General features: G+C 63.4%; 53 protein-coding genes, 1 tRNA gene and 1 riboswitch (2 of these 55 only partly in view). Of the genes, 24 read left to right on the forward strand and 30 right to left on the reverse strand.

What is annotated here, in order from left to right:
* On the reverse strand, positions 1–237 hold the 5' portion of the coding sequence (locus C7I85_RS15460) for a PaaI family thioesterase (RefSeq protein ID WP_106725096.1). The gene continues 231 nt to the left of window position 1, outside the view; only the first 237 of its 468 coding nucleotides appear in the window; the start codon lies at positions 235–237; the stop codon falls past the left edge of the window.
* 149 nt (positions 238–386) lie between these two features.
* On the opposite strand from C7I85_RS15460, the gene C7I85_RS15465 reads away from it, so the two are divergent.
* The 5 genes from C7I85_RS15465 (at position 387) to C7I85_RS15485 (ending at position 4,001) form a co-directional block, all read left to right on the forward strand.
* Positions 387–1,205: an enoyl-CoA hydratase gene (locus C7I85_RS15465; protein WP_106724892.1), complete on the forward strand. Its 819-nt coding sequence runs from the start codon at positions 387–389 to the stop codon at positions 1,203–1,205.
* Between the two features lie 4 nt (positions 1,206–1,209).
* Positions 1,210–1,650: a VOC family protein gene (locus tag C7I85_RS15470; protein WP_106724893.1), complete on the forward strand. Its 441-nt coding sequence runs from the start codon at positions 1,210–1,212 to the stop codon at positions 1,648–1,650.
* Positions 1,647–2,168, forward strand: a complete 522-nt coding sequence (locus C7I85_RS15475) for a CoA-binding protein (protein WP_106724894.1) — start codon at positions 1,647–1,649, stop codon at positions 2,166–2,168. The genes C7I85_RS15470 and C7I85_RS15475 overlap by 4 nt, the downstream gene beginning before the upstream one ends.
* Before the next feature lie 141 nt (positions 2,169–2,309).
* Positions 2,310–3,593: an O-acetylhomoserine aminocarboxypropyltransferase gene (locus tag C7I85_RS15480; RefSeq protein WP_106724895.1), complete on the forward strand. Its 1,284-nt coding sequence runs from the start codon at positions 2,310–2,312 to the stop codon at positions 3,591–3,593.
* A 48-nt stretch (positions 3,594–3,641) separates the two neighbouring features.
* Positions 3,642–4,001 (forward strand): cupin domain-containing protein, encoded by a 360-nt coding sequence (locus tag C7I85_RS15485; RefSeq protein WP_106724896.1) that lies wholly within the window; start codon positions 3,642–3,644, stop codon positions 3,999–4,001.
* A 4-nt stretch (positions 4,002–4,005) separates the two neighbouring features.
* Here the strand turns inward: C7I85_RS15485 and C7I85_RS15490 are convergent, their stop codons facing one another.
* The 3 genes from C7I85_RS15490 to C7I85_RS15500 all read right to left on the reverse strand — a co-directional run bounded on the left by C7I85_RS15490 (position 4,006) and on the right by C7I85_RS15500 (position 6,724).
* A complete protein-coding gene (locus C7I85_RS15490) occupies positions 4,006–4,662 on the reverse strand; it encodes a CatB-related O-acetyltransferase (RefSeq protein WP_106724897.1) in 657 nt (218 codons plus the stop codon).
* 81 nt (positions 4,663–4,743) lie between these two features.
* Entirely contained in the window at positions 4,744–5,376 is a 633-nt protein-coding gene (catB, locus tag C7I85_RS15495) for a type B chloramphenicol O-acetyltransferase (RefSeq protein ID WP_106724898.1), read from the reverse strand.
* Between the two features lie 91 nt (positions 5,377–5,467).
* Positions 5,468–6,724: a cytochrome P450 gene (locus C7I85_RS15500; RefSeq protein WP_106724899.1), complete on the reverse strand. Its 1,257-nt coding sequence runs from the start codon at positions 6,722–6,724 to the stop codon at positions 5,468–5,470.
* Positions 6,725–6,841: 117 nt separating this feature from the next.
* Here C7I85_RS15500 and C7I85_RS15505 point away from each other — a divergent pair, with 117 nt between their 5' ends.
* Entirely contained in the window at positions 6,842–7,945 is a 1,104-nt protein-coding gene (locus C7I85_RS15505; protein WP_106724900.1) for an NAD(P)/FAD-dependent oxidoreductase, read from the forward strand.
* A 132-nt stretch (positions 7,946–8,077) separates the two neighbouring features.
* Here C7I85_RS15505 and C7I85_RS15510 read toward each other — a convergent pair whose 3' ends face one another.
* Complete coding sequence (locus tag C7I85_RS15510) at positions 8,078–8,299, reverse strand: hypothetical protein (RefSeq protein ID WP_106724901.1); 222 nt, start codon at positions 8,297–8,299, stop codon at positions 8,078–8,080.
* 189 nt (positions 8,300–8,488) lie between these two features.
* Between C7I85_RS15510 and C7I85_RS15515 the strand changes: the two genes are divergently transcribed.
* Positions 8,489–9,061 carry a peroxidase-related enzyme gene (locus C7I85_RS15515; protein WP_106724902.1) on the forward strand — a complete coding sequence of 191 codons (573 nt, stop codon included), beginning with the start codon at positions 8,489–8,491 and terminating at the stop codon, positions 9,059–9,061.
* Between the two features lie 43 nt (positions 9,062–9,104).
* Here the strand turns inward: C7I85_RS15515 and C7I85_RS15520 are convergent, their stop codons facing one another.
* The gene (locus tag C7I85_RS15520; RefSeq protein WP_106724903.1) at positions 9,105–10,052 is read right to left on the reverse strand and encodes a LysR family transcriptional regulator; all 948 of its coding nucleotides are present in this window, start codon (positions 10,050–10,052) and stop codon (positions 9,105–9,107) included.
* A 139-nt stretch (positions 10,053–10,191) separates the two neighbouring features.
* Between C7I85_RS15520 and chvE the strand changes: the two genes are divergently transcribed.
* From chvE to araD, 5 genes are read left to right on the forward strand one after another with little or no spacing between them, the layout of a single operon-like run.
* Complete coding sequence (gene chvE, locus C7I85_RS15525) at positions 10,192–11,256, forward strand: multiple monosaccharide ABC transporter substrate-binding protein (protein WP_106724904.1); 1,065 nt, start codon at positions 10,192–10,194, stop codon at positions 11,254–11,256.
* Between the two features lie 55 nt (positions 11,257–11,311).
* Positions 11,312–12,850 carry a multiple monosaccharide ABC transporter ATP-binding protein gene (gene mmsA, locus C7I85_RS15530; RefSeq protein WP_106724905.1) on the forward strand — a complete coding sequence of 513 codons (1,539 nt, stop codon included), beginning with the start codon at positions 11,312–11,314 and terminating at the stop codon, positions 12,848–12,850.
* Positions 12,851–12,906: 56 nt separating this feature from the next.
* Positions 12,907–14,034, forward strand: a complete 1,128-nt coding sequence (gene mmsB, locus C7I85_RS15535; RefSeq protein WP_106725097.1) for a multiple monosaccharide ABC transporter permease — start codon at positions 12,907–12,909, stop codon at positions 14,032–14,034.
* A gap of 3 nt (positions 14,035–14,037) precedes the next feature.
* Complete coding sequence (gene araD1 / locus C7I85_RS15540) at positions 14,038–15,009, forward strand: AraD1 family protein (RefSeq protein ID WP_106724906.1); 972 nt, start codon at positions 14,038–14,040, stop codon at positions 15,007–15,009.
* Between the two features lie 34 nt (positions 15,010–15,043).
* Positions 15,044–16,789 (forward strand): L-arabinonate dehydratase, encoded by a 1,746-nt coding sequence (gene araD, locus C7I85_RS15545; RefSeq protein WP_106724907.1) that lies wholly within the window; start codon positions 15,044–15,046, stop codon positions 16,787–16,789.
* 158 nt (positions 16,790–16,947) lie between these two features.
* Here the strand turns inward: araD and C7I85_RS15550 are convergent, their stop codons facing one another.
* The 6 genes from C7I85_RS15550 to C7I85_RS15575 all read right to left on the reverse strand — a co-directional run bounded on the left by C7I85_RS15550 (position 16,948) and on the right by C7I85_RS15575 (position 24,303).
* Positions 16,948–17,871 carry a Gfo/Idh/MocA family protein gene (locus tag C7I85_RS15550; protein WP_106724908.1) on the reverse strand — a complete coding sequence of 308 codons (924 nt, stop codon included), beginning with the start codon at positions 17,869–17,871 and terminating at the stop codon, positions 16,948–16,950.
* Between the two features lie 160 nt (positions 17,872–18,031).
* On the reverse strand, positions 18,032–19,453 hold the full coding sequence (gene glnA, locus C7I85_RS15555) for a type I glutamate--ammonia ligase (RefSeq protein WP_106724909.1): 1,422 nt from the start codon (positions 19,451–19,453) through the stop codon (positions 18,032–18,034).
* Complete coding sequence (locus tag C7I85_RS15560) at positions 19,428–19,943, reverse strand: aminoacyl-tRNA deacylase (protein ID WP_342587307.1); 516 nt, start codon at positions 19,941–19,943, stop codon at positions 19,428–19,430. The genes glnA and C7I85_RS15560 overlap by 26 nt, the downstream gene beginning before the upstream one ends.
* Positions 19,944–20,413: 470 nt before the next feature.
* Positions 20,414–20,488 (reverse strand) — tRNA-Glu (locus C7I85_RS15565).
* Between the two features lie 416 nt (positions 20,489–20,904).
* Positions 20,905–22,245, reverse strand: a complete 1,341-nt coding sequence (locus tag C7I85_RS15570) for a YcbK family protein (protein ID WP_245444964.1) — start codon at positions 22,243–22,245, stop codon at positions 20,905–20,907.
* A 222-nt stretch (positions 22,246–22,467) separates the two neighbouring features.
* A complete protein-coding gene (locus C7I85_RS15575; RefSeq protein ID WP_106724910.1) occupies positions 22,468–24,303 on the reverse strand; it encodes a PHA/PHB synthase family protein in 1,836 nt (611 codons plus the stop codon).
* 107 nt (positions 24,304–24,410) lie between these two features.
* Between C7I85_RS15575 and C7I85_RS15580 the strand changes: the two genes are divergently transcribed.
* From C7I85_RS15580 to recJ, 5 genes are all read left to right on the forward strand, one after another.
* On the forward strand, positions 24,411–24,794 hold the full coding sequence (locus tag C7I85_RS15580) for a hypothetical protein (protein WP_106724911.1): 384 nt from the start codon (positions 24,411–24,413) through the stop codon (positions 24,792–24,794).
* A 71-nt stretch (positions 24,795–24,865) separates the two neighbouring features.
* The gene (locus tag C7I85_RS15585; protein ID WP_106724912.1) at positions 24,866–26,083 is read left to right on the forward strand and encodes an LL-diaminopimelate aminotransferase; all 1,218 of its coding nucleotides are present in this window, start codon (positions 24,866–24,868) and stop codon (positions 26,081–26,083) included.
* Between the two features lie 51 nt (positions 26,084–26,134).
* Positions 26,135–27,448, forward strand: coding sequence for a homoserine dehydrogenase (locus C7I85_RS15590; protein WP_106724913.1), 1,314 nt, complete (start codon positions 26,135–26,137; stop codon positions 27,446–27,448).
* Between the two features lie 269 nt (positions 27,449–27,717).
* The gene (glpX, locus tag C7I85_RS15595) at positions 27,718–28,698 is read left to right on the forward strand and encodes a class II fructose-bisphosphatase (protein WP_106724914.1); all 981 of its coding nucleotides are present in this window, start codon (positions 27,718–27,720) and stop codon (positions 28,696–28,698) included.
* A 97-nt stretch (positions 28,699–28,795) separates the two neighbouring features.
* Positions 28,796–30,583, forward strand: a complete 1,788-nt coding sequence (gene recJ / locus C7I85_RS15600; RefSeq protein WP_106724915.1) for a single-stranded-DNA-specific exonuclease RecJ — start codon at positions 28,796–28,798, stop codon at positions 30,581–30,583.
* Here the strand turns inward: recJ and C7I85_RS15605 are convergent.
* The 3 genes from C7I85_RS15605 to folE all read right to left on the reverse strand — a co-directional run bounded on the left by C7I85_RS15605 (position 30,580) and on the right by folE (position 32,763).
* Entirely contained in the window at positions 30,580–31,551 is a 972-nt protein-coding gene (locus C7I85_RS15605) for a patatin-like phospholipase family protein (protein ID WP_106724916.1), read from the reverse strand. The genes recJ and C7I85_RS15605 overlap by 4 nt on opposite strands.
* 70 nt (positions 31,552–31,621) lie before the next feature.
* Positions 31,622–32,083, reverse strand: coding sequence for a phosphoribosyl-AMP cyclohydrolase (gene hisI, locus C7I85_RS15610; RefSeq protein WP_106724917.1), 462 nt, complete (start codon positions 32,081–32,083; stop codon positions 31,622–31,624).
* A 44-nt stretch (positions 32,084–32,127) separates the two neighbouring features.
* On the reverse strand, positions 32,128–32,763 hold the full coding sequence (gene folE, locus C7I85_RS15615; protein ID WP_106724918.1) for a GTP cyclohydrolase I FolE: 636 nt from the start codon (positions 32,761–32,763) through the stop codon (positions 32,128–32,130).
* Between the two features lie 229 nt (positions 32,764–32,992).
* Between folE and C7I85_RS15620 the strand changes: the two genes are divergently transcribed.
* Positions 32,993–33,439: an iron-sulfur cluster assembly scaffold protein gene (locus C7I85_RS15620; protein WP_106724919.1), complete on the forward strand. Its 447-nt coding sequence runs from the start codon at positions 32,993–32,995 to the stop codon at positions 33,437–33,439.
* A gap of 59 nt (positions 33,440–33,498) precedes the next feature.
* Here the strand turns inward: C7I85_RS15620 and C7I85_RS15625 are convergent, their stop codons facing one another.
* The gene (locus tag C7I85_RS15625; RefSeq protein WP_106724920.1) at positions 33,499–34,530 is read right to left on the reverse strand and encodes an LLM class flavin-dependent oxidoreductase; all 1,032 of its coding nucleotides are present in this window, start codon (positions 34,528–34,530) and stop codon (positions 33,499–33,501) included.
* Between the two features lie 320 nt (positions 34,531–34,850).
* Here C7I85_RS15625 and yidD point away from each other — a divergent pair, with 320 nt between their 5' ends.
* The 3 genes from yidD to C7I85_RS15640 all read left to right on the forward strand — a co-directional run bounded on the left by yidD (position 34,851) and on the right by C7I85_RS15640 (position 38,344).
* Positions 34,851–35,261: a membrane protein insertion efficiency factor YidD gene (gene yidD, locus C7I85_RS15630; RefSeq protein ID WP_106724921.1), complete on the forward strand. Its 411-nt coding sequence runs from the start codon at positions 34,851–34,853 to the stop codon at positions 35,259–35,261.
* 118 nt (positions 35,262–35,379) lie between these two features.
* Entirely contained in the window at positions 35,380–37,362 is a 1,983-nt protein-coding gene (thrS, locus tag C7I85_RS15635; protein WP_106724922.1) for a threonine--tRNA ligase, read from the forward strand.
* Positions 37,363–37,456: 94 nt separating this feature from the next.
* Entirely contained in the window at positions 37,457–38,344 is an 888-nt protein-coding gene (locus tag C7I85_RS15640) for a 1-acyl-sn-glycerol-3-phosphate acyltransferase (protein ID WP_106725099.1), read from the forward strand.
* Positions 38,345–38,350: 6 nt separating this feature from the next.
* Here C7I85_RS15640 and C7I85_RS15645 read toward each other — a convergent pair whose 3' ends face one another.
* The gene (locus C7I85_RS15645; protein ID WP_106724923.1) at positions 38,351–39,313 is read right to left on the reverse strand and encodes a hypothetical protein; all 963 of its coding nucleotides are present in this window, start codon (positions 39,311–39,313) and stop codon (positions 38,351–38,353) included.
* Positions 39,314–39,446: 133 nt separating this feature from the next.
* Here C7I85_RS15645 and C7I85_RS15650 point away from each other — a divergent pair, with 133 nt between their 5' ends.
* Complete coding sequence (locus C7I85_RS15650) at positions 39,447–40,031, forward strand: nitroreductase family protein (RefSeq protein WP_106724924.1); 585 nt, start codon at positions 39,447–39,449, stop codon at positions 40,029–40,031.
* A gap of 2 nt (positions 40,032–40,033) precedes the next feature.
* Positions 40,034–40,642: a flavin reductase family protein gene (locus C7I85_RS15655; RefSeq protein ID WP_106724925.1), complete on the forward strand. Its 609-nt coding sequence runs from the start codon at positions 40,034–40,036 to the stop codon at positions 40,640–40,642.
* On the opposite strand, the gene C7I85_RS15660 is transcribed toward C7I85_RS15655, so the two are convergent.
* Complete coding sequence (locus C7I85_RS15660; RefSeq protein WP_106724926.1) at positions 40,639–41,520, reverse strand: HpcH/HpaI aldolase/citrate lyase family protein; 882 nt, start codon at positions 41,518–41,520, stop codon at positions 40,639–40,641. The two genes, C7I85_RS15655 and C7I85_RS15660, sit on opposite strands and share 4 nt — an antisense overlap.
* Positions 41,520–41,975: a MaoC family dehydratase gene (locus C7I85_RS15665; protein WP_106724927.1), complete on the reverse strand. Its 456-nt coding sequence runs from the start codon at positions 41,973–41,975 to the stop codon at positions 41,520–41,522. Before C7I85_RS15665 ends, C7I85_RS15660 begins: the two co-directional genes overlap by 1 nt.
* A 148-nt stretch (positions 41,976–42,123) precedes the next feature.
* Here C7I85_RS15665 and C7I85_RS15670 point away from each other — a divergent pair, with 148 nt between their 5' ends.
* A complete protein-coding gene (locus C7I85_RS15670) occupies positions 42,124–43,245 on the forward strand; it encodes a DUF2336 domain-containing protein (protein WP_106724928.1) in 1,122 nt (373 codons plus the stop codon).
* Here C7I85_RS15670 and C7I85_RS15675 read toward each other — a convergent pair.
* The 11 genes from C7I85_RS15675 to C7I85_RS15725 all read right to left on the reverse strand — a co-directional run.
* Positions 43,242–45,269 (reverse strand): FUSC family protein, encoded by a 2,028-nt coding sequence (locus tag C7I85_RS15675; RefSeq protein WP_245444965.1) that lies wholly within the window; start codon positions 45,267–45,269, stop codon positions 43,242–43,244. The genes C7I85_RS15670 and C7I85_RS15675 overlap by 4 nt on opposite strands.
* A 175-nt stretch (positions 45,270–45,444) precedes the next feature.
* Positions 45,445–47,493 (reverse strand): DNA topoisomerase IV subunit B, encoded by a 2,049-nt coding sequence (gene parE / locus C7I85_RS15680; protein WP_106724930.1) that lies wholly within the window; start codon positions 47,491–47,493, stop codon positions 45,445–45,447.
* Between the two features lie 172 nt (positions 47,494–47,665).
* The gene (locus C7I85_RS15685) at positions 47,666–48,313 is read right to left on the reverse strand and encodes a YoaK family protein (protein ID WP_106724931.1); all 648 of its coding nucleotides are present in this window, start codon (positions 48,311–48,313) and stop codon (positions 47,666–47,668) included.
* 51 nt (positions 48,314–48,364) lie between these two features.
* A complete protein-coding gene (gcvP, locus tag C7I85_RS15690) occupies positions 48,365–51,175 on the reverse strand; it encodes an aminomethyl-transferring glycine dehydrogenase (protein ID WP_106724932.1) in 2,811 nt (936 codons plus the stop codon).
* A gap of 16 nt (positions 51,176–51,191) precedes the next feature.
* Complete coding sequence (gene gcvH / locus C7I85_RS15695; protein WP_106724933.1) at positions 51,192–51,560, reverse strand: glycine cleavage system protein GcvH; 369 nt, start codon at positions 51,558–51,560, stop codon at positions 51,192–51,194.
* Positions 51,561–51,567: 7 nt separating this feature from the next.
* The gene (gene gcvT / locus C7I85_RS15700) at positions 51,568–52,668 is read right to left on the reverse strand and encodes a glycine cleavage system aminomethyltransferase GcvT (RefSeq protein ID WP_106724934.1); all 1,101 of its coding nucleotides are present in this window, start codon (positions 52,666–52,668) and stop codon (positions 51,568–51,570) included.
* Between the two features lie 149 nt (positions 52,669–52,817).
* Positions 52,818–52,905, reverse strand: a riboswitch (glycine riboswitch).
* 134 nt (positions 52,906–53,039) lie between these two features.
* Positions 53,040–53,423 (reverse strand): helix-turn-helix domain-containing protein, encoded by a 384-nt coding sequence (locus C7I85_RS15705; RefSeq protein WP_106724935.1) that lies wholly within the window; start codon positions 53,421–53,423, stop codon positions 53,040–53,042.
* A 182-nt stretch (positions 53,424–53,605) separates the two neighbouring features.
* Positions 53,606–54,397, reverse strand: coding sequence for a molybdopterin-dependent oxidoreductase (locus tag C7I85_RS15710; protein ID WP_106724936.1), 792 nt, complete (start codon positions 54,395–54,397; stop codon positions 53,606–53,608).
* A gap of 2 nt (positions 54,398–54,399) precedes the next feature.
* Positions 54,400–55,266: a cytochrome b/b6 domain-containing protein gene (locus C7I85_RS15715; protein WP_106724937.1), complete on the reverse strand. Its 867-nt coding sequence runs from the start codon at positions 55,264–55,266 to the stop codon at positions 54,400–54,402.
* 120 nt (positions 55,267–55,386) lie between these two features.
* Entirely contained in the window at positions 55,387–56,223 is an 837-nt protein-coding gene (gene fghA, locus C7I85_RS15720) for an S-formylglutathione hydrolase (RefSeq protein ID WP_106724938.1), read from the reverse strand.
* A protein-coding gene (locus C7I85_RS15725) for a type II toxin-antitoxin system VapC family toxin (RefSeq protein ID WP_106724939.1) crosses the window boundary here: on the reverse strand, positions 56,220–56,247 show its 3' end. 374 nt of this gene lie beyond the right edge of the window; the window shows 28 of its 402 coding nt (coding positions 375–402); the start codon falls outside the window, past its right edge — the gene reads right to left on this strand; its stop codon occupies positions 56,220–56,222. The genes fghA and C7I85_RS15725 overlap by 4 nt, the downstream gene beginning before the upstream one ends.

Consider the following 56,247-nt stretch of genomic DNA (forward strand, 5'->3'; position numbering starts at 1 on the left):
GAGCACGCAGACATAGCCGCCAACGTCGGCCAGCGTGAACAGTGATGGGCCCGAGACCGTACCGCCTGGGCGCAGGTGCCGCTCGTCGGCGTTCAGCCGCACCGTGCAGCCGCCCGGAAACACCTCGATCGCCTCATAGGAGGCATATTCGGCATTGAGTTGCGGATAGGCCGACTTCAGCAACTCGTTGACCTCGGCGGCGGTCATCTGAGGGGTGAGCTTGGTCTGGGTGGGCATCTCTTGTAGATCCGTTCGAAAACGTGCCGGCTGGTTGGCGCACGAAAACTTGCGCACCGGCGGCGCCATAAAACCCGCTTGCCCCCTGTTCTTCAACCCGAGCCGTGGTAATTCTTTGGTCGAGATGAAGCAGTTTCGGAGAAGAACCGTTGGCTGAAGTCCTTGCCATCAAGCCCGTGCCCGAGGGCCCCGTCGTGTCCGTCTTCAAGGACGGTGTTCTGCGCCTTGCGCTTGCGAACCCGCCAGCAAATGCCTTGTCATTGGCTGTGATGGCCGCGCTTCAGGCTGAATTCGACCGCGCGCGCGACGACACGGCCGTCCGCGTGATCATATTGGGGGCCAGCGGCAAGGTGTTCTGCGCCGGCCACGACTTGAAGGAAATGACGGCACATCGGGCCGATGCCGACAGGGGCAGGGCGTTTTTCGAGCAGACTATGGCCGCCTGCTCGCAGCTCATGCAGACCATTGTGCGTCATCCCAAGCCCGTCATCGCCGAGGTCGACGGCCTTGCCACGGCCGCCGGCTGCCAGCTTGTTGCGAGCTGCGACCTTGCCATCGCTTCGAACGAGGCGACCTTCTGCACGCCGGGCGTCAATATCGGCCTGTTCTGCTCCACGCCGATGGTGGCGCTGTCGCGCAATGTCTCGCGCAAGCAGGCAATGGAAATGCTGCTCACCGGCGAGACCATCGACGCCACGACGGCCAGGGAATTCGGATTGGTCAATCGCGTCGTGCCGCCTGAATACCTGACTCAAATCGTGAGTAAATATGCGCAAACCATTGCTTCCAAATCGCCTTTGACGCTTAAGATCGGAAAGGAAGCCTTTTATGCGCAGGCCGAGATGGGCCTTGCGGAAGCCTATGAATACGCCGCGCGGGTGATGGTCGAAAACATGCTGGCACGCGACGCCGAGGAGGGCATCGGCGCCTTCATCGAAAAGCGCAAGCCGGAGTGGAAGGGGGAGTAGAAGCGTGGAGCCACGGATATCGATCGTGACGCTGGGCGTCGAGGATCTCGACCGCGCCGTGCGATTCTATGAAGCTATGGGGCTCAAGCGAAACGAGAAGATCACCGAAGGCGTCGCCTTCTTCCAGATGGGCGGGATGATCCTGGCCTTGTGGCCGAGGAACGAGTTGGCTGCCGATGTGGGCAACGACAATCGGCCACCGTACAAGTCCGGCGACTGTGCGCCGACCGTTGCACTTGCCTACAACACGCGCACGGAGTTGGAGGTTGGCGCAATTATCGACATGGCCGGGAAGGCAGGCGGGCGCGTTGTAAAGCCGGCGCAGCACGCCTTCTGGGGAGGTCTGCAAGGCTATTTCGCCGATACCGAGGGTAATCTTTGGGAAGTAGCCCACAACCCGGATTTTCCGCTCGATGCGGAAGGCAGGATTGCGCTTCCAGAATGAACCACGACGCCTACGAAAATTCCTACATCGCCGACATTCTGAACTCGGTGAAGACCATTGCCGTCGTCGGCGCCTCGGCCAACGAGGTGCGGCCGAGCTACTTCGTGATGAAATACCTGCTGGCGAAAGGGTACACCGTCATCCCGGTCAATCCGGGGCAGGCGGGCAAGGAAATCCTTGGCCAGATGACCTATGCCAGGCTTTCGGAGGTTCCGGTGCCGATCGACATGGTCGACATTTTTCGCGCCTCCGAGGCGGTGCCGGCAATCGTCGACGAGGTGCTGGGGCTTGAGCCTTTGCCCAAGGTCATCTGGATGCAGCTGACCGTTCATCATGACGAGGCCGCTGCGCGTGCGGGAGCGGCCGGCATCAAGGTTGTCATGAACCGCTGCCCGAAGATCGAATATGCCCGGCTGGCCGGCGAAATCGGCTGGAACGGCGTCAATTCGGGGGTCCTATCGTCCAAGAAGCCGGTTATGCGGTCCGGATTCCAGAGCTTGGGCGTCCGTCGGCAGTAATTCTATTTCCCTGGCTGCCACATATAAGCGTTGGATCGCCTAACGGCGGGGGCGATGGAAGCATTTTGTTCTTTGCATTCCGGTCACGGCTCCGCCAAGAATAGCAAGAATTTTCACGCAGGGCCTCTCGGAGAGAAAACAATGTCCCAACGCACCCCCGGTTTCAACACGCTCGCCGTCCATGCCGGCGCAAAGCCGGACCCGACGACCGGCGCGCGTGCCACGCCGATCTACCAGACGACGGCCTATGTGTTCGACGACGTCGACCACGCTGCCTCGCTGTTCGGTCTCAAGGCGTTCGGCAATATCTACACGCGCATCATGAACCCGACCCAGGCGGTGCTGGAGGAGCGCGTGGCGGCTCTGGAAGGCGGCACGGCGGCGGTGGCGACGGCTTCGGGTCACGCAGCGCAGCTTCTCGTCTTCCACACCATCATGCGCCCGGGCGAGAATTTCGTTGCCGCCAGAAAACTCTATGGTGGCTCGATCAACCAGTTCGGCCATGCCTTCAAGAATTTCGGCTGGGAAGTGCGTTGGGCCGACATCGATGACGTTTCGTCCTTCGAAAGCCAGATCGACGACAAGACCCGCGCCATCTTCATCGAGAGCCTTGCCAACCCCGGCGGCGTGTTCGTAGACATCGAGGCGATCGGCAATATCGCCCGCAAGCACGGCCTGCCGCTGATCGTCGACAACACCATGGCCAGCCCCTATCTGGTTCGCCCGATCGAGCACGGTGCGGACATCGTCGTCCACTCGCTGACCAAGTTCATCGGCGGCCATGGAAATTCCATGGGCGGCGTCATCGTCGACGGCGGCACCTTCGACTGGTCGAAGTCGGGCAACTACCCGATGCTGTCCGAGCCGCGCCCGGAATATGGCGGCGTGGTCCTGCACGAGACCTTTGGCAACTTCGCCTTCGCCATCGCCACCCGGGTGCTCGGCCTGCGCGACTTCGGGCCGGCGATCTCGCCGTTCAACGCCTTCCTGATCCAGACTGGCCTGGAAACCCTGCCGCTGCGCATGCAGCGCCACTGCGACAACGCGCTGAAGGTGGCCGAGTGGCTGTCCAAGAACGACAAGGTCGCCTGGGTGTCCTATCCGGGTCTGCCGGGCGACAAGAACCACGCACTGCAGCAGAGATACTCGCCGCGCGGCGCCGGTGCGGTGTTCACCTTCGGCCTCAAGGGCGGCTACGAGGCGGGCGTCAAGCTGGTCGAGGCGCTGGAGCTGTTCTCGCACCTCGCCAATATCGGCGACACCAAGTCGCTGGTCATCCATCCGGCCTCGACCACACACCGCCAGCTCTCGGACGAGCAGAAGGTTGCAGCAGGCGCCGGCCCGGACGTGGTGCGCCTGTCGGTGGGCATCGAGGATGTAGCCGACATCATCGCCGATCTGGAGCAGGCTCTGGCCAAGGCCTAACGAACATTTGCGCCCGGCCTTGCCGGCCGGGCGCAAACATTGCCTGAAATGGGGGAAAGCGTGACCGAAAAGTTCCTGGGCTTCGACATTGCCAGCATCGAACCGGAAGAGGGCGCGCCCGCCGAAGGGCGCCTCATCTCAGGCAACCCGCAGTTCCGCACCTGGAACTTTGAGGAGGCCGAAGGCGGCCTCTATGCCGGCGTCTGGGAATCGACGCCCGGCAAGTGGCGCATCGAATATGACGAGTGGGAGTTCTGCCACATCCTCGCGGGCGTCTCGGTCATCACAGAGGATGGCGGCGAGGCCCGCACGGTGAAGGCCGGCGACCGTTTTGTCATCCGCCCCGGCTTCAAGGGAAGCTGGGAAGTGATCGAGACCACGCGCAAGGACTATGTGATCCGGCTTTGACCGATCAAATGCTCACCTCGTCATACCGGGTGGACGCAAGCTCCAGCGCCTCTATGTCGTTCGCGCAAAGCAGTGGCTTCAGCGCGTCGAATTTGGCGGGCGACCAATCGTAGACCTTGAGCGCAAGCAGTTTGTCGACCGTCGCGGCCGTGAACCGGAGTTTTACGGGCACCGCCGGATTTCCTGCAACGACCGAGTAGGGCGCTACATCTTTTGTCACGATGGCGCCTGACGCAATGATCGCGCCCTCGCCAACGGTGACGCCGGGCAGGATCATCGCTCGCATGCCGATCCAGGCGCCGTCGCCAATGACCGTGTCGCCCTTTCCAGCATAGGCATCGACTATGAATTCTGGGAAGGGGTACAGGCTGAACCAGTCGGTGCGGTGAGTGTGGTTACCACCTAGCAGGATCACAGCCTCCGCCCCGATGCAGACGTAGTCGCCTATGTGGAGCTGATCGATCGGCCAGGCGGGTTCCCACGCCTTCAGGCTGTAGTCATCGCCGTAAAGATAGCGGACCACGCTTTCCTCGAATGAGCCCGACCAGGCATTGCTGTAGTAGCTGTGCGTGCCGCGAACGTGGATGTTTGGGTTTCTGACGGTTTCATGCAGATACTCCACCTTCGACCAGTGCTTCGTGGCTTCGGGGGGCTTGATCATCGCGTATGCTCTCTAGTTTTCCGGAATTTCTTGCGACGTGGTCGATGCGCCGAGAACGCTGCCCGTAGGCCTCTGCCGCAACTACCGTTGCTGATCCTTCCAGCGCATGTTTAGGGCTTTGATATCACCGCTGCAGAGCAAGGGCATTGCCTCTTTGATCTGCTCGATCGGCCAGTCCCACCACGCCATTTCCAAAAGCATGGCAATCTGCTCGTCGGAGAACCGTTTGCGGATCGGCTTGGCCGGGTTGCCGCCCACGACGGTGTAGGGCTCGACATCCTTGGTCACCAGGGCGCGGCTGCCGATCATCGCGCCGTGCCCGATGCGGACGCCCGGCATGATCATCGCCTCTGCGCCGATCCAGACATCGTTGCCGACGACCGTGTCGCCCGCCGGCTGGTAGGCATTGATCGCGCCGGCGAATGCCGGTTCCTCCGACATGAAGAAGAACGGGAAGGTCGAGATCCAGTCGTTACGATGGCCCTGGTTGCCGGCCATCATGAAGGTGGCGCCGGTGCCGATAGAGCAGAAGCTGCCGATGATCAGTTTGTCGACGTCGTCGCGATCCGGCATCAGGTACCGGGCGCAGTCATCGAAGGAATGGCCGTGATAATAGCCGGAATAGTAACTGTAGCGGCCGACGATGATATTCGGGTTCGTCACCTGCTCTGAAAGCAGCTCTCCCCGAAAGGGGCTCTCAAAATAGTTGGTCATGTGAATTGCCTGTCCGTATTGGCGGACGCCGCCTTGGCGGCGCCGCTTAGGAGAGAGTCCACGGACGATTGGCGCTAGGTGTGGCGGAGCGTCAGAACTTGACGTTCAGCCTTTCCAGTCCGTGGAAGTGATAGGTGTCGCGGAAGAGCGGTTCTTCGGCCAGCGCGATCTGCGGCAGCCTGTCGAACAGCACTTTCAGCGAGGTCTGCATCTCTAGCCGTGCCAGCGGTGCGCCGATGCAGAAGTGGATGCCGGCGCCGAAGGACACGTTCTTCTGGTCGTTGCGACCAGGCTGGAACTCATGCGGCGCATTGTAGGCCTGGTGGTCGCGGTTGGCGCAGCCCAGCAGCAGGCCGATCTGCTCGCCATGCTTCAGCGTGAGGTCTTCGGCAGCCTCGATCTCGCCATAGGCATAACGCGTGAACATGTGCAGCGGCGCGTCGTAGCGCAGGCATTCCTCCACCGTCGCGGCGGTCGCTTCCGGCGTGGTGAAGAACCGGCGCGGATCGCCGCCCTGCTGCAGAATGGTGCGCACGGCATTGCCGGTCTGGTGCACGGTGGCCTCATGGCCGGCGTTGAGCAGCAGGATGGCCGAGGAAACCAGCTCGTCTTCGCTGAGCTTCTGGCCGTCTTCCTGCGCCGAGATCAGCAAGCTGAGCAGATCGTCACCGGGTTGCTTGCGCCGTTCGACCACATAGGCGCGCAGGAAGTCGGAAAAAGCCTTGGACGAGGCATTGGCACGGTCCTCGGTCTCGCGCGTGCGGCCGTGCATATACATGGCCACCATGTCGTGCGACCAGCTCAAGAGCTGCGGTCCCATTTCCACCGGCACGCCCAGCATTTCGGCGATGATGGTGATGGGAAGCGGTGCGGCGAAGGCCGGCAGCAGGTCGACCTGGCCGTCGGCCTCGAAGCCGTCGACCAGTTCATTGGCAAGCGCCTCGACGCGCGGCCGTAGGCGCTCGACCTGGCGCGAGACGAAGGCGCGGTTGACCAGCGTGCGCAACCGCGTATGCACCGGCGGCTCCAGCTCCAGCATCGAGTTGGCCTCGATGGCGTCGAAGGCCGTCAGGTGCGAGCGATCGCCGGTATAGCCCTGGTCGTCGGCAGCGCCCTCGGGCTTTTCGCGCCCGAAACGGCGGTCGCGCAGCAGGCGGTTGACGTCCTCGTAGCCGGCCAGGCACCAGAAGCCAAAATCCTCCCAGAAGAAGCTGCGCGCATTGGCGTGCAGCCAGGCATAGGCTTCATAGGGGTTCTGCACGAAGCGCGGCTCATGCGGATCGAGCCGCAGGCGGCGCGTGGCAAAGTTGTACTTCAGGTACGAAAGCGGGGCGTCGATATTTGTCATGAGCGCCTCTTTAGCCCGGCTTGCCAAGCAAGTTCCAGAGCCTATCCTGTCGCGCCAACATCTTTGATTTGATCCAGCGTCAGGTCATGACCTAGCCCCGGAGGAGGGGGTTCCCGCATGAATGTGATCGTTGTCGGCGCCGGCATCGCCGGGCTTTCGACTGCCTGGGCCCTGACCAAGGCTGGACACCAGGTGACGATCGTCGAGCAAGGGCCCATCCCCAACCCGCTGGCGGCGTCGGGCGACCATCACCGCATCATCCGGCGTGCCTACGGCGCGGCCGCGGGCTATGGACGGCTGATCACCCAGGCCTATGACGCGTGGGACGAGATGTGGGGAGACCTGGGCGCGACGCATTACGACCCGCGCGGCTTCATCTGCGTTTCGCGCGAGGCCGGCGACGAGGCCGAGCAGATGCGCGAAGGACTTGAAGCCGGGAGCTTTCCCTTCGAAGTGGTCGAGTCGGAGGAAGCCGTTAAGCGGTGGCCGTTCCTTGAGGCCGGCACCTTCAGATATGCCTTCTTCTCGCCGGAGGGCGGGGTGCTGCATTGCCGGAAGATCGCGGCCGGCCTTGCCGACTGGCTGCGCGCCAACGGCGCCAGTGTTTATGAAAACAGCAAGGTTACCGAGATCGATGCCGAGGGTGGCACGCTGAAGCTGGCGGGCGGCGAGACGTTGCGCGGCGACAAAATCGTGGTGACGGCCGGCGCGTGGGTGCTGAAACTCTTCCCCGAGCTGGGCTTCGACCTCACCACCTATCGGACCGCGGTCGTCTATCTCGAGCCGCCGGCGGAACTGCAGGCAGCCTGGAACAATGCGCCGGTGGTGCTCGATGTCGGTGGCAAGACCGATGGCTACATCATCCCGCCTTCGGGCGGTGCGGGCCTCAAGTTCGGTTCGGGCCTGCACAAGGTCAAGACCAGCGATGCCGACTGGAACCGCCAACCGGTCAAAGGCGAGGGCGAGGCGATCCGCAACCTCTTTGCGCCGCCGATCGCGCGGGCGACCGAATATGCGATCAAGGAAGTGGTGACCTGCGCCTACACCTTCACCGCCGATGAGCGCTTTTTCGCGCAGGAAATCGGCAAATGCCTGATCGTGTCGGCTTGTTCGGGCCATGGTTACAAGTTTGGCGCTTCGGTCGGGCGTCGCGTGGCGAAAGCCGTCGACGATGGCGATCAGGCGGGCCTGCTTGCCTGGCTGCGCGCGGAAACAGCGTGATATCAAGGGCAGTCGAAGGGTGTCCTTGGGACCCCTTCGACATGCTTGGGGGATGCGCCACGACATGAGCCGAACATGAGCGCCGATGGTATCCGCCTGCGCCAAAATCGCTTCGGCGCAGGCGGCAATGTTTCAGGCCCGACCTTCGATCCCGAGGCGATGCAGCGCCGATGCCAATGTCGTGGTCTGTGTCAGGCCCAAAACCTTGCGAATGGTTTCGGGGCTTTCGCTGACCACGGTCTGCCCAACGACGTGGGTGATGATGGCACCGCGCCCGTGCTCCTTGATGGAAACGAGATGGGTGGTGTTGAGGTAGATTTGCTTGCCGTCAAAATCAGTAAGTGCGATCCACATGCCTGTCCCCTTGCAATCGATGAACCTATCGCGTGCAATCTCAGGCCGGATGAACTGCCCCCGCTATGGAGCCCACGTACATCTGAGTGTTTGAATAGTCCCGCAAAACGCCCCCGATTGCAACGGGGGCGCGGATCGGGCGCCTGGCCAGGGCGCGTCCACTGACTGAACATCCAAGGAGAAAATGCGATGACTTCCCATCCTATCAGCCGGTTCCCCGTTCCGCGGATCGAGGACCTACCTGCTGATATCGCCGAGCGAATCCTGGCTGTTCAGGAAAAATCGGGCTTCATTCCGAATGTTTTTCTCGTGCTGGCGCATCGGCCCGACGAGTTCCGGGCCTTCTTCGCCTATCACGATGCTTTGATGGACAAGCCCGGCAATCTGACCAAGGCCGAGCGCGAGATGATCGTGGTTGCCACCAGCAACGCCAATCAGTGCCAGTATTGCGTGGTCGCCCATGGCGCCATCCTGCGCATCCGCGCCAAGGACCCGCTGATCGCCGATCAGGTGGCCATCAACTACCGCAAGGCCGACATCACGCCGCGCCAGAAAGCCATGCTCGATTTCGCGATGAAGGTGTCGGCGCGTGCCTATGAGGTCGGCGACGACGACATGGAAACGCTGAAGGCGCACGGCTTCTCCGAAGACGACATCTGGGACATTTCAGCCATCGCCGCCTTCTTCGGCATGTCCAACCGGCTTGCCAACGTGACCAGCATGCGCCCGAACGACGAGTTTTATACGCTCGGCCGTAGTTGAGTGGACCTACACTCCAGTTTCCATCGGCCCCCGCCCGCCTTTCTCAGACCGAACCCCGCAGCCGTTCAGCTTCGTCCAGCACCAGCGCGTGCAGGCGGCTGGCGGCCGGGGAGAGGCGGCGGCCGCGGCGGGTGATGATGTGATAGGGGGAAACCTCGATCGGAACGGCGAGGTCGACGACGGCAAGCGAACCCGTGCCGGTTCCTTCCATCAGCCGCGCCACCTCGAGCGACATGGGCGCAATCATGTCGGATTCAACCAGCAGCGCCATCATCAGGACGAGCGATGATGTAGCAACCACGTCGGCAGGCACTGGCAGGCCGGCGTGGATGAAGGCGGCCTCCACGGCCTGCCGGATCGGCATGCCGCGCTCCTGGATGATCCATGGATATTCGGCGAGGGCGGCGAGCGACACATCGCGCCGTGTGGCAAGCGGATGGCTGCTGCGGACCACGCAGCGCACGGTCTCGATCTCGCCGGGAACGATATCGAAGGCATTCACGTCAGAATCCGGCAGCAGGCGGCCGATGATGAAATCATAGTCGCCTTCATCCAGGCCGCGCATGAGCTGGACCGATGGGCCGACATCGACGCGCAGCTCGACATGCGGCGTGACTGCCTTCAGCCGCCGGATGGCGGGCACGAGAAAGCCGACGGCCGGGCCGGTAACCGCGCCGGCCTGGACGAGACCGCTGCGCCCCTCGCGCTCCTCCTGCATTTCACGCCCAAGATTCTGCATCTCCGTCAGCACCGTATGGGCGCGGCGGACGAGGATTTCGCCGAGCGAAGTCGGTGTCATGCCGCGCGGATGGCGCTCGAACAGCGGCGCTCCGACGAGCCGTTCGATCTCGGCCAGGCTGCGCGAAGCGGCAGGCTGGGTGAGCGCCAGCGCCTGGGCGGCGGCCTGCATCTGGCCGTGCTGGGCGATCGCCGCCACGAGCTTCAAATGGGCGAGCTTCAGGAAGGGCAAGGACGGGAGGGAAGTGAGCATTCTTTGATATACCAGTTTTGGTATGGATTTCGGAAATAATTCGATTTGCTCGTTATGTCGATAGGTCCTATCTCTGGCTATCCGTTTTGCGGAATAGATTTCGGGGTTGGAGGAACCCCGTCCACCAGGGAGGGACACTATGAAATTGAGATTTCTCGCGGCGACCGCCGCGCTCGGCGCGTGCCTGCTCGCAGCTCAGGCTTGGGCCGACAGCAAGGGTCTGGTGGGCATCGCCATGCCGACCAAGTCGTCTGCGCGCTGGATCGACGACGGCAACAACATGGTCAAGCAGCTGCAGGCTGCCGGTTACGACACCGATCTGCAGTATGCCGAGGACGACATCCCCAACCAGCTCTCCCAGATCGAGAACATGATCACCAAGGGCGTGAAGGTGCTGGTGATCGCTTCGATCGACGGCACCACCCTGAGCAACGCGCTGGACAATGCCGCCGCTGCGGGCATCAAGGTGATCGCATATGACCGCCTGATCCGCGAAAGCGACGCCGTCAGCTACTACGCCACTTTCGACAACTTCAAGGTCGGCGTTCAGCAGGCCTCCTCGCTGGTCAAGGGCCTGAAGGAACGCTTCCCGGACGTGAAACCGTGGAACGTCGAGCTCTTCGGCGGCTCGCCGGACGACAACAACGCCTTCTTCTTCTACAACGGCGCGATGTCGGTTCTGCAGCCAATGATCGATTCCGGCGAGATCGCCATTCCGTCGGGCCAGATGGGCATGGACAAGGTCGGCACGCTGCGCTGGGACGGCGCGGTGGCGCAGGCCCGCATGGACAACATCCTGTCGGCCAACTACTCGGAGAAGCAGCTGCACGGCGCGCTTTCGCCCTATGACGGCCTGTCGATCGGCATCCTGTCCTCGGTCAAGGGTGTTGGCTACGGTTCGGGCGACCTGAAGATGCCGATCGTCACCGGCCAGGACGCCGAAGTTCCGTCGGTCAAGTCGATCGTTGCCGGCGAGCAGTATTCGACGATCTTCAAGGACACGCGCTCTCTTGCCGGCGTAACCGTCAAGATGGTCGATGCAGTGCTTCAGGGCACGCAGCCGGAAATCAACGACACCAAGACCTATGACAACGGCAAGATGGTCGTTCCGTCCTATCTGCTGGAGCCGGTTTCGGTCGATGCTTCCAACTACGAGGAAGTGCTCGTCGGCTCGGGCTACTACAAGGCCGACCAGCTGAAGTAAGGTCTCGGCGGGGCGAGGGGGCTTCGGCGCCCCCTCGCTCCGACGGAGGAACGGCATGACTGCGCTTCTTGAAATGCGGGGGATCGGCAAGTCCTTCCCGGGCGTGCGGGCGTTGAACCGCGTCGACCTTCGGGTCGAAAAAGGCGAAATCCACGCGATCTGTGGTGAGAACGGCGCCGGCAAGTCGACGCTGATGAAGGTGCTGTCCGGCGTCTATCCGCACGGCTCCTACGAGGGCGAGATCGCCTATGACGGCCGCACCATGGCCTTCCGGGGCATTCGCGACAGCGAGGCCGAAGGCATCATCATCATCCATCAGGAACTGGCGCTGGTGCCGCTGCTCTCCATCGCCGAGAACATTTTCCTCGGCAACGAGGTGGCGACGCGCGGCGTGATCAACTGGCCGCTCGCCTTCCAGCGCACCGAGGCGCTGTTGAGAAAGGTCGGTCTCAGTGAAGCGCCGACGACACCTGTCGAAAAGCTCGGTGTGGGCAAGCAGCAGCTCGTGGAGATCGCCAAGGCGCTCGCCAAGGACGTAAAGCTGCTAATCCTCGACGAGCCGACGGCCGCTCTGCAGGAGAATGACAGCCAGAAGCTTCTCGATCTTCTGCTCGAACTGAAGGCCCATGGCGTCACCGCCATCATCATTTCGCACAAGCTCAACGAGATCCGCCGCATCGCCGACCGTGTCACCGTTCTTCGCGACGGCTCGACCGTCTCGACGCTGGCGCGCGAGGATGTGAGCGAAGAACGCATCATCCGCGACATGGTCGGCCGCGACATGGCGCATCGCTATCCCGAACGGACACCCCAGATCGGCAAGGTGCTGATGGAGGTGAGGGGCTGGAATGTCGGTCACGCCGATCAGCCTCGCCAGATGATCCGAGACGCGGGTTTTTCCGTCCGCCGCGGCGAGATCGTCGGCATCGCCGGGCTGATGGGCTCAGGGCGCACGGAACTCGCCATGAGCCTCTTCGGCCGCAGCTACGGCCGCTACCTGTCGGGCGAGGCGACCATCGACGGCAAACCGGCCGACCTTTCCAGCGTCAGCCGCGCCATCGAAGCCGGCCTTGCCTATGTCACCGAAGACCGCAAGGTCCTCGGCCTGATCCTCGATGAGCCGATCACCAGCAACATTTCGCTTGCCAATCTTGCAGGCGTGGCCAGCGGCTGGGTCCTCGGCAAGGGCCGGGAGAACAAGGTCGCCGAGGAATATCGCCGGGCGCTGAACATCCGCACGCCAGGCGTGCACCAGCGCGTCGTGAACCTTTCGGGCGGCAACCAGCAGAAGGTGGTGCTGTCGAAATGGCTCTTCACCGACCCGCAGGTGCTGATCCTCGATGAGCCGACGCGCGGCATCGACGTCGGCGCGAAATACGAAATTTACGCGATCATGAACGAACTGGCGGCGCAGGGGCGCGGCATCGTGATGATCTCGTCGGAGATGCCGGAACTGCTCGGCATGTGCGACCGCATCTACGTCATGAATGAGGGCCGCATCATCGGCGAGCTTTCGAGGGAGGAGGCGAGCCAGGAGCGCATCATGGGCCTCATCATCAGGGACGGTAATGTGAACAGGGAGCACGCAGCGTGACAAGCGCCATCAATACCCTGCGGGTGCAGCTTGGGGGCAACCTCCGCGAAAACGGGATGATGCTGGCGCTGCTCGCCATCGTCTTCTTCTTCCTCGTGGTGGTGCGCGCCGTGCAGGACGTGGACTTCCTGTCGGCGCAGAACATCACCAACCTGTTCCTGCAGAATTCCTACGTCATCATCATGGCGCTCGGCATGCTGCTGGTGATCGTGGCCGGGCATATCGACCTGTCGGTCGGCTCGGTCGCCGCCTTCACCGGCGCTGTGGCGGGAACGCTCACGGTCTATGCCGGCTGGCCGGTCTATGCCGTGATCCCGACGGTGTTGGTGGTCGGTGCGCTGATCGGCGCCGCGCAGGGCTACTGGATCGCCTTCTGGCGCATTCCTTCCTTCATCGTCACGCTCGCCGGCATGCTGGTTTTCCGCGGCCTGACGCTATGGCTGCTGGCCGGCCAGAACATCGGCCCCTTTCCGCGCGCTTTCCAGTCGCTCTCGACCGGCTTCATCCCAGACATTTTTGGCGTCGATCGTCCGAACGTCACGGCGCTTGTCATCGTCGTGCTCGCCATCGCAGGCCTTGTCTGGCGCAGCCTGAAGAGCCGCAACCAGGACATCGCCTTCGGCATGGAGGTCGGCTCATCCGCCATGTTCTGGCTGCGCAACTGCCTGATTGCCGTGGCGCTGCTCTTTGTCGGCTGGAAGCTTGCTAGCTTTCGGGGCTTGCCCAATGTGCTGATCGTCATGTCGGTGCTGATCGCGGCCTACAGCTTCTTCACCAACCAGACGACCACCGGCCGGCGCATCTATGCCGTGGGCGGCAATGAGAAGGCGGCGCGGCTTTCGGGCATCAAGACCGAACGGCTCGTCTTCCTCACCTTCGTCAACATGGGCGTCCTTGCGTCGCTCGCCGGTATGATCGTCACCGCCCGTCTCAATTCGGCGACACCGAAGGCAGGCGTTGGCTTCGAACTCGACGTGATTGCGGCGGTGTTCATCGGCGGCGCATCGATGTCCGGCGGCTCCGGCAAGGTGGTCGGCGTGGTGGTCGGCGCGCTCATCATGGGCATCATGAACAACGGCATGTCGATCATGGGAATCGGCATCGACTACCAGCAGGTCATCAAGGGGCTGGTGCTGCTGCTCGCCGTCATCTTCGACGTCTACAACAAGAACAAGCAGGGCTAGGCAATGCTTCTCAGTCAGATCAGGGGCGGTGGCGTTGCGGTGCGCGGCGCCGCGACGGCCACGGCAAGGCTCGTTCCCGGCGCCACCATTTTCGACCTCGCGAATGAGGCGATTGCCCAGGGGTGTCCGCTCGCAAGCCTTGTTCCGCAAGGCGGCGAGACGCTGGACCTCGCCGGGCTGGCGGCAATGGGCGCGCTCGATCTGCCGCTGCGCCATCCCGATCCGTCGCGCATGTATCTGACCGGTACCGGCCTGACGCATACCGGCTCGGCCTCGGCGCGCGACGCAATGCATGCGCCCGCCGAAGGGCTGTCCGACAGTATGAAGATGTTCCGCATGGGTCTCGATGGCGGAAGGCCGGCGGCCGGAAGCGTCGGCGTGCAGCCGGAGTGGTTCTACAAGGGTACGGGCGCAACGGCGGTCGCGCCGGGCGATCCGCTCGTTTCGCCGGCCTTTGCGCTCGACGGTGGCGAGGAGCCGGAGATCGCCGCCTTCTATTTGATCGCGCCCGACGGCACGCCATGCCGCGTCGGCTTCTCGCTCGCCAACGAGTTCTCCGACCACGTGACCGAGCGGATCAACTATCTGTTCCTCGCGCACTCCAAGCTTCGCCCTGCCTCTTTCGGGCCGGAACTGCTGGTCGGCGATCTGCCCGAGGATATTCGCGGCACCTCGCGCATCCTGCGGGGCGGCAACGTGGTCTGGGAAAAGCCTTTCCTGTCGGGCGAGGCGAACATGTCCCACTCAATCGCCAATCTCGAACATCACCATTTCAAGTACGGCCTGTTCCGCCAGCCGGGCGATCTGCACGTGCATATGTTCGGCACGGCGACGCTGTCCTTCGCCGACGGCGTCAAGCCGGAGGAAGGCGATGTCTTTGAAATCTCGGCGCCGGATTTCGGCCTGCCGCTCGCCAATCCGCTGGCGATCGCGAAGGAGCCGACCGAGCGCGCCGTCGCCGTCAAGGTCTTGTGACGGCGACCGACAGACCAGGAAAGAGAGGCCGATAATGAGCCGTTTCACGCCCAAGCCGTGGCCGCGCAAGCTGCGTTCGCAGGAATGGTACGGCGGCACCAGCCGCGACGTCATCTATCACCGGGGCTGGCTGAAGAACCAGGGCCATCCGCACGACCTGTTCGACGGTCGCCCGGTGATCGGCATCCTCAACACATGGTCCGACCTCACCCCCTGCAACGGCCATCTGCGCGAGCTTGCCGAAAAGGTGAAGGCAGGCGTGTGGGAAGCCGGCGGCTTCCCGGTGGAAGTGCCGGTCTTCTCGGCATCGGAGAACACTTTTCGTCCCACCGCGATGATGTTCCGCAACCTCGCGGCATTGGCCACGGAAGAGGCGATCCGCGGCCAGCCGATCGACGGCTGCGTGCTGCTGGTGGGCTGCGACAAGACCACGCCGTCGCTGCTGATGGCTGCTGCCTCCTGCGACCTGCCCTCCATCGTCGTCACCGGCGGGCCGATGCTCAACGGCTGGTTCCGGGGCGAGCGCGTCGGTTCGGGCACGCATCTGTGGAAATTCTCGGAAGCCGTGAAGGCAGGCGAGATGACGCAAGCCGAATTCCTCGAGGCCGAAGCCTCGATGAGCCGCTCGACGGGCGCCTGCAACACCATGGGCACGGCCTCCACCATGGCCTCGATGGCCGAGGCGCTGGGCATGGCGCTTTCCGGCAATGCCGCCATTCCGGCCGTCGATTCCCGTCGCCGCGTGATGGCGCAACTCACCGGCCGGCGCATCGTGCAGATGGTCAAGGATGATCTGAAGCCGTCCGACATCATGACTCGCGATGCCTTCGAGAACGCCATCCGCGTCAACGGCGCGATTGGCGGCTCGACCAACGCCGTGATCCACCTTCTGGCGATCGCCGGCCGCGTCGGTATCGATCTGACGCTCGACGATTGGGACCGGCTCGGCCGCGAGGTTCCGACCATCGTCAACCTCATGCCGTCGGGCAAATATCTCATGGAAGAATTCTTCTATGCCGGCGGTCTGCCCGTCGTCATCAAGCGGCTCGGCGAATCCGGGCTGTTGAACAAGGATGCGCTGACCGTTTCCGGCGAGACGATCTGGCATGAGGTGAAGCACGTCGCCAACTACAACGAGGACGTCATTCTGCCGACTGAAAAGGCGCTGACGCAGCATGGCGGCATCGCGGTGCTGAAGGGCAATCTCGCGCCCAATGGCGCGGTGCTGAAGCCGTCGGCGGCCTCGCCGCATCTCCTAAAGCATCGCGGCCGCGCGGTCGTCTTCGAGGACATCGACGACTACAAGGCCAAGATCAATGACGACGCACTCGACATCGACGAGACCTGCGTCATGGTCATGAAGAACTGCGGTCCGAAGGGTTATCCGGGCATGGCCGAGGTCGGCAATATGGGCCTGCCGCCCAAGGTGCTGAAGAAGGGCATCACCGACATGGTGCGTATTTCAGACGCGCGCATGTCCGGCACGGCCTATGGCACGGTGGTGCTGCACACCTCGCCCGAGGCGGCCGTCGGCGGCCCGTTGGCGGTCGTCAGAAACGGCGACATGATCGAGATAGACGTGGCCGAGCGGAGCATCCATCTGGACATATCGGACGAAGAACTGCAGGCGCGCCTTGCCGCGTGGACGCCGAACACGCCGGCGCCACAGGGCGGCTACATGCAGATCTTCCACACCCATGTTCAGGGTGCCGACACGGGCGCGGATTTCGACTTCCTGCGCGGTTGCCGCGGCGCGCCGGTCGGTAGAGATAGTCACTGAGACGGAGGTGCGTGCCGCCTTTCCGGCGGGACGCTTGAATAGCAGTAGACGAACACGATACTTGCCCCACTGCATGGCTGGCCCTCGCTGACTAGATCCGGGTCAGCCATGCGGTCTTTTTTTGGGGGGCAGCGGCGGCGCCGGGGCGCGCCTCACAGTCAGTCGTGGAAGGCGTCCGTGACGCGCCGTTGCCCAAGCAGGAAGGCATCCGCCACATGGATCAGTGGCGACAGGTCGAAATCTGAGCCGCCGGTGCCGACAAGCTCGACGAAACGCCGATAGAGATTGCGATATTCCCTGTCGGGCTCGGCCATGCGCTGCACGCCATCTATGGCAAGCCGGCTTCCACCATGCGAGAGCACCAGTTCGCCGCCATCGGTCGCCACGCGTATGTCCCAGGTCTGCGGGCCAGTCTGGCGCCAGTCGAATTCCGCTTCGACGGGCGCGCCCGACATCGTGCGGAAGGCCAGTGAGGCGGCGATCGGCGCGTGGCGGTTTTCCGGAAAATCCAGCGTCGAGGCAACGAGATGCATCGGCTCCGGCAGGATGCGCGTGACGATCGACAAGGCATTGATACCGGGGTCGAAGACGCCGAGGCCGCCGGGCTCCCAGATCCATTGCTGGCCGGGGTGCCAGTGGCGCACGTCCTCCTTCCAGTCGATGCGTACGGAGCGGATGGTTTTGTCTGCCAGGAACGCCCGGGCCGGCTCGACCCCCGCAGCCTCGCGCGAATGCCATGTGGCGAAGATCGTCAGACCTTTGTCGAGCGCCATCCGGCCGAGCGCCTCGACTTCGGCTACCGACATGCCGGGCGGCTTTTCCAGCATCAGGTGCTTGCCGGCGGCAAGGGCGGCCAGCGCCTGCTCGAAGCGCCCCTGCGGCGGCGTGCAGAGCGAAATAGCGTCGACCGCCGTGTCGCTTGCCAGAAGCGCGTCGACGTCGTGGAAATAGGGCAGGTCCGGCAGCCCGGCATTGCGGCTCGCGATGGCGGTAAGTTCGATGCCTTCCGTCGCCGCGATGGCCGGAAGATGCTGGTCGCGCGCGATCTTCCCAAGGCCGACAAGGCCCAGTCTGATGGTCATGAATTTTCTCTTCCCTGGCGGAGGTCCTCTCAAAAGTCATACTAATTTTTCGGGAAGAACATCGTCAACCGCTTGCCCTGAAAACACGATGTTTTTCAACGTAGTGCGAACCATTGCCAAGGCTCGACGCAGCACCGTTCCACCGAGACCTCATCGTCGGTTACACGTCGTAATAGAGCACGAACTCGTAAGGATGCGGCCTTATGCGCATCTCTTCGACGTCGTGTGCGCGCTTGTAGCCGATATAGGTCTCAAGGACGTCGATGGTGAACACGTCGTGCGAAAGCAGGAATTTGTCGTCCGCCTGCAGCGCGTCAAGCGCGGCATCGAGCGAGCCCGGTGTCGAAGGGATGCGGGCACGTTCCACCGGCGGCAGATCGTAGAGGTTCTTGTCGATCGGCTCGCCCGGATCGAGACGGGTGCGAATGCCGTCGATGCCTGCCATCAGCATCGCCGCGAAGGCCAGATACGGGTTGCAGGAAGGGTCAGGGCAACGGAACTCCACGCGCCTGGCCTTGGGGTCGGGCGTATACATCGGGATCCGGCACGCGGCCGAACGGTTGCGCCGCGAATAGCCCAGATTGACCGGTGCCTCGAAGCCGGGCACGAGTCGCCGGTAGGAATTGACGGTCGGGGCGCAGATGCCGAGCAGGGCGGGCGCATGCTTGAGCAACCCACCGATGTAATAGCGCATCAGGTCGCTGGAGCCGGCATAGCCGTCGCCGGCAAAGATCGGGCGGCTGTTCTGCCAGATGCTCTGGTGCACATGCATGCCCGAGCCGTTGTCGCCAAACAGGGGCTTGGGCATGAAGGTGGCGGTCATGCCACGGCTGCGGGCAACGTTTTTGACGACGTATTTGTAGATCATCACATTGTCGGCCATGCGCGTCAGGCTCGCGAACCGCATGTCGATCTCGCCCTGGCCCCCGGTCGCTACCTCATGGTGATGCGCTTCGACCGGAATGCCGATGTCTTCCAGAAGCCTCACCATTTCTGTGCGGGCGTCCTGCAAAGTGTCGGCCGGCGGCACGGGGAAATAGCCTTCTTTTGGACGCAGCTTGTGCCCGAGGCCCAATCCCTCGTGGCCGTTCCAGTTCGCCTCGGTCGCGTCGATGTCATAGTAGGCGTAGTTGGTGCCCTGGTCGTAATGGACCTCGTTGAAGACGAAGAATTCGAGCTCGGGGCCGAAATAGGAGGTATCGCCGATCCCGGTTGCCGTGAGGTGAGTTTCGGCCTTCTGGGCGATGTAGCGGGCGTCGCGGCTGTAGGGCTGGGCGTTGATCGGATCCAGGATGTTGCAGATCATGACCAGCGTCGGCGCCTCGGTGAACGGGTCCAGGAACGCCGTGGTCGGATCCGGCACGACGAGCATGTCGCTTTCCTGGATTTCCTGGAAGCCGCGGATGGAGGAGCCGTCGAAGCCGATGCCATCGGCGAAGCTGTCCGGGGTGATCGTCTGTGGCGGCACGGAAAAATGCTGCCACAGACCGGGCAGGTCCACGAACCGCAGATCGACCATCTCGATCTGCTCGTCCTTGATGATCTTCAGGACGTCGTCAGGATTGGCGCAGTTGTAAGGCATTGGCGCTTCCTTTCCCTATCTGGAGCGGGCGCTGAACCGTCCGTGGGGTGCTTCCTCGGTAAGTCGTGCGAACTGGGCCTGCCTCATGTGGACAAGCGTGGCGTGGTCGCCGCCCTCGAAATAGACTTCTGGCCGCTGAAAGGATTTTGTCTTCGATGATGACGTCCAGCCCGTAGCATTCGCCGATCGCGGGCACCGCGCCATGCGTGCAATCCGGAATCAGCTGATCGAGCTCATGCTCCGAGGCGAGCGCGAACTTCTCTCCTAAAGACGCCTTGAGACCGCTTAGACGAAGGCGACTGGAGGCCGGCAGGACGGCGAGGAGATAGCCGTCGCGACCGCGCAGCACCACGGCTTTGGCCAGCCAGCCAGCCGGAATGTGGCACGCATGGGCAGTTGCGATCGAGGAACTGGTCGGCTTGTGCTCGACCAGGTCGTACTCGGCGCCCTTGCGTTCGAGATGCGCCTGCAGCGTCGGAGCAATGGTCATGGCCTCACCCTCCCAGGTGAGCACCGGCATCGGGTCGTTGGACCTCACAATGCATAGTTGTTTTTATGATACATCGCGGGCGCCCGCCTTACTACCGTTCAATGCCGGACACGGCTGAGCACGCGGATGCGGATCCGATCAAGGATGCCGCGCGACAGGACGGGGGGGATTCGGCAGCTCACCGCTCCCGCAAAGCGAGAAGTTCGCATGATGCGAATCGCGAGTGATCTGTCATCGAATCGCGAGTGGTCGGTGGCGAGCGAGGTGATTCCGATTCTCTTCGGCCCCGCGGATAGCTCAACAGAAGCACGCTGCGTTCTAAGCCGCGTCAGCGTACCGGGATAGGGGGGAACTCGCGCCCCCGCAAAGCCATTGGATTTCCTCGCATTGCGAGTTCAGGCACAGCAAGGGAACTTCCGGCCTGAGTGCTGCCGGTGTCGCTAATTCTGGAGTTTTATGGGGAAGGAGAGTGGTACGCCCAAGGGGAATCGAACCCCTGTTACCGCCGTGAAAGGGCGGTGTCCTAACCGCTAGACGATGGGCGCGCGGTGTTGATGGGCGCCTTATAGTCAGCGAAATCGTGGTCGGCAACCCGTCTTTGAAATCTTTTCCAACTTTTTTTCGCAGACCATCTGCGAGGGCGGCAACGCGGTTCCAGTCGCGCTCCGGAGGCACGTCCACATGCACGAAATTGGTGTGGCAATAGGGCCGACGCCGCCGTGCCGGGCATGGTGCGGCCCCAATTGGACAGCTCCCATTTGCTGACGCCTTCGATCTGGATGTCGGCAGCGGCGCAAAATATGTGCGGCGAGAGTTCCTCGCGCCCCTGGCACGGCGGCTGTTAAGAGGGGCTGCGATAGCCGGAGGTGACGACGATCTAGCCGCCTAGCGCTGCTCGATCGTCTTGAGCATGCGCACCAGCGACGGATTCAAGCGGGCGACGTCGAAGCTTTTCCGCAGACTATTTGCGACGGCGGCAGCGCCAGTTCCAGTCGCGCTCCGGACCCACGTCCACATGCACGGAATCGGTGTGGCAATAGGTGCCAACGCCGCCACGGCCGGGCATGGTGCGGACGTAATTGGCCAGCTCCCACTTACTGACGCCTTCGATCTGGATGTCGGCGGCGGCGCAATACATGTGCAGCGAGTTCTTTGCGCCTCTGGCGCGGCGATTGTGGGACGGGCTGCGATAGCCGGAAGTGACGACGATCTTGCCGCTATAATGCTGCTCGATCGTCTTGAGCATGCGCACCAGCGATGGCTTCAGGCAGGCGACGTCGACGTTTTCGCTCTGGCGCAGCAGGCCGTTGGGGGCCAGGCGCGCCATGCCGGCAGCCGAGGCAACCTGAACCGGGCCGCCGTCCTCTTCCTCGTGAAGGTCGACGTCGCTGTCGTCATCGATCCCCGACTTGCGCCGAATCTCGAAGAGAGCCGTCTGGCGCACACCGGGCAGCCCGATGTCGCTGCCGGTCGATGCAACAAGCGAAGCCGGCTTTGCCGTTGATTCGGCCGAGGCAAGCTGGATGAGGGGTTTTGCGGGCGCTTCCGGCTCGACAGGTGTGGGTGCAGCCGTGGCTTCGATCAGCGGCTTGGCCGCCGGCAGGCCGGGCGCGGCGCTGGCGACAAGCGGCTTGGCTATCGCTGTGGTGGGCGCGCCGCGGCTCGAAGCGGCCGGCGACGCCGACGACGACGCGGAAGACGCGCCGAAAAGCGAGGCGAGGAAGCCTTTTTTCTTCGGAGATTCGGGCGCAGCGTTCTGCGGTTCTCCGGCAGTCACATAGACCGGATTGTTCATTTCGGCAGCTGACGCCACCTGCACAGGTTGCGCGGGCGCGGCTTCGGCTTGTGTCTCCACCGGCTTGGCGGCAGACACCGGAGCCTGAGCAAGTACTGCCGGTTGCTCGGCCGGCTGTTGGGCAGCTGCCGCCAGACGCGCGGCTGCCGCTTCAGCCTCCACGGCCTGCTGCAGCGATATGGTGCCCGTTCCGCTCAGCGCCGGTCTTGCCGTTGGGAGATAGGCGACAGCCACCGGCAAAGGCTGATCGCTGTCATCCATCACGGTTGCCAGGGCCGTGCCGGCAACATCTGTGGTCTGGGCTGTTTCGGCGGTTGCGGGCGCCGCTACGCCTGCGGCGGTTTCCGTCGCCGGATGGGCGGCGGTTGATTGCGCATTGAAGCCGGGCGCTCCGAAATCGAGATTGGGATCGTTTGTGGAGGTGCAGGACCCGAGGAGAAGCGAGCAGAGTACAGCCAGAACGGCACGGCCTTCCCGTTTCGCAAAGCGAGTGCCTGCTGGAGTCAAACCCGTCCCCTTGTGTCGTTTCGGCGCCGCTACGCCCTGGCTACGGCAGCAATTCTCAAAATCGAAGTTAAATGCTTCCGCAGCCGGTATCAGACCTGACGAATCTGCAACCCTTATAAGTCCAGAATCGAGCTAGGGTTGAATTAAGGCAAGAACATGTTTGCCGCGCCACCATTTCGCCCTGTTTTGCGGCAGGGTCAATTCACCACACATTACAATGTGTTACACGCGCACCTTGACATAGATGCCGGGGGCTTCGCCCAGGATGGGGGTGTGCTCTCCGGGCTTGCGGGCAGGCACGCGCCTGTCGTCCTTTTCGGCGATCCAGTTTTGCCAGTGCGGCCACCAGGAGCCCGGGTTTTCCTTGGCTTTGGCGACCCATTCGCCGAAATCGCCAACCGGTTTGCCGCCGGTCCAGTACTGATACTTGTTCTGCGCGGGCGGGTTCACGACGCCGGCGATGTGACCCGAACCGGCCATCACGAAATCGACCGGGCCGCCGAAGTACTTGCAGCCGAGGAACACCGAAAGGGCCGGCGCAATGTGGTCCTCGCGGGCTGCGAGGTTATAGACGGGAATCGTTATGTCCTGCAGCGAGATATTGTGGCCGGCCAGCTCCATGCGCCCCTGCGAGAGATTGTTCTCCAGATAGCAGTTGCGCAGATAGTAGGAATGGTTGGCGGCGCTCATCCGCGTCGAGTCGGAGTTCCAATAGAGCAGGTCGAAGGGCACGGGATCCTTGCCGCGCATGTAGTTGTTCACGACGTAAGGCCAGATGAGATCGCCCGAACGTAGCATGTTGAAGGCGGTGGCCATCTTGTTGCCGTCAAGATAGCCCCTGCCGCGCATCGAATGCTCCAGCGCGGTGATCTGGTCCTCGTCAACAAAAACCTTGAGGTCGCCAGCATAGGTGAAATCGACCTGCGTGGTGAAGAAGGTCACGGACTTGATCCGCTCGTCTCCTTCCTGGGCGAGCAGGGCCAGCGCCGCGGCAAGCAGCGTGCCGCCGACGCAGTAGCCGATGGCGTTGATCTCGCTTTCGCCGGTCGCCGCCTGGACAGTGTCGAGGCCATATTGCAGCCCCTCGCGGATATAGGCTTCCCAGTCCTTCAGCCGGTGCCGCTCGTCGGGGTTGATCCACGAGATCACGAACACGGTGTGCCCCTGCTCGACCGCCCAGCGGATGAAGGATTTTTGCGGGTTGAGGTCGAGGATATAGAACTTGTTGATCCACGGCGGGCAGATCAGCAGCGGCCGCTTGAGCACGGTTTCGGTCGTCGGCTCGTACTGGATGATTTCGGCGACGTCGCTGCGCCCCACTACCTTGCCGGGCGTCATGGCCATGTTGCGGCCAACCTCGAATTGCGAATAGTCGGCCTGGCGCAGTTTCAGGTCGCCATGACCGGCCTGGATGTCCTCGGCCAGCATCTTCATGCCGCGCACCAGGTTCTCACCGTTGGTGGCAACAGTCTCGCGGAACAGCTCGGGGTTGGTGAGGATGAAATTGGACGGCGAGATCGCGTTGGAGATCTGCTTGACGTAGAAGCCGGCCTTGTGGCGCGTGTGCTCGTCCAGACCTTCGGCGTGCTCGACCAGATCGTTCGCCCAGCGCGTGGTGACCAGATAAGCCTGCTTCAGGAAGTCGAAGAAGGCGTTGTTGCCCCACTCAGGATCCTGGAAGCGTTTGTCGCCCTTCTCGGGCGCCACTTCACCGGCCGCAGGCTGGTCGCCTGCGCCGATGCGCTGGATCGCATTTGCCCAGACATTCATATATCCTGAGAAAAGTCGCGTTTGCGCCTCCAGCGCCCGGGAGGGGTCGGAGAGCCAATACTCGGTGAGCTTGGAGAAGGTCTTGACCATGTCGGTCATCGGTTCTGACACGCTGTCGCGGAGTTCGCCCTTTTCGCGGGGCTCGGCCCAGGCCGAGGCAGCCTTGCCAGCCTGCTCGACCATGCGGGCCAGGTTGAGCGCGAAGCGTTCGGGATCCTTGACGAGATACTGCTCGACGGAAGAGGTCTGTTCTGGACCTGTCTTGCCCGAATCGGCTGTCTTCGACATGGTTCGCGCTTGTCCTCCCAAGGCGTTTTGTAGCCATAATATAATGAGACGTCGGAGTGGGGTCCAACAACAATGTCCACGTGTAGTAGAGCTGCAGAGGAATTAATATGACGGAGCTTGCTCGCGAAGGCATTTTTTCCGTTTCCCGGGCGCTTTTGCTGGGCGCAGCTGTGCTGGCGATCCAGTTCCAGCTTTCGGGCTGCGCCAGCACCAGCGAAAGCGCTCCATTGGTGACGGCGCCGCCGTCCAGCGCGTCATCGGGGCAGGCGGTGAACACTGGGACCTATCCCAACCTGAACATCGCGCCGCAGGTGGCTGCGCCCCAGCTGAGCGACGAAGAGAAGAACGCCAAGCTCGCCGGGCTGAAGGCGGTTCAGAACGCGCAGGCGGCCAAGGGCGGAGGCGGCGAGGTGCCGAATGACGAGACCTTGCTGAAGAAGCTTGCCGCCACCCACGGCCAGAAAACCTTGTCCGAAATCGAGGGCAAATGATGCCCTCGACCGACCTTCTCAATGGGTATATACCGCGCCACACGCATTGATCGCCAATCGCTGGAACTGACATGGAAGAGTTTCATAAGGTCCGTCGGCTTCCGCCTTACGTCTTCGAACAGGTCAATCGGCTAAAAGCTAGCGCCCGCGCCAGGGGCGCCGACATCATAGACCTCGGCATGGGTAATCCCGATTTGCCGACGCCGACCGCGATCGTCGACAAGCTGTGCGAAGTGGTGCGCGATCCGCGCACGCATCGCTACTCATCTTCACGTGGCATACCGGGCCTGCGCCGTGCGCAGGCCAATTATTATGCGCGCCGCTTCGGCGTGAAGCTCGACCCGGACACCCAGGTTGTCGCCACGCTCGGCTCGAAGGAAGGTTTCGCCAATATGGCGCAGGCGATCACGGCGCCCGGCGACGTGGTGCTGTGTCCGAACCCGACCTATCCGATCCATGCCTTCGGCTTCATCATGTCGGGCGGCGTCATCCGCTCGCTGCCGGCCGAGCCGGACGAGAATTTTATCCCTGCGCTTGAGCGCGGCATGCGCCACTCGATCCCCAAGCCGCTGGCGCTGATCCTCAACTATCCGTCGAACCCGACGGCGCTGGTTGCCTCGCTTGATTTCTACAAGGACGTGGTCGCCTTCGCGAAGAAGCACGAGATCATCATCCTGTCGGATCTCGCCTATGCGGAGATCTATTTCGATGGCGCGCCGCCGCCTTCGGTACTGGAAGTGCCGGGCGCGATGGATGTGACGGTGGAGTTTACCTCCATGTCCAAGACCTTCTCCATGCCGGGCTGGCGCATGGGCTTTGCCGTCGGCAACGAGCGCCTGATCGCAGCTCTGACGCGCGTGAAATCCTATCTCGACTACGGCGCGTTTACGCCGATCCAGGTGGCGGCGACCGCCGCGCTCAATGGCGACGGCTCGGACATTGCCGAAGTGCGCGACGTCTATCACAAGCGCCGCGATGTGATGGTAGACACCTTCTCGCGCGCCGGCTGGAACGTACCAGCTCCGGCTGCGACCATGTTCGCCTGGGCGCCGATCCCCGAGCCTTTCAGGAAACTCGGCTCTCTGGAGTTTTCCAAGCTCCTGATCGAGAAGGCGGATGTGGCGGTCGCTCCGGGAATCGGCTTTGGCGAATATGGCGACGACTATGTGCGCATCGCGCTGGTCGAGAACGAGCATAGGATCCGGCAGGCGGCGCGCAACATTAAGCGCTTCCTGGCCACGGAGGCCGGTGCTACGGACAATGTCGTGCCGCTGGCGGTGCGACGCTGACCGAAATCCACGAAAAACACATATCGAAAATTTGAGGGGACGCTGCGGGACATGGCCGAAGCTTTGCGTATTGGAATTGCCGGGCTCGGCACGGTCGGCGCCTCGGTGGCGCGTGTTCTGTCGAGCAAGGCTGCTGAACTCACTCGCCAGTGTGGGCGGCCGATCATCGTTGCCGCCGTCTCTGCGCGCGACCGAAACCGCGACCGCGGTGTCGACCTCGGCGCGGCCCAGTGGTTCGACGACCCGGTGGCGCTGGCAAAGTCGGCCGACATCGACGTGTTCGTGGAACTGATCGGCGGCGATGACGGTCCGGCGCTCGCCTGCGTGAAGGCCGCGCTCGAGGCCGGCCATCATGTCGTGACCGCCAACAAGGCGCTGCTGGCCAAGCATGGCGTGGCGCTGGCGGAGATCGCCGAGAGGAAGGGCGTGCTGCTCAACTACGAGGCGGCGGTGGCCGGCGGCATCCCGATCATCAAGACCATGCGCGAAGCCATGGCGGGCAACACCGTCTCGCGCGTGTTCGGTATCCTCAACGGCACCTGCAACTACATCCTGACCCGCATGGAGGCTGAGGGCCTGTCTTTCGACGCCTGCCTGAAGGACGCGCAGCGTCTGGGCTATGCCGAAGCCGACCCGACCTTCGACATCGAGGGGCACGACACGGCCCACAAGTTGGCGATCCTCACCAGCCTTGCATTCGGCTGCAAGATTTCGGCCGACAGCATCTATCTGGAAGGCATCAGCAATATCAGCCAGGCGGACATCCGCGCCGCGGGCGAACTCGGCTATCGCATCAAGCTGCTTGGCGTGGCCGTGCAGACCGAGACTGGCATCGAGCAGCGCGTGCACCCGACCATGGTGCCGACTTCCTCGGTGATCGCGCAGGTGCACGGCGTCACCAACGCCGTGGCGGTCGAGACCGACATTTTGGGCGAACTGCTGCTTTCGGGCCCCGGTGCCGGCGGCAATGCCACGGCCTCGGCTGTGGTCGGCGACATCGCCGACATCGCCAAGAGCCGCCCCGGCTTCCAGCATGGCCCGGTCTTCGGTCGCCCCGCCAAGGAGCTGAAGCCCTACAAGAAGGCGCAGATGCGCAGCCACGCCGGTGGCTATTTCATCCGGCTCACGGTGCACGACCGCGTCGGCGTCTTCGCAGCTGTCGCCAAGCGCATGGCCGACAACGACATCTCGCTTGAATCGATCGTCCAGCATGGCTCGAGCGCCGAGGGCGACGGCAGCAAGACCGTCATCCTCGTCACCCACGAGACGACCGAGGCTGCGGTGCGCAAGGCGGTCGAAGGTATCACCAAGGACGGTCATCTCATCGACAAGCCGCAGGTCATCCGCATCGAGCGGGCTGATTAAGGCGGTTCGCTGGGCCTGATTTGCCGAATCCGAAGCGGCGCGACCCTCACCGGTTCGCGCCGCTTTTCGTTTCAAGACGCTGCCGAAAATCGCGCCGCCAAGTCATATCGAACCGGGCCGGACGCCACTGCCCACACCTTAATCGATTGAGGTTTCAACCGGTCGCAACAAGTGCGTGTGGCAGGTCTTGCTGTTGTCATTTCACTTTGACACAAGGATCGCAGGAGCCGTCAGGGGACGGCACAACGACATTTACGGGACAATCAGCTATGGCGAAAAGAGACGCAGCCGGCCTCGACCGCATCCTCACCATGGAACTCGTGCGCGTGACCGAGCGCGCTGCCGTCGCTGCCGCAAGGCTGCGCGGGCGCGGTGACGAGAAGGCGGCCGACCAGGTGGCAGTCGATGCCATGCGCGCCGAGCTGAACCGCCTGACCATCAAGGGCACCGTGGTGATCGGCGAGGGCGAGCGCGACGAGGCGCCGATGCTCTACATCGGCGAGGAAGTCGGCGCCGGCGAAGGCCCCGAGGTGGACATCGCTCTCGACCCGCTGGAAGGCACCACCATCTGCGCCAAGAACCTGCCCAATGCGCTGGCCGTCATCGCCATTGCCGAGAAGGGCAGCCTGCTGTTTGCGCCTGACGTCTACATGGACAAGATCGCCGTCGGCCCCGGCTATGGCCCTGACGTGATCGACATCGACGCCTCGCCGGAAGACAACATCCGCAGCCTCGCCAAGGCCAAGGGCGTGCCGGTGACCGAGATCACCGCCTGCATTCTCGACCGCCCGCGTCATGCCAAGCTGATCGATGCCGTGCGCGGCACCGGCGCAGCCATCCGCCTCATCGGCGACGGCGACGTTGCCGGCGTCATCCACACCACCAACCCGGAAGAGACTGGCATCGACATCTACATGGGCACCGGCGGTGCGCCGGAGGGTGTACTGGCTGCCGCCGCGCTGCGCTGCACCGGCGGTCAGATCCAGGGACGCCTGATTCTCGATAGCCCCGAGAAGGTCGCGCGCGCGGCCAAGATGGGTATATCCGACCCCAACAAGGTCTACCGCACTGAGGAAATGGCGCGCGGCGACGTGCTGTTTGCCGCCACCGGCGTCACCGACGGCAACATGCTTGCCGGCGTGAAGTTCGACCGCAACTTCATCACCACCGACACGATCGTCCTGCGCTCGTCGTCGCGGACGGTGCGCTCGATCAAGGCCCGCCACCAGGATTTGGAGAAGTTCCAGTAATTCCCGGCGGACTATCCACGACTTCGATGGCCCGGCCTGTTTGGCTTTGTCGCTCGATCCCTTATCCTGCACTCAAGGATGAGGGATCACGGGGCGCATGACGACCGAAAAGCGTTATTTTCTGGGCGTCAGGCGCTCGGCTACCGGGCTTGCCTGGGAGCATAGGCTGAACGAACGCCAGGAGATGGCAGCACTTGCGATTGCCCAGGGGCATGGCGTGCCGGACATCGTGGCGCGTGTGCTGGCTGGGCGCGGCGTGGGGGCAGACGACGCCGAACGCTTTCTGGACCCGACCATCCGCGACCTGCTGCCGAACCCGGCATCGTTGACCGATATGGAGAAGGCGGCCGAGCGCATCGCGGCGGCCGTCGGGCGACGCGAGCGCGTCGCCATCTTCGGCGACTATGACGTCGACGGCGCCTCCTCCTCGGCGCTTATGAAGCGCTTTCTGGCGCATTATGGCGTCGAGGCCGAAATCTACATTCCCGACCGCATATTCGAAGGCTACGGACCGAACCCGGACGCCATGCGCGAACTGGTGTCGCGCGGGGCGCGCCTGATCGTCACCGTCGACTGCGGCACCAACAGCGCGGCGGCCATCGAGGCGGCGCGCGACGCGGGCGCCGATGTCGTGGTGCTCGACCACCATCAGGTCGGCGGGCCGCTGCCAGAGGCTGCCGTCGCCATCGTCAATCCCAACCGCGAGGACGACCTGTCGGGTCAGGGGCATCTCTGCGCTGCCGGCGTCGTGTTCCTGGCGCTGGTGCAGACCGCCAAGGCGCTGCGCAGGGTGCGCCCGGACCTACCTCAGATCGATCTTCTGTCGATGCTCGATCTGGTGGCGCTCGCCACCGTTTGCGACGTGGTGCCTCTCGTCGGCGTCAACCGCGCCTTCGTGGTCAAAGGCATCGTCGCAATACGGCAGCAGCGCAATGCCGGGCTTGGTGCGCTGGCGCGGGTCTCGCGCATCGGCGAACCGATCAACACCTTCCATCTCGCCTTTTTGCTCGGGCCCCGCATCAATGCCGGCGGCCGCATTGGCGACGCGGCGTTGGGGAGCAAGCTGCTTGCGACCGACGATCCCGTCGAGGCCGGCAAGATCGCCGAAACGCTCGACCGCCTGAACCAGGAACGGCAGGCGATGGAGCAGGAGATGCTGGCCGAGGCGCGCGCCGAGGCGGATGCAGAGCTAATCGGCGGGCAGGGGCCAGCCGTCATCGTCACGGCAAGCCCGAAATGGCATCCGGGTATTGTCGGACTTTTGGCCTCGCGGCTGAAGGAGCATGCGCGCCGCCCCGCCTTCGCCATCGCTTTCAATGCCAACGGCGTCGGCACCGGCTCAGGGCGTTCGGTTTCAGGTTTCGATCTCGGCAAGCTGGTGCGCGAGGCGCATGAGCGCGGGTTGATCGTCAAGGGCGGCGGCCACGCCATGGCGGCCGGCATCACCATAGAGCGCGAAAAGCTCGGCGAGCTGCGCGCCTTCTTTGAGGAACGCGCCGCTGCAGACGTGTTCCGCCTGCAGGACGAAGAAAGCCTGCCCATCGATGCCGCGCTTGCGGCGGATGGAGCGACGACCAACCTGCTCGACACGCTGGAGCGCGCCGGCCCCTTCGGTTCCGGCCATGTCGCGCCGGTGTTCGTGCTGCCGCGCCACAAGCTCGTCGATGCGCGGCTGGTGGGCACGTCCCACATCCGCGCGGATCTGCGCTCGGATGGCGGCGGCCGCATTCAGGCGATCGCATTCCGGGCGGCGGATACGGCTCTGGGCGATTTCCTGTTCAAGAGCCGTGGCGGCACGGTCCACATGGCCGGATCGTTGTCATCCAACTACTGGAACGGCAACAGGAGCGTGCAATTCCGCATCATCGATGCGGCGGTAGCTTAGGCAAGCACCGTCTGCAGCCGGGCCAGTTCGTTTAGTTGCGCCTGTGTTGCCTCGTAGCCGAGGCGGATCGCCTCGTCGGCGCGATGGAACTCCGACAGGCCGATGTGACCAAGCTTGGGCTGCAGCGAAAGGTCCGGCGGATCGCCCGCGAGCCGCGCCCGCGAGATGCGGTCCTGGATGATGTTGAAGGCCTCGACCATTACGCCGGTAATGCCGAGCCGGCTTTCACGCGAATAGGCGTCGAGCTGGCGTGAGCCGCCGGCGGGTGCATCGTCCTCGACCAGCAGTTCGCCAGCGCTGTGCTTGATCACTGCGGCGCGGCCGAACAGGTCGTAATGCAGGTTCACCGCCACCACCAGCCGCTGCTCGTAGGCGCGGCAGACCGATACCGGCACGGGATTAACCAATGCGCCGTCGACCAAAATGCGCTTGTTGGCAAGCACCGGCTCGAACACGCCGGGCAGGGCATAGGAGGCGCGCATCGCGGTGATCAGCGAGCCGCTCGACAGCCAGATTTCATGGCCGGTGCGGATTTCAGCCGCGACGCAGACGAAGGGCTTCGGCAGATCTTCGAAGCGCAGGCCGGTGAGGTGTTCCTGCATGCGTGCTGTCAGTTTCATGCCGCCGAGCAGGCCGTTGCCGCCGAGGCGAAAATCGAGCAGCCCGAAGATGCGCCGCTTGGTCAGGCTGCGGGCAAAATCTTCCAACTCGTCCAGCTTTCCGGCGAGATAGCAGCCGCCCACCAGTGCGCCGATGGAGGTGCCGGCGATCATGTCGATCTGGATGCCCGCCTCGTCCAGCGCGCGCAAAACGCCGATATGCGCCCAGCCACGCGCGGCGCCACCGCCTAATGCCAGTGAGATTCCGGATTTCTTGGCGGGTTGAGCGTCTGTCAGACCACCGGAAGAAGCGGGGCCGTTGGCTTCCCGCATATCAGGCCTGTTGCGCAATGACGCCCATTCGAGCATCGCAATCTCCCTTGTCCCGCGCCCAATAGTAGGCGTGGGTCGTATCGAAAGAATGAATCTTCCGTCGGCCTTAATGATTGGCGTCGGGATATGTTTTTTTCACGTCGAAAAGCGGTTCGCTGCCATCTCCGGTCAAAACGGCGCTGCCGTCCTTCCCCTCCACCTTCCGATAAAAGCAAGAACGCCGGCCGGTATGACAGGTTGCATCATGTCCCGAGACATTTACACGCAGCCAGACCGAGTCCTGGTCGCAGTCGGTACGCATCTCGACGACATGCTGGAAATTGCCCGACGTCTCGCCCTTCTTCCAGAGCGAGTTGCGCGAGCGGGACCAGTAATGGGCGATGCCGGTCTCGATGGTCAGCGCCAGCGCCTCGGCGTTCATATGCGCGACCATGAGGAGCAAGCCGTCCGTGGCGTCGGTCACCACGGCCGTGACGAGACCGTTGGCGTCGAAGCGCGGCGTGAAAGCTTCGCCCTCTTCGAGCGCCTTCTTGTCTGTAGGAGACTGTTGGAATTCAAGCGCGGTCATCGCCGGCTCCTTGATCTGCGAAGCCGGCGGGAAAGCCGCACGGCTTACTTGCTGCCGTGGCGCACCATGGTCATGAAGCGCAACTGCTCTTCCGGGCTGTCCTTGAACACGCCGGTGAAGGTCGAGGTCAGCGTGGTGGAGCCCTGCTTGCGGATGCCGCGCATGGCCATGCACATATGCTCGGCCTCGATCATCACGGCCACGCCGCGCGGATTGAGCACATCCTGGATGACGTTGGCGATCTGCGCGGTCATCGCTTCCTGCGTCTGCAGGCGATGGGCGAAGATGTCGACCACGCGGGCGATCTTCGACAGGCCCACGACCCTTCCGTCCGGCAGGTAGCCGACATGGGCGCGGCCGATGATCGGCACCATGTGGTGCTCGCAATGCGAGTGGAATTCGATGTCCCGCACCAGCACGAGATCGTCATAGCCGGCCACCTCCTCGAAGGTACGGCCAAGCTCTTCGGCCGGGCACATATCGTAGCCGTTGAACATTTCGAGGAATGCCTTGGCGACGCGCTTGGGCGTGTCGACCAGACCTTCGCGATCCGGATTGTCGCCAGTCCAGCGCAGCAGCGTGCGTACCGCAGCCTCCACTTCGGCCTGGTCCGGCCTGTCGGTCACCGGCTTTTCGAGATATTCGGATTTCGGCATCAATTTCTTGATCACGGCGTCCATGAAAGGTGTCTCCCGTAGTCCCACTCAGAGGAGGGACGAGTTGAACGGACCACAGCCTTTTACGGGATGTCGGAGAGTCCGGCCCGAAAGCGGCGTGACGGAAGTCCGACTGGGCAGGGCGCTACCTTGCCGTTGTCGGAACACAACCCTTATATAAGCCCTTGAGCCGTGAATGAAAGATGCTGAAACGGCACAGTCTGTTTCCGAAACGGCGGTGGGTTGGAAAATCATGATCGACGATGTCTACAATGCGAAAATTCTTGGATTCGCCGGGAATATCGCACGTATCGGCCGGCTTGGGCACCCCGATGCCACCGCAACCGCGCATTCGAAATTGTGCGGTTCGACCGTGACCGTCGACCTCAAGATGGAAGACGGCATTGTCACCGATTTCGCCCATGACGTGAAGGCCTGCGCGCTCGGCCAGGCTTCGTCGTCCATCATGGCCGCCAATGTGGTGGGCGCCAGCGCAGACGAGTTGCGGCACGTGCGCGAAGCCATGCTGAAGATGCTGAAGGAAAACGGCCCGCCGCCGCAGGGCCGCTTCGCCGATCTGAAATATCTGGAGCCGGTGCGCGACTATAAGGCCCGCCACGCCTCGACCATGCTGACTTTCGATGCGGTGGTCGATTGCATCGGGCAGATCGAGAAGCAGCGAGCAGAGGCCGCTGCCTGATCGACATCGGCCCCAGTTTTGGAATAGGCGCCGGCTCCGATGAGCCGGCGCTTTTCGTTTCAGGCGAGCATGTCGCGCACCATCGGTACCACCTTGGTGCCGTAAAGCTCGATCGAGCGCATCATCTTCTCGTGCGGCAGCGGTCCGGACGAATATTTCATCTGGAAACGCGTGTTGCCGAGCGCCTTGATGGTCGCAGCGATCTTGCGGGCAACCGTTTCCGGCGAGCCGACATAGAGCGAGCCAAGATCGGCCTCCGAGTTGAATGCCACCTGCGTGGTCGGCGGCCAGCCGCGCTCGGCGCCGATGCGGTCGTGCATCTTCTTGTAGTGCGGCCACAATTCCTCGCGCGCCTGCTCGTCGGTGTCGGCGACATAGCCCGGTGAATGCACGCCGATCGGCTGTGTGCTGCCGCCGAGCTGGTCGATCGCCCGATGGTAGAGATCAACATAGGGGCGGAAGCGTTTTGGATCGCCGCCGATAATGGCAAGCATCAGCGGCAGGTTGTAGCGCGCCGCGCGCACCACCGATTCCGGGCTGCCGCCCACGCCAATCCAGGTCTTGAGCGTGCCGCTCTCGGTTGGCGGGTAGACGGTCTGGTCCTGAAGCGGCGGGCGGATCGACCCCTGCCAGTTGACAGCCCCACCTTTCAGCAGTGCTGAGAAAAGGTCGAGCTTTTCGGTGAACAGCGTCTCGTAGTCGTTGAGCCGATATCCGAAGAGGGGGAAGGATTCGGTGAAGGACCCGCGGCCGAGAATGACCTCGGCGCGCCCGTTCGACAGCGCGTCAACCGTGGAGAAGCGCTGGAACACGCGGATCGGGTCGTCCGAGCTCAGCACGGTGACGGCCGAACCAAGCTTGATACGCTCCGTGCGCGCTGCAATTGCCGCCAGCACCGTTTCCGGCGTCGACACGGCAAAATCGTTGCGGTGATGCTCGCCGACGCCGATGAAATCGATGCCGAGCTGATCGGCCAGTACGGCCTCGTCCACGACGTTTCGAATGACCTGGGCTTGCGGCAGCAACTGCCCGTCCGTGCCGACGGTGACGTCGCCGAAAGTATCAAGCCCGAATTCCAATTTGTCCGACATGATGTCCCTCTGGATTGGGTGCCGGATGATTGACCGGCAAATGGCATTAGCGCAACCGCCCCGCTCCGCTCCGAAATTGCCTTTAGAGCGCGGGGATCGCGGCGATCAGTTCGACAATCCAGATAAGGGGCGCCGCGGGCGCTTCACATTCATCGGGCGGAGCACGGACTGTTCACTCCGGGTTGACAGTCATGCGGGAATGTTCGCCAAACGTCCGTGCGGCGTAATAGCCGGCCTGCCATATCCGCCGGAAATATTGCGAAACCGGGCAAGACGGGCCATCTACAACGCATGAACTTCTTGCACGCGCGATACAGACGATGAGCGGCAATATTGGCGGTCATGACCATGCTTGCGGCCATGGGGGCGCACAGGACGGCCACAAAAGCCGCCCGGTGGCTCGCGGGCGCAACTGGCCCGGGCCTTGGCGCAAGACGCCGGGCCGGATTTTCGGCACGTCGCTGGTCAGGCTGTATCAGCTTACTCTGTCCGGCTTCGTCGGCAATTCCTGCCGCCATATGCCGACCTGCTCGGAATATGCTCACGAAGCCATTGCCCGGCACGGTCTGTGGGCGGGGGGCTGGATGGGGCTTTTCCGCGTGATGCGCTGCGGTCCCTGGGGCACTCATGGCATCGACCGGGTGCCCGAGATTTTGGTGCCGCGTTACCGCTGGTACGCGCCTTGGCGCTACTGGCATATCGGGAAAGCGCCGCAAGAAGGCCATTCCTGACGGCCGGTGCTTTACGACGCGAAAAACTCGCCCTAAAAGACCGCTCGCCCGCCGGATGCGTGAAATCCGGCATTTCACCACCCGCGCTCGTTTGCGGGACTGGATATGGAGAAGAGCTTTGCTGAATTCTGTTTCCCTTACATTTCCCGATGGTTCCGTCCGCGAATATGAAGCGGCGATGACTGGCATGGGCCTGGCCGAGTCGATTTCCAAGTCGCTCGCCAAGAAGGCGGTTGCCTACAGCATCGATGGCCAACTGCGCGATCTTTCCGACCCGCTCGGCAAGTCCGGCAAGGTCGAGATCGTCACCCGTGACGACCCGCGCGCGCTGGAACTGATCCGTCACGACACCGCTCACGTGCTGGCTGAAGCCGTGCAGGAGCTGTGGCCGGGCACCCAGGTCACCATCGGCCCCGTTATCGATAACGGTTTCTATTACGACTTTGCGCGCAACGAGCCCTTCACGCCGGAAGACCTTCCGGTGATCGAGAAGAAGATGCGCGAGATCATCGCCCGCAACAAACCCTTCACCAAGGAGGTCTGGTCGCGTGAGAAGGCCAAGCAGGTGTTCCGCGACAAGGGCGAGGCCTACAAGGTCGAGCTGATTGACGCGATCCCCGAGGACCAGGACCTCAAGATCTATTCGCAGGGCGAGTGGTTCGACCTCTGCCGCGGCCCGCACATGGCTTCCACCGGCCAGATCGGCAACGCCTTCAAGCTGATGAAGGTGGCCGGCGCCTATTGGCGCGGCGACGCCAACAACCCGATGCTGACCCGCATCTACGGCACGGCCTGGGCCGAACAGGCGCAGCTCGACCAGTATCTCCACATGTTGGAAGAGGCTGAGAAGCGCGACCACCGCCGCCTTGGCCGCGAGATGGACCTGTTCCATTTCCAGGAAGAGGGGCCGGGCGTCGTGTTCTGGCACGCCAAGGGCTGGAAGATGTTCCAGACGCTGGTGAGCTATATGCGCCGCCGCCTCGACGAGCACGGCTACCAGGAAGTCAACGCGCCGCAGGTGCTAGACAAGTCGCTGTGGGAGACCTCGGGTCACTGGGGCTGGTATCGCGACAACATGTTCAAGGTGACGGTCGCCGGCGACGACACTGATGACGAGCGCGTCTTTGCGCTGAAGCCGATGAACTGCCCGGGCCATGTGCAGATCTTCAAGCATGGCTTGAAGTCCTACCGCGATCTGCCGATCAAGCTTGCCGAATTCGGCAATGTGCACCGCTACGAGCCTTCGGGCGCTCTGCACGGTCTGATGCGCGTGCGTGGCTTCACGCAGGACGACGCGCACGTCTTCTGCACCGACGAGCAGATGGCGGCTGAATGCCTGCGCATCAACGACCTGATCCTGTCGGTCTACAAGGACTTCGGCTTCGACGAGATCACCATCAAGCTGTCGACCAGGCCCGACAAGCGCGTCGGTTCCGACGAGCTCTGGGACCGCGCCGAAGCGGTGATGACGAAGGTGCTCGACCAGATCCAGCAGAAGTCGAACAACATCAAGACCGGCATCCTGCCGGGCGAGGGCGCCTTCTACGGGCCGAAGTTCGAATACACGCTGAAGGACGCCATCGGCCGCGAATGGCAGTGCGGCACTACACAGGTCGACTTCAACCTGCCGGAACGCTTCGGCGCCTTCTACATCGGCCCCGATTCGGAAAAGAAGCAGCCGGTGATGATCCACCGCGCCGTTTGCGGCTCGATGGAGCGCTTCCTCGGCATCCTGACCGAGAACTTCGCGGGTCATTTCCCGCTGTGGTTCGCGCCGCTGCAGGTGGTGGTGGCGACGATCACCTCGGATGCCGACGATTACGCTAAGAAGGTCGTGGCCCGGCTGAAGGCGGCGGGCGTCTCGGCTGAAGCGGACCTGCGTAACGAGAAGATCAACTACAAGGTCCGTGAGCACTCGCTGGCCAAGGTTCCGGTCATTCTCGTTTGCGGCAAGCGCGAAGCCGAAGAGGCAACCGTCAACGTTCGCCGGCTCGGCTCGCGCGACCAGCAGTCGATGACGCTCGACGAGGCCGTCGCAACGCTGGCCGACGAGGCCATCGCGCCGGATCTGCGCCGGGCTCGCGAGCAGGCCGTCGCCTGATATCGGCCTTAGCGTAAATCGCTCACAGCCACCTTCACACGCCTGTCATGCAGTTGAGGCAATCAGCTGCATGACAGGCGTTGTGCTTATGGTCATGCTGTTTCCCGAGCTTTCATACGCAAATTCATCTCAGCCGCGCATCAAGCGCTGGTTCATCAGGTCGGTCGAGGGGCTTTCGGGCCGCGACCGCTATGCGCGCCTCTATGGCACCTGGCGCAACGACATCGTGCCGACATGCGACCGGGTGTTCGGGCGCATGCTGGACCTCATCAATGTCAAGGTGCATCACGACGGCGTCTGGCCGCCGGCTGATCTGCCCGGCGGGCCGCTGGTCATCATCGCCAACCATCCGTTCGGCATCGCCGACGGGATTGCGGTGCTGTCGCTGGCCGAACAGCTCGGCCGCCCGTTCCGCGTGCTCATCAATGCCGAGCTGATGAAAATCCCGGAAATGGTGCCTTACTCGCTTCCGGTCGATTTCAACGAGACCAAGGAAGCGCTGAAGAACAACATCGCCGTGCGCCACGAAGCACTGCGCCTGCTGCGCGAGGGCACCACCATCGTGGTGTTTCCCGGCGGCGGCGTTGCCACCGCGCCAAAAGGGCTCGGCAGGGCGGTTGACCTGCCTTGGAAGATATTTCCGGCGCGCTTGGTTCAGGAGGCGAAGGCCTCGGTGATCCCGATGCACTTCTCAGGCCAGAATGGCCGTCTTTTCCACATCGTCAGCGGGCCGATGGGCCTGCTCGAACATGAGGGAAAGGTCGCGCGCTTCGTCGGCCAGCTATCGCTCACCTTGCGGACCTCGCTGTTGATACGAGAATTCGCCCGCATGTCCGGCAAGTCGATACGTGTCCGCATCGGCGACGTGGTTCACTGGCGGGAAGTCGAGCATCTGAGCGATCGCAAAGCCCTGCTCGCATTCCTTTACGGAAAAGTCTTTGGACTGGACCGGGCAAAACGGCACGAGCGGCTGGCCGCCTGAGCGGCTTCAGTCGGCACCGTCGTTCGGATCGGCGGCGCTGGCCTCGTTGGCCATCACTTCGACATCCTGGTTGCGCCCGCCCACCACCGTGAAATCGCGCTGATAGATGCGCTCCTTGTTCTTGGCGACGACTGTATAGTCGCCTTCGGCCAGAACCATGGAGGCAAAGGCGCCGACGCTTTCGCGCACCGGGTCGCCAGAAGTGGTCAGCACCGACCATGAGGTGTCGGCCAGCGCTTCGCCGCCTTCCTCGCGCACCAGCTTCAGCGTCACTTCGGCGGCGTGGTGTTCCACCGTCGCCTCGGTCATCTTGCCGGCCTCGACACGGATGTCGGAGCGGATGACCGCGTTCACGTTCCCGTAGGTCGAGACCACGTGGTAGACGCCGGCATTGAGGCGCACCACCGTATTGGGGCTGACATCGGGAATGATCAGCGGGCGGTCGCCATCGGCGCCCGGCTGGGCCTCATAGATCGAAAAGCGCAGCTTGTTCGGCGGAATGCGTACGCCGCCGGCCAGTGTCGCATCGAGCTTCAGGCCGCCGGCATCCAGCACGACATTCTCGTGCTTTGGTTGCGCGCCGACCGTGATGCGCTTGGTGGCGCCTGCACGACCGAACGAGGCGTGCACGAGGTAGCTGCCGGGCTCCAGGTGGAAAAGGCTGGTGCCGCCCTGCGCGGAAGCGACGAGCGGCAGCTTGCCGTCCGGGCCGGGATCGGGCCGGAAGACACGCCAGATGAGGCCGCGATTTATGTCCGCGCTCTGGTCCGTCAGCTTGGCGGCCAGCGTCACTTCTCCCGCCTGCTGGGCGAGCGGCTTGCCATTGTGAGGCGGCGCGTAGCCGGTGATGTCGGGCAGCTTGAGGTTGCGCAAGGGGTTGCCGTCTTCAGCGAAACTCACCAGCGGCGACAGTGTGAACACTGCGGCACTGGCGATGGTCGCTAAATGTTTGAAGAATCCGGCAAACATGTCTTGTTTGAAGCCGAATGCGGTGGCAATTTCAAGGCACTTTCTGGGCCCTGACCCAGCCGCTCGCAGCCCGAGCCGCCGATGTGTCCTATCGGCCGCGCTTCAGCCAAAAACATCCAGGAGAATATGCATCGTGACGTCACCGATCATTGAATTCATGTTGGCCAGAAGCTCGGCTCCCATTCTGGAGCTGCGCGAGCCGGCGCCGGGCGATGCCGAGATCCGGACCATGCTGACCATCGCCTCGCGCGTGCCCGATCATGGCCGACTCGAGCCGTGGCGCTTCATCGTCTGTCGCGGCGACGCGCGCCATCGCATCGGCGAGCAGCTGGCGGAACTGGCCGAAAGGCGGGAAGGCCCCCTGACCGAAGGGCGCCGCAACCAGGAGCTGACGCGTTTTTCGCGCGCGCCGCTGGTGATCGGCGTGGTCTCCAGCCCCAAGGAGAACCCAAAAATCCCTCAGTGGGAGATGTTCCTGTCCGGCGGCGCGGCGGCCATGAACCTGATCGTTGCGGCCAACGCCCTCGGCTACAAGACCAACTGGATCACCAACTGGTATTCGGACGTGGAAGAGGGACGTCGCATCCTTGGCCTCGCGCCGCATGAGCGCGTCGTCGGCTTTGTCCATATCGGCTCCTTTGACGGCGACGTGCCCGAGCGTCCGCGGCCGGATATCGGCAAGCTCTACTCCGAATATTCCGGGCCCTGGGAGGGCTAACTGTGTTTTACGAGCCGTCCAAGGGGCATGGCCTGCCGCATGATCCATCCAAGGCGATCGTGGCGCCGCGGCCGATCGGCTGGATTTCGTCGATCGGCGCCGATGGTGCGCTGAACCTGGCGCCCTATTCGTTCTTCAATGCCTTCTCCACCAAGCCTTTTCTGGTCTGGTTTTCGTCGGACGGTCACAAGGACAGCGCGACATTTGCTGCCGAGAGCGGCGAATTCGTCGCAAACCTCGTCGGCCGCGACCTGGCGGAGAAGATGAACAGAACGGCGGTGGATTCGCCTCGCGGCGTCAACGAGTTCGACTATGCCGGCCTCGAAATGGTGCCGTCGCAGCTGGTGAAACCGCCGCGCGTGGCCGGCGTTCCGGCCGCGCTCGAATGCAAGGTGACCGAGATCTTTCGGCCGAAGACGCTCGCCGGAGAAGATTCCGGCGCCGTGGTGGTCACGGGCGAGGTGGTGGGCGTGTTCATCGACGAGGCATATCTCGTCGACGGCATGTTCGACATCGTCAAGGCGGGCAATGTCAGCCGCCTCGGCTATATGGACTACTCGGCCATCGAGCAGATTTTTTCCATGCGACGCCCGCGCTGGGAAAAGGATTAACCGGAAACCCCAGCCGCGCGGGCTCGCGCCAGAAGACGCTCGGCGCGGCGTAGATGCGGCCGGTCATACATCTGGCCATCCATGCCCACTACGCCCGGATTGCCGGCGGCCCGAAAAGCTTCGACTACGAGCTTGGCATGGGCGAGGGCTTCGGGCGAGGGCGTAAAGACCTCGTTGATGACCGGTACCTGTGCCGGGTGGATCGCCATCTTGCCGGTAAAGCCGTCGCGCTCGGCCTCCACGCACTCGCGTCGGAAACCGTCCATGTCGCGGAAATTCGGATAGACGGTGTCGATCGCAGCGGTTTCTGCTGCTGCGGCCGCCAATATGGTCATGGCGCGCGCAAGCCGGAAGACGTCGGTATAGACCCCGCGCTCGTCGCGGCTGGCGCGCGCGCCGATTGCCGCCGAAAGGTCCTCTGCGCCCCAGGTCAGGCCGGCCAGCCTCGCGCTCGCGCCAGCATAGCTCGCGCCGGCCAGCACGCCGGCTGCCGTTTCCGTGATGATCGGCAAGATGGCGATGCCGCCGTCGGGCAGCCCGTTTTCCGCCTCATGCACGCGCAGCTTGACCGCGAGTTGCTGGACGTCCGCGCCGCTGTTCGATTTCGGCAGCATGATGCCCGCGGGGCGTGCCGGAATGAGGGCGGCGAGATCATCATCGGTCAGGCCAGTGGAGAGGTCGTTGACGCGGACATAGACGGTCGGCCCTTGCCGTCCCTGACGTGCGCTTAGAAACTCGGCCGCGATCTTGCGCGCATTAGCCTTGTTCTCCGCCGCGACCGAATCCTCGAGATCGACGATCACCACGTCCGCCTCGGACGAAAATCCTTTTTCGAGCTTCTTTTCGGAGTCGCCGGGGACGAACAGTAGCGAGCGCATCAGATCGAAACCGTCTTCTTCTTCATCATCGCCTGGCGCGTGCATTTTGCCACGAGCACGCCGTTCTGATTGAAGGCGCGGTGCTGGAATTCGACGATGCCGCGATCGGGCTTGGACTTCGACTCGCGCACCGAGAGCACTTCAGTCTCCACGCGGATCGTATCGCCATGGAATACGGGATGCGGGAATGTGGTCTCGGTCATGCCAAGATTGGCGATGGTGGTGCCGAGCGTCGTGTCATGGACCGAAATGCCGATCATAAGGCCGAGCGTGAACAGCGAATTGACCAGCGGCTTGCCCCATTCGGTCTTGGAGGCGAAATCGAAATCGATATGTAGCGGCTGCGGGTTGAGCGTCATGACGGAGAACAGCATGTTGTCGCTCTCGGTCACCGTCTTAGTCAGCGTGTGCTGGAAGACCTGACCGACTGAAAATTCTTCCAGATACATGCCCATGCCGAATTTCTCCCTTGGCTGAAGATTTGATAGTTGCTGCCATTGCCTGCCGCAAGCGGGTTAACAATCATGGTGAACGCTTCGTAAACCATTTGTCCCTAGCGTGCTTTCTTGGGTCGGTAACGAGTCCCGGGGCAAAGGGGGCCGCATGATTGTCGCGCATTTCCTGAAATGGATCGATACGGCACGCGTGGCGGAACGCGCGGCGGCTGCCGCTGCACTTGCGCATGCCTATGTGCAGAAGGAATTGCCGTTCGAGGATCGCTGCGCGGCCGAAGCTGCCCTGACCCTGCTGCTCGACGATCCTTCTGCAAAGGTGCGGCTGGCAATGGCCGAGGCGCTTTCCATGAGCCGCCACGCGCCCTTGCAGGTGGTGAGCGCGCTGGCGTCCGACCAGCCAGAGGTGGCGGCTCTGGTGCTCGCCCGATCGCCTTTGCTCACCGATTCCGACCTCATCGACCGCGTTGCAGCAGGATCGGCCGTAACGCAGAAGCTTATTGCCGACCGCCCGGCGGTTTCCATGGCGCTTGCCGCGGCAATCGCCGAAGTGGGTGAGCCGGAGGCTTGTGCCGCGCTTCTCGCCAATAGCGGCGCCGATATCGCCTCGCTCAGCTTCCGGCGCATGGCCGAACGTCATGGCGATCTTGCATTTGTCCGCGAGGCGCTGATTGCCGACCCGCGCCTACCTTCCGATTGCCGCCACATGCTGCTGGTCAAGGTCGGCGAGGCCTTGAAGCGCTCGCCGCTGGTTGCAGCGCTGATCGGCCCGGCGCGTGCCGAGCGTGTGATGCGCGACGCCTGCGTCAGAGCTTCCTTGACGTTGATCGAAGGCACGCGTGCGCAGGAGCATGCGGCGCTGATCGAGCATCTGCGGCTGCGCGGCGACCTGACTGCGAGCTTCCTCATCCGCACCGTCGCTCACGGTAAGGTCGATTTCTTCGGCGCCGCCATGGTGGCGCTGAGCGGCCAGGCGGAAGCCCGGGTGAGGGCGCTGCTGGCCGGTGGCAACGACATGGCGCTTTCGGCCCTCTTCCGCAACGCCGGGCTTTCCGCCGCGACGCATAAGGTGTTGCTCGTTGCGCTAAAAGTCTGGCGCGAGGTAGCCAACGGCAAGCGCGTTGCCGGTGCGCAGGAAGTCAGCTGGCTGATGTTGAAAGAGCTCGGCGAAACCCAGGCCGCAAGCGATCTTGCAGGTCTCCTCAAGTCGATCCACATCGAGGCGCTGCGCGACAATGCCCGCCGCCACGCGCTTGCAATCGCGGCGGCCTAGCGGATCTTTCCGAAGAACACCGGATAATCGTCGAGGGCGGCTGCAATGACGCGCAGCGAAGCGGCTGCCTGAAGCGTCTCCGCATCATCATGGCGGTCGGCCATGGCGGTTGCGTTTTGCCGCGTGGTTTCGGCCAGCGCCGACGTCGATTTCCTGCCCGGCGACGGCAAAAGCACATCGCGCGCAAACTGCTTTAGAAAGCCCGAGACGAAGGCCTTGTCCTCCGCAGTCAGCTTGTCGCTGAGCTGCAGCTTGCGCAGGCGCACGATTTCCACGCCCACCGTCACCGATGCCACGCTGCCGGCCAGCAGTTCCTTGCCGGTTTGGCCGAGCCGCATGGCGTAGGGCAGGAGCTGGTTGATGCGGTCGTAGGCAAGGCTCTCGAAGGCCGAACGGCGCGGAACCCGCTCATGCAGGCAAAGCCGCGCCAGGTCTTCCTGCATAGCCTTGACCAGGCGGGCGGCGAACACATGCGGTCGCGCGGGCAGAACCACCGCAAAGACGCCCATGGCAAGCAGGATACCGATCAGGATCGAAATCGTGCTGTTGAAGAAGGCCTGCGGCGCATAGACCATCTTCTCGTGCGGATTGAGAAAGGCCAGGAAATTGATGGCGAAGGCGGTCGCAACCCCGACGAGTTCCCGGTTGGCCATGCCGAGCGCGCCCACGATCAGAACCGGAACCACGAACAGCGTGAACCAGCCGAAGCCCGGCAGAGCGGGCAGGGCGATCTGCCCCACCATAAAGGAGAACGGGACGGCAAGAAGTGTTCCCTTGAAGAACTCCCACGAAGTTTCGAGCGGGGCAGGCCGGGAGGCAAACAGGCTCGACACCACAGCTACGATGATGGCGACGCCCGCCACGTCGGCCCATCTGGTCGCCATCCAGAAGGAAATGACCAGCGTGGTGGCAAGGGCCGCACGCACGGCATTTCGCAGGGCCGCCTCATGGTCGCGATGCACCACGAGCGCCGGCTGGCGGCGTGGCCGGTTGCTCTTGGCTGCTGCAGCAGCAGGCTCGCGTATGGCGTCGAGGCCGAGCAGGACTTCCTTCAGCGTATCGGCGAACTCGGCTGCCAGCGTCAGCCGAGCCACGGTGCCGACCCGATCGTCGCCTTCCGCCGCCTTCTCGGGTGCGCGGCGCGCCTGCCGGGCGATGGCGTCGAGCCGCGCGATCCATGGCGACGTATCCTCCAGCGCTTCGACGCCCGCGGCGGAAAGATCCACCAGCACCGATTTCAGTTCGTTGCGAACCGGCATCAGCGCCACGTTCTGGGGCGCCGCATGGCCGTGCAGCATGCGCGTGGTGGAAAGTGCGGAGAGGAAGTGACCTAAGGTGCGGCGCACCGGATGGCCATGCGTGGCAAGGCTCGGCGCCTCCAGCCGCGCATAGGCCCGCATTTCCGCCAGCGCCTGGGTTTCGGCGATGAGCTTGCGGTGAAGGGCAGCCATTTTGGCTCTGTCGCCGCCGGCAAAGGCCGCGTGGGTGTAGGTGGCAAGATCGATGATGCTGCGGCTGAGCCGCTGGATGATCGCGTCGCGCGCAAGCTGCGGCAAGATCAGCCGACTGGCAATACCGGCGCAGACGATACCCAGCATGATCTCCGTACAGCGAGCGACGGCAAGCTCGACGGCAAGATGTTGGTGGCCGAACGCCGGCATGGCGATGATCGCGGCTGTATAGCCCGCTAACGCTGCGCCATAAGCCTCCGGATTGCGCAGCAACGAAGCCGCGAAGGTGCAGAGCCCGATCCAGATCGCCAGCACGGCAACGAACAGCCAGGGGCTGCCGCCAACGGCGACGGAGATGGAGACGGCCGCGAGCGCGCCCACGAGCGTGCCGAGCAACCGAAAAAAACCCTTGGCCAGCACCATGCCCGCCACAGGTTGGGAGACGATGAACACCGTCATCATCGCCCACTGGGGCTGCTCCAGCTCCAGCGCATATGCAATGAAGAGCGCAAGCAACCCGGCGGCCGTGGTGCGGATGGCAAAGACCCAGTCCGCACGGGTCGGCCGGATCAAGCTCCTGAGGCTCGCCGGAAATCTTCGCAGGCTCAATGCGAGGTGGCGTCTCGTTGCATCGCCATCCCGCTCCAAGCTCTTGTTTCTGAGCCATGACCTCGTCCGAAAAGTCTGCGACTTTTCGGGATCATGCTCTGGCCTGTTCATGGTCTTGCCTGTCTGGACGTCGCTTCTATCAGATGTCCAGTTCCTGCGCGTACTCGGCGCGATCCTGGATGAAGCGGAAGCGCGCTTCCGGCTTGGTGCCCATCAGCGCTTCGACCGAGGACTTTGTCGTTTCCTCGTCTTCCACGATGTCGACGCGCAGCAGCGTGCGCTTCTTCGGATCCATCGTGGTTTCCTTCAGCTGCGAGGCCATCATCTCGCCCAGGCCCTTGAAGCGGCCGATCTCGATCTTGCCGCGGCCGGTGAACTCGGTGCGCAATAGCTCGTCCTTGTGGGCGTCGTCGCGGGCATAGGCGGTCTTGCCGCCCTGGCTAAGGCGGTAGAGTGGCGGCACGGCCATGTAGAGATGGCCGCCGTGGATGAGCTGCGGCATCTCCTGGTAGAAGAAGGTGATGAGCAGCGAGGCGATGTGCGCGCCGTCCACGTCGGCGTCGGTCATGATGATCACGCGGTCGTAGCGCAGGTCTTCCTCGCGGTACTTCGAGCGCGTGCCGCAACCAAGCGCCTGGATAAGGTCGCCGATCAGCTGGTTGGAAGCCAGCTTGTCGTTGCCGGCGCTGGCGACGTTGAGGATTTTTCCGCGCAGCGGCAAAATTGCCTGCATCGACCGGTCGCGCGCCTGCTTGGCCGAGCCACCTGCCGAGTCACCCTCGACAATGAACAGCTCGGCGCCCGCTGCGGCGTTCTGCGTGCAGTCGGCGAGCTTGCCGGGCAGGCGCAGCTTGCGCACCGCGCTCTTGCGCGACACTTCCTTTTCCTGGCGGCGGCGCAGGCGTTCGTCGGCGCGCGCAATCACCCATTCCAGAAGCTTGGTGGCTTCCTGCGGGTTGTCGGCGAGCCAGTGGTCGAACGGATCGCGCACGGCGGTTTCGACCAGGCGCTGCGCTTCGATCGTCGCCAGCTTGTCCTTGGTCTGGCCGACGAATTCCGGCTCGCGGATGAACACCGACAGCATGCCGGCGGCCGAGATCATCACGTCTTCGCTGGTGATGGCCGCGCCGCGCTTGTTGCCGACCAGTTCGGCATAGGCCTTGAGGCCGCGCGTCAGCACGTTGCGGAAGCCGGTCTCATGCGTGCCGCCATCGCCGGTCGGGATGGTGTTACAGTAGGAATTCAGGAAACCGTCGCCACCAAACCAGGTCACGGCCCATTCCATCGAGCCGTGGCCGCTCTGGCGCTCGCTCTTGCCGGCGAAGATTTCGCGTGTGACCTGCATCTCGCCGTTGAGCGAGGCGGCGAGATAGTCTTTCAGGCCGCCGGGGAAATGCAAGGTCGCCTTGGCCGGCGTCTCGTCCTTCTCCTTGATCAGAAGCGGATCGCAGATCCAGCGAATCTCGACGCCGCCGAACAGATAGGCCTTCGAGCGCGTCATGCGGTAGAGCCGCGCCGGCTCGAACTTGGCGCTCCCGAAAATCTCGGCATCCGGATGGAAGCGAGTCCTGGTGCCGCGGCGATTGTGCACGTCGCCGAGGTGCTCCAGCTCGCCAAGCGGCTTGCCGCGCGAGAAACGCTGCCGGTAAAGTTGCCGGCCGCGCGCCACCTCGACCTCTAGGTGGTCGGAAAGCGCGTTGACCACGGAGACGCCAACGCCATGCAGGCCGCCCGAGGTCTCATAGACCTTGGAGTCGAACTTGCCGCCGGAATGCAGCGTCGTGAGAATGACTTCGAGTGCCGGCTTCTTGAATTTCGGATGCGGGTCGACAGGGATGCCGCGCCCGTTGTCGGTCACGGTCAGGAAGCCGTCAGCGCCGAGCTCCACCTCGATGAACGTGGCGTGTCCAGCCACCGCTTCGTCCATCGAGTTGTCGATGACTTCCGCAAAGAGGTGATGCAGAGCCTTTTCGTCGGTGCCGCCAATATACATGCCGGGCCGCCGGCGTACCGGCTCCAGTCCTTCCAGGACTTCAATGTCGGCTGCGCTATAGCTTTCGCTGCCGTCCTTGGGCTGCTGCTGCGGCGCGCGCTTGGCGGCTGGCTGCGCCTGCGGATTTTCCGCGCGCGCGGTGGGGACCGAAGGCTGCTTGCCGATATTGGCGAAAAGGTCGTTGCTGTCGTCCATAGGGCGTACGGATTTCCAGTGATTCGATTGAATGCGATACTGCCACGCTTTGAGCCGCGCGCGACAGGGTTCCCGTTCCGTTCATAGGGAAATCGCTGGCTTTCTATAGGCGTGAGGCCTGGTAGGCTCAAGAGCTAGAGGCGGAATTCATGTCGGAAAGCCCTCTTGCTCCTCATGCGGCCTTTTCGACGCCGTTGCGGAAGTCGACGACCGTGCCAAGTACGAAAAGCGCAAGCGCCGGAAGCCACAGCCCCTGAAGGCCGACGATCGGATAGCTCAGCGCGCCGCAGATCGCACCGGTCATCAGGCCGAGCCAGAGCAGCAGATATGGCGTCCAAGCCCACCGGTCGCCGCCGGCCAGTGCCGTGCCAAGCCGCTGTCCGAATTTTACGAGTGTTCCGGTCATGTAGGTCACGCCGACGCTGACCTCGCCATCGCGCACGAAGCACGTGTTCATGGCACCCATCGCGATCGGCGTGAGCAGGATGGCGACGCGGTCGAAATCGAGCAAGGCAAGCAGAGCCGCGGCTGCCAGAAGCGCCGCTACGCCGAAAGCCACGTGGTTGCTGTGCATCCAATCGAAGCGATGCCTGAACATGGTGCTCAGCACCACCCCGCCTACAAAAAGGATGATGAGCCCCAAGGGGATCAGCGCGTCCGGCAGGCGGTCAGCCAGCCCGACGCCGAGCCGGGTGGAATTGCCGCTCATGAAGGAGACGAAGAAGCCGCCGAGATGGACGAAGCCCAGCGCATCCACGAAGCCTGCGACAAAAGCCATGGAGGCGGCGATGACACGAAAACGGGTGGAAAGCCTGATCATATAAAAAAAACGGCGGCGATGCGTATCCGCACCGCCGCCGTTCGGATGCGTTTACTCAGCTGCGTTGATGTAGTCCGTCATCGGCGGGCAAGAGCACACCAGATTGCGGTCGCCGCCGACATTGTCAATGCGGGACACGGGCGGCCAGTATTTTGCCGCCGTGTCTGCATTGCCAGCCGGATAGGCGGCCTCAAGTCGCGAGTAGGGATGCTTCCAGTCGCTGGCCAGAGCTTCGGCCGCGGTGTGCGGTGCGTTGACCAGCGGATTGTCCTCCTGCGGCCACACGCCTGCCGCGACCTTCTGCGCCTCGTCGGCAATCGAGATCATCGCCTCGCAGAAGCGGTCGACCTCGTGCTTGGGCTCGGACTCGGTCGGCTCGACCATCAGCGTCCCGGCAACCGGCCACGACATGGTCGGGGCATGGAAGCCGTAGTCGATGAGGCGCTTGGCGACGTCCTCGACGGTGACGCCGGCGCTGTCCTTCAGCACTCGGGTGTCGAGGATGCACTCATGCGCCACGCGGCCGTTGCGACCCTTGAACAGCACCGGGAAGTGCGGCTCGAGCCTTGCGGCGATGTAGTTGGCGCTGAGGATCGCCGTCTCGGTGGCGTGCTTCAGGCCCGACGCACCCATCATGCGGATATACATCCAGGTGATGGGCAGGATCGACGCGCTGCCGAAGGGGGCAGCCGAAACAGCGTGCACCGAGCCTTCCGCGACATGGCCCGGCAGGTAGGGCTTCAGGTGAGCCTTGACGCCGATCGGGCCGACGCCGGGGCCGCCGCCGCCATGCGGGATGCAGAACGTCTTGTGCAGGTTCATGTGGCAGACATCGGCGCCGATGTCGCCCGGACGGGCCAGCCCGACCAGGGCGTTGAGGTTTGCGCCATCGAGGTAGACCTGCCCGCCATTCTCATGGATGACCGCGCAGATGTCGCGGATGCCTTCCTCGAACACACCATGTGTCGAGGGGTAGGTGATCATCAGCGCCGCGAGGTTCTGGGCATGCTCGACTGCCTTGGCCTTCAGGTCCTCGACGTCGACATTGCCGTCCTCGTTGCAGCGCACCACGACCACGGTCATGCCTGCCATGGCGGCGCTGGCAGGGTTGGTGCCGTGCGCCGAGGACGGGATGAGGCAGACGTTGCGGTGATGGTCGCCGCGCGACTGGTGGTAGTGGCGGATTGCCAGGAGGCCAGCATATTCGCCCTGGCTGCCAGCATTCGGCTGCAGCGACACGGCGTCGAAGCCGGTGATCTCCGAAAGCCAGGCGTCCAGGTCGCCGATCATCTCGCGATAGCCGGCCGAGTGGGCGGCGGGCGCGAAGGGATGCAGGTTGGCGACCGACGGCCAGCTCACCGGCATCATTTCGGCGGCGGCATTGAGCTTCATGGTGCAGGAGCCGAGCGGGATCATGGCGCGGTCGAGCGCGAGATCCTTGTCGGCGAGCCGGCGCAGGAAGCGCATCATATCCGTCTCGGAGCGGTTTTCATGGAAAACCGGCTGGGTCAGAAAACCCTTTCCGCGCGGATTGGCCGGCACGGTTACCTTGTCGGTTGCGGCAGGTGTAGCTCCGAACAGAGCCGCGATGGCCACAAGGTCAGCTTCCGTCGAGGTTTCGTCGAAGGTCACGCCAACGCTGTTCTCATCGACAACGCGCAGCAGGCGGCCGTCCTTCTCGGCGACAGCGGCGATTTCCTTCGCCTTGCCCTTCGTGACGACGGTTATCGTGTCGAAGCGGCGAGCGCCCGCCACTTCCACGCCGGCAGTCTTGAGGCCCTGGGCGAACCGCTCGGCCAGCATCTGGACCTGCGAGGCGATCGACTGCAGGCCCTGCGGGCCGTGCCAGATGGCGTAGGAGGCTGCCATGTTGGCCAGCAGCGCCTGCGCGGTGCAGATGTTGGAGGTCGCCTTGTCGCGGCGGATATGCTGCTCGCGGGTCTGAAGCGCCAGGCGATAGCCGGGGCGTCCATCGGCGTCCGTGGACTGACCCACAAGGCGGCCCGGCATGAGGCGGGTCAGCTTGTGGGAGACGGCGCAGTAAGCGGCGTGCGGGCCGCCAAAGCCCATCGGAACGCCGAAGCGCTGCATCGGGCCGACGGCGATATCGGCGCCGAGCTTGGCAGGAGCCTCGGAGATGGTGAGCGCCAGCGGGTCGGCGACGAAGATGACGATCGCGCCGGCAGCCTTGGCCTTCTCGATTGTCGCGGCATGGTCGCCATAGACGCCAAGAGTGTCAGGCCACGAAACGATGAGCGCGGCGGTGTTCTCGCCGATCTCGGTCGCGCCGATGGTCATGCCCAGCGGCTCGGCGCGGGTCTTCACCACGTCGAGTGTCTGCGGGTGCAGTTCACCTGCCAGAACGACCTCGGCGCGCTTTTCGCGGTGATGGCGGAAGGCGATGCCGACGGCCTCGGCCACGGCGGTCGCCTCGTCCAGCAGCGAAGCAGAAGCGACCGGCAGGCCGGTCAGCTCCGTCACCAGCGTCTGGAAGTGGAACAGCAGTTCCAGGCGACCCTGGCTGATTTCCGACTGGTACGGCGTATAGGCCGTGTACCAGGCCGGGTTCTCGAACAGGTTGCGCTGAACGACCGGTGGCACCCGGCACCCGTGATAGCCGGCGCCGATAAAGCTCTTCAGCACCGTGTTCTTCGCCATCTTGGCCGAAAGTTCGGCCAGCGCATCCGCCTCGCTGGCGGGTGCCGGCAGGTTCAGCGCACGGTCAAGCCGGATCGACTTCGGCACGGCCTGGGAGATCAGCGTCTCAAGGGAAGGCACGCCGAGCACGGCCAGCATCGCGCGCGCATCGGCCGTGCTCGGGCCGACATGGCGCGTCTCGAAGGGGTAGGGAGCGGTGGTCATTCAGTCACCTTTGTCCTTATCCAATCAGGGCTTTGTAGCCTGCCTCGTCGAGCAGGCCCGTGAGCTGGCCTTCGTCGGCCAGTTTCATCTTCCACAACCAGCCGTCTCCGGTGGCGGCTGAATTCACCAGCGCCGGGTCGGAAGACAGCGCTTCATTGGCATCGATGATCTCGCCGTCGACCGGCGCATAGACGTCGGACGCCGCCTTGACGGACTCGACGACGACGGCGACGTCGCCCTTGGCCAGCTTGCGGCCCTTCTCGGGCAGTTCCACGAAGACCAGATCGCCGAGCTGCTCCTGCGCATAGTCGGTGATGCCGACAGTCGCTACGCCGCCCTCGACGCGGATCCATTCGTGATCATCGGTAAAATAGGTAGTTGCCATGAGAAATTCATCCTTTGCGGTAGCGATGCTGCGTGAAGGGCATTGGGTGGATATCGACGGGAACCTTCGTGCCACGCACGTCGGCGAAGAGTTTTGTTTCGGCGTTGGCGAGCGGGGCCGAGACGTAGCCCATGGCCACCGGCGAACCGACGGACGGCCCAAAGCCGCCGGAGGTGACGCGGCCGACGGCGTTGCCGGCTTCATCGAAAAGCTGGGCGCCGGCGCGGACCGGCTGACGGCCCTGCGGCTTCAGGCCGACGCGCTTTTCGGACGAACCCCTTTCGAGTGCCGCGCGCAGCGCCTCGGCGCCGACGAACTGACCATCGGCGCGCACGCCTTTGGTGATGGCCCACATCAGCCCGGCGTTCACCGGGTTGATCTCGTCGGTGATGTCCTGACCATGCAGGCAGAGCCCGGCTTCCAGCCGCAGGCTGTCGCGGGCGGCAAGGCCGATCCACATGACGCGCTCGTCGGCGAGCAATGTTTCGAGCAGCTTGCGGGCATCTGCTTCCGGAAGGCCGATCTCAAAACCGTCTTCGCCGGTGTAACCGGAACGGCTCACGAACCAGTCCTTGCGCGGCTCGAAGCCGTGCATGAACACAAGTTCGCCGGTCTCGATGCCGGCGCGCGCGAGCGCAGCCCAGGCATCGGGGCCCTGGATGGCCAGGAAGACACGGTCGAGCGGGTTGATGGTGCAGTTGAAGCCCGCGGCGAGTTCGCGCAGATGCGCCTCGTCGAGCGCGGCATTGCCGGCATTGGCCACGACCATGAAGCGCTCGGCGCCGAGCCGGGTGATGATCAGGTCGTCGATGATGCCGGCCTGTTCGTTGAGCAGGAAGGTGTATTTCGACTGGCGCTCGCCAAGCGCGGCCGCATCGAGTGGGCAGGCCTTGGACAGCAATGCCGCAGCATCCGGGCCGGAGACCTCGATAAGCTTCATATGCGAGATGTCGAACAGGCCGACATGCTCACGCGTGTGCTGGTGCTCGGCCATCACGCCGGCGGGGTAGGTGAGAGGCATCGACCAGCCGGCGAAGGCGCCAAAGCGCGCTCCTGCGGCACGATGCAAGTCGTCGAGAGGAAGAGTTCTGGTGGTGGCGCCCGTCATGACATCTCCAGAGTCGCACGCAAGCGGCCGCTAACGGCGGCCATTCCGTGCCCCTCTGTCTGAAGCCTGAGAGACTCGCGCAACCGGAACTCTGTCGGCGACGCTTACACCTTCGGCGCGGGAGCTAGTCCCGACTTTCCAGAGTGTCTTTCCCGTTGACGGTTCTTTTGCCTGAGAGATTTCGGGCGATTTCCCCTTCGGCGACAGCTTTGTGCTGTTCTCTCCCGCAAACAGGTAGAGTTCGTTTCCAAACCCTAGACGACTCATAGCTAGCCCATGGCCGACACTTTGTCACGTCCCATGCGACGGAAACGCGAATTTGATGTCGGCCGGGCAGGAAATACCTTGAAATTCTGAGCCTGTTCTACCGTTCAGTTTGTGCCCAGGCGATCCATGTCGTTCTGCAGCCGGCGGATGAGATTGCCGGTTTCGGCGTGCAGGTGTCGAAGCTTATCGAGCCGCGAGCCGAGCGCCTCGAGATCATCGCCCTCGTCTTCGGCTTCCACGGGGGCAGCGCCCACGCCGTGAAGCACCCAGGATACGCTGACGCTCAGGAGGCCGCAGAGCGTGTTGAGGCGATGCGCGCCGGGCTGTGAACGGTCGCTCTCCCAAGCCTTGATGGTCGAGGTTTTTACGCCAAGCCGCAAGGCGAGCTGCTTGGCACTCATGCCGCTGACGTCGCGCGCCTTGGAAAGGTGGCCGCCGATGGTGTCGAAGTCCGGGATTTCGTCGTAGATATTCGTGGTGTCGGACACCCGATCTGCCTCCTGTGGTGTGCTTGGATGATGCCGCATCCGGAGTTGTGTGCGGTGCAGCAAGCATGGAGGAGGGGTTCCCCGATGGCAAGTTTACGCCGATAAAATCGTGTAAACGCCTGTCTTTAGGGGAGTTTTCTGATTCCCGGTGCAAGCGGAGCGTACCCGAATCGGGTGTCTCTTCAGATGCCGCCATACCAGTCGTAGCCGCGGTCTTCCCAATAGCCGCCGCGGCCGTCGCCGATATCACCAAAACTGTCGACCAGCTCGATCTTGCTAAGATATTTCGGCATCTTGTAGCCGAGCTGGCGCTCAACCCGCACGCGCAGCGGCGCGCCGTTCTCGACCGGCAGCGGGCCGCCGTTCAGGCCATAGGCGAGGATCGTCTGCGGGTGACGAGCATCGACCATGTCGACCGAGCCGTAATATTTGATCGGGCCGTCCTCATCCTGATCGATGTTGTCGAGGCAATAGAACACCGCATAGCGTGCCTGCGGCTTGACCTTGGCTTCGTCCAGAACCAGCGACAGCGGCACGCCCGTCCATTTGGCGATGCAACTCCAGCCCTCGACGCAGTCGTGACGGGTTATCTGGGTGCGCGAGGGCATGGCCATCAGCTGTTCGCGCGACAGCGACAGCGGATTTTCGACCAGTCCGGTTATCTCCAGCCGCCAGTCGGCGAAATTGTTTGCCAGCAGGCCTTTGTAGGTGTCGTCGTCAGGTGCGGTCGAACCGTTGGGGCGCTGTGGCTGGCGGATGTCGGCCTCCGTGTATTCCTGTGCCAAGGAATTGCGGCCGCCCAGCAGGCGCTGCACGCGATAGGTCAGGTCGTTGGCGCGCTCCAGCACATGGCGCACCTTGTTGTCGGTGTCGGAGACCGAATCGAAGGCATCGCAGCCTGCAAGCGCGATCCCGGAGGCGCCGAGGGCGGCGCCGGTCAGGAAGCGGCGGCGGTTGATGCGAAATCCCGGCATTGTCACGTCTCCTTCTCGCCGGTCGGCGGATCGGTCCGGTACCAGCCGGTGATGATCGAGCGAAGTTCGTTGATCGGGCCGGCAGCCAGCACCATCACGATATGCACGACGAAGAAGAGAACCAGCAGCACCATGACCGTGAAATGGATGGTGCGCGCGGTCTGGCGCCCGCCCAGAATGTCGGTCAGGAACGGGATCACCGAGTCCATGCTCGGCGACATGGCAAGGCCGGTGAGGATCATCAGCGGCAGCAGGATGAACAGCACGATGCCGTACGAAAACTTCTGCAGCGTGTTGTAGCGACCCGTGTGGTGGAAGCGCAGCCGTGCATGATCGGCGATGTCGCGCGGCAGGTGCCTGATATCTTCGCCACGTGGCGCTAGGTCACGGCGTATGTGCCCGTTGATCAGGCTGGCGATCAGCCACAGCAGTAGCGTGATCGACAGAACCCAGGCGAAGAAGAAGTGGATGACGCGACCGGTCGCGAGGTCCTGATAGGAGGGGATCGTCGCCCAGCTGGGAAAGCCACGCGCTTCGCGATCGCTTGCAGGGCCGGAGAGGCCGAACACACCCGTCGTATCGAAACGGTGGCCGAAGACTGTCGTGTAGCCCTTGGGGCCGGCGGGGGTATCCTCGGCTGTGAACCGCAGGACACTGTTGTCGAAGGCGAAGCCCGACTGCTTGCCGATATAGAGAGCGGGGTGCGCGTTGAAGATCTGCAGGCCGCTCAGCAGCAGGAAGAAGATGGCAATCGCCCAAATCCAGTGGGTGAGGCGGGTCCAGGCCGACTGGCGATAGATCACGGTACCGGTCTTTACCGGTGCGGGCTCCGCGTTCGGCTGCACCTCCGTAAACGTCGCGCTTTTCATCTGCCTGGACCTCCCGACGCACGGATTCCCGCCATGTCGTTAGGTGCAATATTACAACAGCCCAGGCAGATGGGCATTCACGGGTTTCGTCGCGGCAATGACAATGTCGCGACTCAGCCGTTACTTGGCAAGTCTTTCGGCGTGCCAGCGCAGGTGGTCGTCCATGAAGGTCGAGATGAAGAAATACGAGTGATCGTAGCCTTCGCGCATGTTCAGCTTAAGCGGGATTCCGGCGGCCTTGCAGGCCTCGTCCAACAGCCAGGGCCGCAGGCCGTCTTCGAGGAAGCCGTCGGCTGATCCCTGGTCGACCAGGAATTCCGGGAAGCGCTTGCCGTCTTCGATCAGGGCGACGGCGTCATAGGCGCGCCATGCGGCTTCGTCGGTGCCGAGGTATTTTTCGAAGGCCGGCCTGGACCAGCCGGCGACCATGGGCCGGGTGATCGGGGCGAAGGCCGAGCAGCTCTTGAAGCGCTCCGGGTCTTTCAGCGCGATGGTCAGCGCGCCGTGGCCGCCCATGGAGTGGCCGAAGATGGCCTGGCGCGTCATGTCGGCGGGGAACTCCTTGGCGATGAGCGCCGGCAACTCCTCGGTGATGTAGGAATACATGCGGTAGTTGGTCGAGAACGGCGCCTGCGTGGCGTCGAGATAGAAACCGGCGCCGCAGCCGAACTGCCAATTATCCTTCTCGTCCGGAACGCTCTCGCCGCGCGGGCTGGTGTCCGGGCAGACCACGATCAGGCCGAACTCGGCGGCGAGGCGACGGTATTCGCCCTTGTCCATCACGTTCTGATGCGTGCAGGTGAGGCCCGACAGATACCAGACGACCGGGCAGGGGCCATCCTTGGCCTGCGGCGGCACGAACACGGCGAAAGTCATGTCGCAGGCGCAGGCCTCGGAAGCGTGGGAGTAGACGCCCTGGACGCCGCCATGGGACTTCGCGGTGGAAATGGTTTTCATGAAATAGGCTCGATCAGTTCGGTT

The organism is Pseudaminobacter soli (ex Li et al. 2025) (assembly GCF_003012705.1).
In the GTDB taxonomy this organism is placed as follows: domain Bacteria; phylum Pseudomonadota; class Alphaproteobacteria; order Rhizobiales; family Rhizobiaceae; genus Pseudaminobacter; species Pseudaminobacter soli.

Coding starts and splice junctions, on each gene's coding strand:
- C7I85_RS15475 (WP_106724894.1), top strand. CDS start 1,647: ATGAACCACGACGCCTACGAAAATTCCTACATCGCCGACATTCTGAAC.
- C7I85_RS15480 (WP_106724895.1), top strand. CDS start 2,310: ATGTCCCAACGCACCCCCGGTTTCAACACGCTCGCCGTCCATGCCGGC.
- C7I85_RS15485 (WP_106724896.1), top strand. CDS start 3,642: ATGGGGGAAAGCGTGACCGAAAAGTTCCTGGGCTTCGACATTGCCAGC.
- C7I85_RS15490 (WP_106724897.1), bottom strand. CDS start 4,662: ATGATCAAGCCCCCCGAAGCCACGAAGCACTGGTCGAAGGTGGAGTAT.
- catB (WP_106724898.1), bottom strand. CDS start 5,376: ATGACCAACTATTTTGAGAGCCCCTTTCGGGGAGAGCTGCTTTCAGAG.
- C7I85_RS15500 (WP_106724899.1), bottom strand. CDS start 6,724: ATGACAAATATCGACGCCCCGCTTTCGTACCTGAAGTACAACTTTGCC.
- C7I85_RS15505 (WP_106724900.1), top strand. CDS start 6,842: ATGAATGTGATCGTTGTCGGCGCCGGCATCGCCGGGCTTTCGACTGCC.
- C7I85_RS15510 (WP_106724901.1), bottom strand. CDS start 8,299: ATGTGGATCGCACTTACTGATTTTGACGGCAAGCAAATCTACCTCAAC.
- C7I85_RS15515 (WP_106724902.1), top strand. CDS start 8,489: ATGACTTCCCATCCTATCAGCCGGTTCCCCGTTCCGCGGATCGAGGAC.
- C7I85_RS15520 (WP_106724903.1), bottom strand. CDS start 10,052: ATGCTCACTTCCCTCCCGTCCTTGCCCTTCCTGAAGCTCGCCCATTTG.
- chvE (WP_106724904.1), top strand. CDS start 10,192: ATGAAATTGAGATTTCTCGCGGCGACCGCCGCGCTCGGCGCGTGCCTG.
- mmsA (WP_106724905.1), top strand. CDS start 11,312: ATGACTGCGCTTCTTGAAATGCGGGGGATCGGCAAGTCCTTCCCGGGC.
- mmsB (WP_106725097.1), top strand. CDS start 12,907: ATGATGCTGGCGCTGCTCGCCATCGTCTTCTTCTTCCTCGTGGTGGTG.
- araD1 (WP_106724906.1), top strand. CDS start 14,038: ATGCTTCTCAGTCAGATCAGGGGCGGTGGCGTTGCGGTGCGCGGCGCC.
- araD (WP_106724907.1), top strand. CDS start 15,044: ATGAGCCGTTTCACGCCCAAGCCGTGGCCGCGCAAGCTGCGTTCGCAG.
- C7I85_RS15550 (WP_106724908.1), bottom strand. CDS start 17,871: ATGACCATCAGACTGGGCCTTGTCGGCCTTGGGAAGATCGCGCGCGAC.
- glnA (WP_106724909.1), bottom strand. CDS start 19,453: ATGCCTTACAACTGCGCCAATCCTGACGACGTCCTGAAGATCATCAAG.
- C7I85_RS15560 (WP_342587307.1), bottom strand. CDS start 19,943: ATGACCATTGCTCCGACGCTGCAGGCGCATCTCGAACGCAAGGGCGCC.
- C7I85_RS15575 (WP_106724910.1), bottom strand. CDS start 24,303: ATGTCGAAGACAGCCGATTCGGGCAAGACAGGTCCAGAACAGACCTCT.
- C7I85_RS15580 (WP_106724911.1), top strand. CDS start 24,411: ATGACGGAGCTTGCTCGCGAAGGCATTTTTTCCGTTTCCCGGGCGCTT.
- C7I85_RS15585 (WP_106724912.1), top strand. CDS start 24,866: ATGGAAGAGTTTCATAAGGTCCGTCGGCTTCCGCCTTACGTCTTCGAA.
- C7I85_RS15590 (WP_106724913.1), top strand. CDS start 26,135: ATGGCCGAAGCTTTGCGTATTGGAATTGCCGGGCTCGGCACGGTCGGC.
- glpX (WP_106724914.1), top strand. CDS start 27,718: ATGGCGAAAAGAGACGCAGCCGGCCTCGACCGCATCCTCACCATGGAA.
- recJ (WP_106724915.1), top strand. CDS start 28,796: ATGACGACCGAAAAGCGTTATTTTCTGGGCGTCAGGCGCTCGGCTACC.
- C7I85_RS15605 (WP_106724916.1), bottom strand. CDS start 31,551: ATGCTCGAATGGGCGTCATTGCGCAACAGGCCTGATATGCGGGAAGCC.
- hisI (WP_106724917.1), bottom strand. CDS start 32,083: ATGACCGCGCTTGAATTCCAACAGTCTCCTACAGACAAGAAGGCGCTC.
- folE (WP_106724918.1), bottom strand. CDS start 32,763: ATGGACGCCGTGATCAAGAAATTGATGCCGAAATCCGAATATCTCGAA.
- C7I85_RS15620 (WP_106724919.1), top strand. CDS start 32,993: ATGATCGACGATGTCTACAATGCGAAAATTCTTGGATTCGCCGGGAAT.
- C7I85_RS15625 (WP_106724920.1), bottom strand. CDS start 34,530: ATGTCGGACAAATTGGAATTCGGGCTTGATACTTTCGGCGACGTCACC.
- yidD (WP_106724921.1), top strand. CDS start 34,851: ATGAGCGGCAATATTGGCGGTCATGACCATGCTTGCGGCCATGGGGGC.
- C7I85_RS15640 (WP_106725099.1), top strand. CDS start 37,457: ATGCTGTTTCCCGAGCTTTCATACGCAAATTCATCTCAGCCGCGCATC.
- C7I85_RS15645 (WP_106724923.1), bottom strand. CDS start 39,313: ATGTTTGCCGGATTCTTCAAACATTTAGCGACCATCGCCAGTGCCGCA.
- C7I85_RS15660 (WP_106724926.1), bottom strand. CDS start 41,520: ATGCGCTCGCTACTGTTCGTCCCCGGCGACTCCGAAAAGAAGCTCGAA.
- C7I85_RS15665 (WP_106724927.1), bottom strand. CDS start 41,975: ATGGGCATGTATCTGGAAGAATTTTCAGTCGGTCAGGTCTTCCAGCAC.
- C7I85_RS15670 (WP_106724928.1), top strand. CDS start 42,124: ATGATTGTCGCGCATTTCCTGAAATGGATCGATACGGCACGCGTGGCG.
- parE (WP_106724930.1), bottom strand. CDS start 47,493: ATGGACGACAGCAACGACCTTTTCGCCAATATCGGCAAGCAGCCTTCG.
- C7I85_RS15685 (WP_106724931.1), bottom strand. CDS start 48,313: ATGATCAGGCTTTCCACCCGTTTTCGTGTCATCGCCGCCTCCATGGCT.
- gcvP (WP_106724932.1), bottom strand. CDS start 51,175: ATGACCACCGCTCCCTACCCCTTCGAGACGCGCCATGTCGGCCCGAGC.
- gcvH (WP_106724933.1), bottom strand. CDS start 51,560: ATGGCAACTACCTATTTTACCGATGATCACGAATGGATCCGCGTCGAG.
- gcvT (WP_106724934.1), bottom strand. CDS start 52,668: ATGACGGGCGCCACCACCAGAACTCTTCCTCTCGACGACTTGCATCGT.
- C7I85_RS15710 (WP_106724936.1), bottom strand. CDS start 54,397: ATGCCGGGATTTCGCATCAACCGCCGCCGCTTCCTGACCGGCGCCGCC.
- C7I85_RS15715 (WP_106724937.1), bottom strand. CDS start 55,266: ATGAAAAGCGCGACGTTTACGGAGGTGCAGCCGAACGCGGAGCCCGCA.
- fghA (WP_106724938.1), bottom strand. CDS start 56,223: ATGAAAACCATTTCCACCGCGAAGTCCCATGGCGGCGTCCAGGGCGTC.